The 53,234-nt window shown below is 56.8% G+C and carries 59 protein-coding genes, 1 tRNA gene and 1 pseudogene (1 of these 61 running past the window's edge); 35 read left to right on the top strand and 26 right to left on the bottom strand.

Annotated features, from left to right (window positions below; genetic code table 11):
- From ACEN2J_RS00305 to epmA, 4 genes are all read right to left on the bottom strand, one after another.
- A protein-coding gene (locus ACEN2J_RS00305) for a molybdenum cofactor biosynthesis protein MoaE (RefSeq protein ID WP_442102323.1) crosses the window boundary here: on the bottom strand, positions 1–289 show its 5' portion. The gene continues 155 nt to the left of window position 1, outside the view; 289 of the gene's 444 nt are visible here — the first part of the coding sequence; it begins with the start codon at positions 287–289; its stop codon lies off the left edge, out of view.
- A gap of 4 nt (positions 290–293) precedes the next feature.
- The gene (moaD, locus tag ACEN2J_RS00300) at positions 294–542 is read right to left on the bottom strand and encodes a molybdopterin converting factor subunit 1 (protein WP_442102322.1); all 249 of its coding nucleotides are present in this window, start codon (positions 540–542) and stop codon (positions 294–296) included.
- Positions 539–1,162 (bottom strand): CDP-diacylglycerol--glycerol-3-phosphate 3-phosphatidyltransferase, encoded by a 624-nt coding sequence (gene pgsA / locus ACEN2J_RS00295; RefSeq protein WP_442102321.1) that lies wholly within the window; start codon positions 1,160–1,162, stop codon positions 539–541. The genes moaD and pgsA overlap by 4 nt, the downstream gene beginning before the upstream one ends.
- A gap of 165 nt (positions 1,163–1,327) precedes the next feature.
- Complete coding sequence (gene epmA / locus ACEN2J_RS00290) at positions 1,328–2,368, bottom strand: EF-P lysine aminoacylase EpmA (RefSeq protein WP_442102320.1); 1,041 nt, start codon at positions 2,366–2,368, stop codon at positions 1,328–1,330.
- A 103-nt stretch (positions 2,369–2,471) separates the two neighbouring features.
- Here epmA and efp point away from each other — a divergent pair, with 103 nt between their 5' ends.
- Both efp and ACEN2J_RS00280 read left to right on the top strand, forming a co-directional pair.
- Entirely contained in the window at positions 2,472–3,038 is a 567-nt protein-coding gene (gene efp, locus ACEN2J_RS00285; protein WP_442102319.1) for an elongation factor P, read from the top strand.
- A gap of 73 nt (positions 3,039–3,111) precedes the next feature.
- The gene (locus ACEN2J_RS00280; protein ID WP_442102318.1) at positions 3,112–3,522 is read left to right on the top strand and encodes an SRPBCC family protein; all 411 of its coding nucleotides are present in this window, start codon (positions 3,112–3,114) and stop codon (positions 3,520–3,522) included.
- Here the strand turns inward: ACEN2J_RS00280 and pcaD are convergent.
- The 9 genes from pcaD to mutM all read right to left on the bottom strand — a co-directional run bounded on the left by pcaD (position 3,519) and on the right by mutM (position 13,890).
- Complete coding sequence (gene pcaD, locus ACEN2J_RS00275) at positions 3,519–4,304, bottom strand: 3-oxoadipate enol-lactonase (protein WP_442102317.1); 786 nt, start codon at positions 4,302–4,304, stop codon at positions 3,519–3,521. The two genes, ACEN2J_RS00280 and pcaD, sit on opposite strands and share 4 nt — an antisense overlap.
- A gap of 58 nt (positions 4,305–4,362) precedes the next feature.
- Entirely contained in the window at positions 4,363–6,816 is a 2,454-nt protein-coding gene (gene gyrB / locus ACEN2J_RS00270; protein WP_442102315.1) for a DNA topoisomerase (ATP-hydrolyzing) subunit B, read from the bottom strand.
- An 80-nt stretch (positions 6,817–6,896) separates the two neighbouring features.
- Complete coding sequence (locus ACEN2J_RS00265; protein ID WP_442102314.1) at positions 6,897–7,322, bottom strand: VOC family protein; 426 nt, start codon at positions 7,320–7,322, stop codon at positions 6,897–6,899.
- Positions 7,319–8,413: a DNA replication/repair protein RecF gene (gene recF / locus ACEN2J_RS00260; RefSeq protein WP_442102312.1), complete on the bottom strand. Its 1,095-nt coding sequence runs from the start codon at positions 8,411–8,413 to the stop codon at positions 7,319–7,321. The genes ACEN2J_RS00265 and recF overlap by 4 nt, the downstream gene beginning before the upstream one ends.
- Before the next feature lie 116 nt (positions 8,414–8,529).
- Positions 8,530–9,648: a DNA polymerase III subunit beta gene (dnaN, locus tag ACEN2J_RS00255; RefSeq protein ID WP_442102310.1), complete on the bottom strand. Its 1,119-nt coding sequence runs from the start codon at positions 9,646–9,648 to the stop codon at positions 8,530–8,532.
- Between the two features lie 176 nt (positions 9,649–9,824).
- Positions 9,825–11,171, bottom strand: coding sequence for a chromosomal replication initiator protein DnaA (gene dnaA, locus ACEN2J_RS00250; protein WP_442102308.1), 1,347 nt, complete (start codon positions 11,169–11,171; stop codon positions 9,825–9,827).
- Between the two features lie 512 nt (positions 11,172–11,683).
- Positions 11,684–11,959 carry a 30S ribosomal protein S20 gene (rpsT, locus tag ACEN2J_RS00245; RefSeq protein ID WP_442102306.1) on the bottom strand — a complete coding sequence of 92 codons (276 nt, stop codon included), beginning with the start codon at positions 11,957–11,959 and terminating at the stop codon, positions 11,684–11,686.
- A 238-nt stretch (positions 11,960–12,197) separates the two neighbouring features.
- Positions 12,198–12,974 carry an enoyl-CoA hydratase gene (locus ACEN2J_RS00240; protein WP_442102304.1) on the bottom strand — a complete coding sequence of 259 codons (777 nt, stop codon included), beginning with the start codon at positions 12,972–12,974 and terminating at the stop codon, positions 12,198–12,200.
- A 64-nt stretch (positions 12,975–13,038) separates the two neighbouring features.
- Positions 13,039–13,890: a bifunctional DNA-formamidopyrimidine glycosylase/DNA-(apurinic or apyrimidinic site) lyase gene (gene mutM, locus ACEN2J_RS00235; protein ID WP_442102302.1), complete on the bottom strand. Its 852-nt coding sequence runs from the start codon at positions 13,888–13,890 to the stop codon at positions 13,039–13,041.
- Between the two features lie 98 nt (positions 13,891–13,988).
- Here mutM and ubiE point away from each other — a divergent pair, with 98 nt between their 5' ends.
- Together ubiE and ubiB are read left to right on the top strand one after the other, a co-directional pair.
- Positions 13,989–14,741 (top strand): bifunctional demethylmenaquinone methyltransferase/2-methoxy-6-polyprenyl-1,4-benzoquinol methylase UbiE, encoded by a 753-nt coding sequence (gene ubiE, locus ACEN2J_RS00230; protein ID WP_442102300.1) that lies wholly within the window; start codon positions 13,989–13,991, stop codon positions 14,739–14,741.
- On the top strand, positions 14,742–16,271 hold the full coding sequence (gene ubiB / locus ACEN2J_RS00225; protein ID WP_442102299.1) for a 2-polyprenylphenol 6-hydroxylase: 1,530 nt from the start codon (positions 14,742–14,744) through the stop codon (positions 16,269–16,271). It abuts the gene before it with no gap.
- On the opposite strand, the gene ACEN2J_RS00220 is transcribed toward ubiB, so the two are convergent.
- The 3 genes from ACEN2J_RS00220 to ACEN2J_RS00210 are packed head-to-tail and all read right to left on the bottom strand — an operon-like array spanning position 16,251 to position 19,695.
- Positions 16,251–17,078: a phosphotransferase family protein gene (locus ACEN2J_RS00220; RefSeq protein ID WP_442102297.1), complete on the bottom strand. Its 828-nt coding sequence runs from the start codon at positions 17,076–17,078 to the stop codon at positions 16,251–16,253. The genes ubiB and ACEN2J_RS00220 overlap by 21 nt on opposite strands.
- Before the next feature lie 47 nt (positions 17,079–17,125).
- Positions 17,126–17,779 (bottom strand): flagellar hook capping FlgD N-terminal domain-containing protein, encoded by a 654-nt coding sequence (locus ACEN2J_RS00215; protein ID WP_442102296.1) that lies wholly within the window; start codon positions 17,777–17,779, stop codon positions 17,126–17,128.
- A gap of 29 nt (positions 17,780–17,808) precedes the next feature.
- A complete protein-coding gene (locus tag ACEN2J_RS00210) occupies positions 17,809–19,695 on the bottom strand; it encodes a flagellar hook-length control protein FliK (RefSeq protein WP_442102294.1) in 1,887 nt (628 codons plus the stop codon).
- A gap of 120 nt (positions 19,696–19,815) precedes the next feature.
- Between ACEN2J_RS00210 and ACEN2J_RS00205 the strand changes: the two genes are divergently transcribed.
- The 6 genes from ACEN2J_RS00205 to ACEN2J_RS00180 all read left to right on the top strand — a co-directional run bounded on the left by ACEN2J_RS00205 (position 19,816) and on the right by ACEN2J_RS00180 (position 23,859).
- On the top strand, positions 19,816–20,112 hold the full coding sequence (locus ACEN2J_RS00205) for a rod-binding protein (RefSeq protein WP_442102293.1): 297 nt from the start codon (positions 19,816–19,818) through the stop codon (positions 20,110–20,112).
- Positions 20,105–20,443, top strand: coding sequence for a hypothetical protein (locus tag ACEN2J_RS00200; protein ID WP_442102291.1), 339 nt, complete (start codon positions 20,105–20,107; stop codon positions 20,441–20,443). Before ACEN2J_RS00205 ends, ACEN2J_RS00200 begins: the two co-directional genes overlap by 8 nt.
- Positions 20,444–20,665: 222 nt before the next feature.
- Positions 20,666–22,201: a flagellin N-terminal helical domain-containing protein gene (locus tag ACEN2J_RS00195; protein ID WP_442102290.1), complete on the top strand. Its 1,536-nt coding sequence runs from the start codon at positions 20,666–20,668 to the stop codon at positions 22,199–22,201.
- 82 nt (positions 22,202–22,283) lie between these two features.
- Complete coding sequence (gene flaF / locus ACEN2J_RS00190; protein WP_442102289.1) at positions 22,284–22,664, top strand: flagellar biosynthesis regulator FlaF; 381 nt, start codon at positions 22,284–22,286, stop codon at positions 22,662–22,664.
- Complete coding sequence (gene flbT, locus ACEN2J_RS00185) at positions 22,661–23,065, top strand: flagellar biosynthesis repressor FlbT (RefSeq protein ID WP_442102287.1); 405 nt, start codon at positions 22,661–22,663, stop codon at positions 23,063–23,065. Before flaF ends, flbT begins: the two co-directional genes overlap by 4 nt.
- A gap of 206 nt (positions 23,066–23,271) precedes the next feature.
- Positions 23,272–23,859, top strand: a complete 588-nt coding sequence (locus ACEN2J_RS00180; RefSeq protein WP_442102286.1) for a DUF1217 domain-containing protein — start codon at positions 23,272–23,274, stop codon at positions 23,857–23,859.
- A gap of 17 nt (positions 23,860–23,876) precedes the next feature.
- Here the strand turns inward: ACEN2J_RS00180 and ACEN2J_RS00175 are convergent, their stop codons facing one another.
- The gene (locus tag ACEN2J_RS00175) at positions 23,877–25,193 is read right to left on the bottom strand and encodes a FliI/YscN family ATPase (RefSeq protein WP_442102285.1); all 1,317 of its coding nucleotides are present in this window, start codon (positions 25,191–25,193) and stop codon (positions 23,877–23,879) included.
- A gap of 85 nt (positions 25,194–25,278) precedes the next feature.
- Here ACEN2J_RS00175 and ACEN2J_RS00170 point away from each other — a divergent pair, with 85 nt between their 5' ends.
- The 9 genes from ACEN2J_RS00170 to ACEN2J_RS00130 are packed head-to-tail and all read left to right on the top strand — an operon-like array spanning position 25,279 to position 29,736.
- A complete protein-coding gene (locus tag ACEN2J_RS00170; RefSeq protein ID WP_442102283.1) occupies positions 25,279–25,662 on the top strand; it encodes a FlgB family protein in 384 nt (127 codons plus the stop codon).
- A 3-nt stretch (positions 25,663–25,665) separates the two neighbouring features.
- Positions 25,666–26,046, top strand: a complete 381-nt coding sequence (gene flgC / locus ACEN2J_RS00165) for a flagellar basal body rod protein FlgC (protein WP_442102281.1) — start codon at positions 25,666–25,668, stop codon at positions 26,044–26,046.
- 12 nt (positions 26,047–26,058) lie between these two features.
- Positions 26,059–26,349, top strand: a complete 291-nt coding sequence (gene fliE, locus ACEN2J_RS00160; protein WP_442102280.1) for a flagellar hook-basal body complex protein FliE — start codon at positions 26,059–26,061, stop codon at positions 26,347–26,349.
- Positions 26,346–26,615, top strand: coding sequence for a flagellar biosynthetic protein FliQ (locus tag ACEN2J_RS00155; RefSeq protein WP_442102278.1), 270 nt, complete (start codon positions 26,346–26,348; stop codon positions 26,613–26,615). Before fliE ends, ACEN2J_RS00155 begins: the two co-directional genes overlap by 4 nt.
- Positions 26,615–27,325, top strand: coding sequence for a flagellar hook-basal body complex protein (locus ACEN2J_RS00150; RefSeq protein ID WP_442102276.1), 711 nt, complete (start codon positions 26,615–26,617; stop codon positions 27,323–27,325). Before ACEN2J_RS00155 ends, ACEN2J_RS00150 begins: the two co-directional genes overlap by 1 nt.
- Positions 27,326–27,334: 9 nt before the next feature.
- Positions 27,335–28,120 carry a flagellar basal-body rod protein FlgG gene (gene flgG / locus ACEN2J_RS00145; protein WP_442102274.1) on the top strand — a complete coding sequence of 262 codons (786 nt, stop codon included), beginning with the start codon at positions 27,335–27,337 and terminating at the stop codon, positions 28,118–28,120.
- 41 nt (positions 28,121–28,161) lie between these two features.
- The gene (flgA, locus tag ACEN2J_RS00140; protein WP_442102273.1) at positions 28,162–28,542 is read left to right on the top strand and encodes a flagellar basal body P-ring formation chaperone FlgA; all 381 of its coding nucleotides are present in this window, start codon (positions 28,162–28,164) and stop codon (positions 28,540–28,542) included.
- A 13-nt stretch (positions 28,543–28,555) separates the two neighbouring features.
- Positions 28,556–29,275 (top strand): flagellar basal body L-ring protein FlgH, encoded by a 720-nt coding sequence (gene flgH, locus ACEN2J_RS00135; protein ID WP_442102272.1) that lies wholly within the window; start codon positions 28,556–28,558, stop codon positions 29,273–29,275.
- Positions 29,276–29,280: 5 nt separating this feature from the next.
- Positions 29,281–29,736, top strand: a complete 456-nt coding sequence (locus ACEN2J_RS00130) for a flagellar basal body-associated protein FliL (protein WP_442102270.1) — start codon at positions 29,281–29,283, stop codon at positions 29,734–29,736.
- A 281-nt stretch (positions 29,737–30,017) separates the two neighbouring features.
- Here the strand turns inward: ACEN2J_RS00130 and dapD are convergent, their stop codons facing one another.
- The gene (gene dapD, locus ACEN2J_RS00125) at positions 30,018–30,842 is read right to left on the bottom strand and encodes a 2,3,4,5-tetrahydropyridine-2,6-dicarboxylate N-succinyltransferase (protein ID WP_442102269.1); all 825 of its coding nucleotides are present in this window, start codon (positions 30,840–30,842) and stop codon (positions 30,018–30,020) included.
- A 96-nt stretch (positions 30,843–30,938) separates the two neighbouring features.
- Here dapD and ACEN2J_RS00120 point away from each other — a divergent pair, with 96 nt between their 5' ends.
- Together ACEN2J_RS00120 and ACEN2J_RS00115 are read left to right on the top strand one after the other, a co-directional pair.
- Positions 30,939–31,754: a TIGR00730 family Rossman fold protein gene (locus ACEN2J_RS00120; protein ID WP_442102267.1), complete on the top strand. Its 816-nt coding sequence runs from the start codon at positions 30,939–30,941 to the stop codon at positions 31,752–31,754.
- A 79-nt stretch (positions 31,755–31,833) separates the two neighbouring features.
- The gene (locus ACEN2J_RS00115; RefSeq protein WP_442102265.1) at positions 31,834–32,865 is read left to right on the top strand and encodes a LacI family DNA-binding transcriptional regulator; all 1,032 of its coding nucleotides are present in this window, start codon (positions 31,834–31,836) and stop codon (positions 32,863–32,865) included.
- 137 nt (positions 32,866–33,002) lie between these two features.
- Here ACEN2J_RS00115 and mtaB read toward each other — a convergent pair whose 3' ends face one another.
- Together mtaB and dapF are read right to left on the bottom strand one after the other, a co-directional pair.
- Entirely contained in the window at positions 33,003–34,256 is a 1,254-nt protein-coding gene (mtaB, locus tag ACEN2J_RS00110; RefSeq protein ID WP_442102264.1) for a tRNA (N(6)-L-threonylcarbamoyladenosine(37)-C(2))-methylthiotransferase MtaB, read from the bottom strand.
- A complete protein-coding gene (gene dapF / locus ACEN2J_RS00105) occupies positions 34,253–35,110 on the bottom strand; it encodes a diaminopimelate epimerase (RefSeq protein ID WP_442102262.1) in 858 nt (285 codons plus the stop codon). Before dapF ends, mtaB begins: the two co-directional genes overlap by 4 nt.
- Before the next feature lie 94 nt (positions 35,111–35,204).
- On the opposite strand from dapF, the gene ACEN2J_RS00100 reads away from it, so the two are divergent.
- From ACEN2J_RS00100 to ACEN2J_RS00055, 10 genes are all read left to right on the top strand, one after another.
- Positions 35,205–35,280 (top strand) — tRNA-Lys (locus tag ACEN2J_RS00100).
- 372 nt (positions 35,281–35,652) lie between these two features.
- Positions 35,653–37,047, top strand: coding sequence for a F0F1 ATP synthase subunit beta (atpD, locus tag ACEN2J_RS00095; protein ID WP_442102260.1), 1,395 nt, complete (start codon positions 35,653–35,655; stop codon positions 37,045–37,047).
- Positions 37,044–37,454 (top strand): ATPase, encoded by a 411-nt coding sequence (locus ACEN2J_RS00090; protein WP_442102258.1) that lies wholly within the window; start codon positions 37,044–37,046, stop codon positions 37,452–37,454. Before atpD ends, ACEN2J_RS00090 begins: the two co-directional genes overlap by 4 nt.
- On the top strand, positions 37,451–37,738 hold the full coding sequence (locus tag ACEN2J_RS00085) for an AtpZ/AtpI family protein (RefSeq protein WP_442102256.1): 288 nt from the start codon (positions 37,451–37,453) through the stop codon (positions 37,736–37,738). Before ACEN2J_RS00090 ends, ACEN2J_RS00085 begins: the two co-directional genes overlap by 4 nt.
- The gene (locus ACEN2J_RS00080) at positions 37,735–38,034 is read left to right on the top strand and encodes an ATP synthase subunit I (protein WP_442102255.1); all 300 of its coding nucleotides are present in this window, start codon (positions 37,735–37,737) and stop codon (positions 38,032–38,034) included. Before ACEN2J_RS00085 ends, ACEN2J_RS00080 begins: the two co-directional genes overlap by 4 nt.
- Entirely contained in the window at positions 38,031–38,714 is a 684-nt protein-coding gene (locus ACEN2J_RS00075) for a F0F1 ATP synthase subunit A (RefSeq protein ID WP_442102254.1), read from the top strand. The genes ACEN2J_RS00080 and ACEN2J_RS00075 overlap by 4 nt, the downstream gene beginning before the upstream one ends.
- The gene (locus tag ACEN2J_RS00070; RefSeq protein ID WP_442102252.1) at positions 38,711–39,010 is read left to right on the top strand and encodes a F0F1 ATP synthase subunit C; all 300 of its coding nucleotides are present in this window, start codon (positions 38,711–38,713) and stop codon (positions 39,008–39,010) included. The genes ACEN2J_RS00075 and ACEN2J_RS00070 overlap by 4 nt, the downstream gene beginning before the upstream one ends.
- A 3-nt stretch (positions 39,011–39,013) precedes the next feature.
- On the top strand, positions 39,014–39,793 hold the full coding sequence (locus tag ACEN2J_RS00065; protein WP_442102250.1) for a F0F1 ATP synthase subunit B family protein: 780 nt from the start codon (positions 39,014–39,016) through the stop codon (positions 39,791–39,793).
- Complete coding sequence (locus ACEN2J_RS00060; protein ID WP_442102249.1) at positions 39,790–41,316, top strand: F0F1 ATP synthase subunit alpha; 1,527 nt, start codon at positions 39,790–39,792, stop codon at positions 41,314–41,316. The genes ACEN2J_RS00065 and ACEN2J_RS00060 overlap by 4 nt, the downstream gene beginning before the upstream one ends.
- Positions 41,300–42,211 (top strand): F0F1 ATP synthase subunit gamma, encoded by a 912-nt coding sequence (locus ACEN2J_RS00055; RefSeq protein WP_442102247.1) that lies wholly within the window; start codon positions 41,300–41,302, stop codon positions 42,209–42,211. Before ACEN2J_RS00060 ends, ACEN2J_RS00055 begins: the two co-directional genes overlap by 17 nt.
- Positions 42,212–42,215: 4 nt before the next feature.
- On the opposite strand, the gene ACEN2J_RS00050 is transcribed toward ACEN2J_RS00055, so the two are convergent.
- Complete coding sequence (locus ACEN2J_RS00050; protein WP_442102245.1) at positions 42,216–43,211, bottom strand: aldose epimerase family protein; 996 nt, start codon at positions 43,209–43,211, stop codon at positions 42,216–42,218.
- Positions 43,212–43,352: 141 nt separating this feature from the next.
- Here ACEN2J_RS00050 and ACEN2J_RS00045 point away from each other — a divergent pair, with 141 nt between their 5' ends.
- Positions 43,353–44,075 (top strand): heparan-alpha-glucosaminide N-acetyltransferase, encoded by a 723-nt coding sequence (locus ACEN2J_RS00045; RefSeq protein ID WP_442102243.1) that lies wholly within the window; start codon positions 43,353–43,355, stop codon positions 44,073–44,075.
- On the opposite strand, the gene ACEN2J_RS00040 is transcribed toward ACEN2J_RS00045, so the two are convergent.
- A complete protein-coding gene (locus ACEN2J_RS00040) occupies positions 44,072–44,536 on the bottom strand; it encodes an Lrp/AsnC family transcriptional regulator (RefSeq protein ID WP_442102242.1) in 465 nt (154 codons plus the stop codon). The genes ACEN2J_RS00045 and ACEN2J_RS00040 overlap by 4 nt on opposite strands.
- A 105-nt stretch (positions 44,537–44,641) precedes the next feature.
- Here ACEN2J_RS00040 and ACEN2J_RS00035 point away from each other — a divergent pair, with 105 nt between their 5' ends.
- Positions 44,642–46,081: an aminotransferase class V-fold PLP-dependent enzyme gene (locus ACEN2J_RS00035; RefSeq protein ID WP_442102240.1), complete on the top strand. Its 1,440-nt coding sequence runs from the start codon at positions 44,642–44,644 to the stop codon at positions 46,079–46,081.
- 10 nt (positions 46,082–46,091) lie between these two features.
- Here the strand turns inward: ACEN2J_RS00035 and ACEN2J_RS00030 are convergent, their stop codons facing one another.
- The 3 genes from ACEN2J_RS00030 to ACEN2J_RS00020 all read right to left on the bottom strand — a co-directional run bounded on the left by ACEN2J_RS00030 (position 46,092) and on the right by ACEN2J_RS00020 (position 51,455).
- Complete coding sequence (locus ACEN2J_RS00030) at positions 46,092–46,796, bottom strand: Crp/Fnr family transcriptional regulator (RefSeq protein WP_442102238.1); 705 nt, start codon at positions 46,794–46,796, stop codon at positions 46,092–46,094.
- Between the two features lie 217 nt (positions 46,797–47,013).
- Entirely contained in the window at positions 47,014–49,770 is a 2,757-nt protein-coding gene (fdhF, locus tag ACEN2J_RS00025; RefSeq protein WP_442102236.1) for a formate dehydrogenase subunit alpha, read from the bottom strand.
- Positions 49,770–51,455: an NAD(P)H-dependent oxidoreductase subunit E gene (locus tag ACEN2J_RS00020; RefSeq protein ID WP_442102234.1), complete on the bottom strand. Its 1,686-nt coding sequence runs from the start codon at positions 51,453–51,455 to the stop codon at positions 49,770–49,772. The genes fdhF and ACEN2J_RS00020 overlap by 1 nt, the downstream gene beginning before the upstream one ends.
- Positions 51,456–51,637: 182 nt before the next feature.
- Between ACEN2J_RS00020 and ACEN2J_RS00015 the strand changes: the two genes are divergently transcribed.
- Complete coding sequence (locus ACEN2J_RS00015) at positions 51,638–51,865, top strand: sulfurtransferase TusA family protein (protein WP_442102232.1); 228 nt, start codon at positions 51,638–51,640, stop codon at positions 51,863–51,865.
- 707 nt (positions 51,866–52,572) lie between these two features.
- Here the strand turns inward: ACEN2J_RS00015 and ACEN2J_RS00010 are convergent.
- Complete coding sequence (locus tag ACEN2J_RS00010) at positions 52,573–52,974, bottom strand: carboxymuconolactone decarboxylase family protein (protein ID WP_442102230.1); 402 nt, start codon at positions 52,972–52,974, stop codon at positions 52,573–52,575.
- Between ACEN2J_RS00010 and ACEN2J_RS00005 the strand changes: the two are divergent.
- Positions 52,973–53,234, top strand: a pseudogene (locus ACEN2J_RS00005) (hypothetical protein); the annotation flags it as partial. The gene ACEN2J_RS00010 and the pseudogene ACEN2J_RS00005 sit on opposite strands and share 2 nt — an antisense overlap.

Below are 53,234 nucleotides of genomic sequence, written 5' to 3'. Positions count from 1 at the left end.
CTGTGGCCACCATCATGATCGGATCATTGGGGGCAAGCCTGCCGTAACGGTGGATGATCAGACAATCGGCCAACTGCCAGCGTTGCATGGCTTGCTCGGCAATGGTGGTTAGGGCGCGTTCGGTCATGCCGGGGTAATGCTCGATCTCCATCACGTCCAGATCGGCGTTTGCGCTGTCGCGTGTGATGCCGGTAAAAGTGACGATAGCGCCAGCCCCTTGCGCGGTTTTGGCGAAGGCGTTGGATTCGGCGCCCATATCGAACGGATCGGATTGAACGGTGATGCGCATGGGCTTAGCCCCCTGTCATCGGTGGGAAAATGGCGATTTCGCGCACGCCTGCAAGCGGGCTGTCAAAATCTGCGAGCTCCTGATCCAGCGCCACGCGCAGCGACGACAGGTCGGCAAAGGCAAGGGCGTAGCGATCTTCGCGCGCCGACAGTTCGGCAATTAGGTCGGCGACGGTGGCGGCATGCGTTTCAACTTTTTCGCGCGGCAGGCCGATACGTTCACGGACCCATGCGAAATAGAGCACGTCGATCATGTATCGTCTTTCAAATAGGGAAGTGCCTTGCGGAAATAATCCAAGCCGGTAACGGCGGTCAGAATTGCTGCGATCCAGATCAGGACCATGCCGGTATGGGTGGCCATAGTGGCAGGAGAGAGGATGGCCCTCAGCTCGCCTTCACCGGCGCGGGGTGGGCGCCCATCCTCCATAAAGGCAAGGCCGGTGCCGAGGAACAAGACCGCGATGGCGACCATTTGAGCCGTGGTTTTCCACTTGGCGAGTTTGGTGACCTTGAGCAGGCCTGCCTTGTCACCCAGAAATTCGCGCAGCCCCGAGACGAACACTTCGCGAAACAGGATCACGGCGGCAGGCAGGATAAGCCAAGGGTTCATGCCAGAATAACCGGTGATGACCATAATCGCGATCACTACCATTGCCTTGTCGGCAATCGGGTCGAGCATGGCCCCGAATTTGCTTTCTTGTTTCCAGAGCCTTGCGAGGTATCCGTCAAAAAAATCGGTGATTGCGGCTGTAATGAACAGCCCGAGCGCAAACCAATCGGCCCATGGGCGGTGGAAATACAGAAACATGACCGCAACACCGGGGGCGGCGAGCAGGCGCAGGACGGTAAGGGTGTTTGGCAACGTCCACTTCATGTGTTGATTGGTAGCCTAGGCGGCGCGCGGGGGGAAGGGGAAATTCAGATTTGTTGGGCGGATTGGATGCGTCAAAATAGGGAGGGGGCCTTCTGCCCCCAATCCGGCTATGCCGTTCCGGCACAGCCTTCCCCCCCGAGGATATTTGAGCCGAACAGAAAGTGGCTAAGGCACAGGGGCCCAGATGACATGGTCGATGCTGGGGGCGGCGGTGGCGAGCATGACGAGGCGGTCAAACCCCATCGCGATACCTGATGCATCAGGCATGTGGGCGAGGGCGTTCAGGAAATCTTCGTCCAGCGGGTAGCGGTGGCCGTAGACGCGCTGTTTTTCATCCATTTCAGCGGCAAAGCGTTTGCGTTGCTCGGTGGCGTTGGTCAGTTCGCCAAAGCCGTTGGCAAGCTCGACCCCGCAGGCGTAGACCTCAAACCGCTCGGCGCAGCGCGGGTCATCGGGGCAAGGGCGGGCGAGGGCGGCCTCGGGCACAGGATAGCGGTCGAGCATGGTGATGCGGGTATGGCCGAGGTGGGGCTCGACCCGTTCCGACAGGATGCGCGAGAGCATGTCGGACCATGTATCATCGGGGGCATGGCGCAGGTTTTGCGCGGTCATTTGCGCAGCAAGGGCGGGGGCATCGGTGGCGCCATCGGGGTGGATGGTGGATAGCAGGTCGATGCCCGCATGTTGGGTAAAGGCATCAGCGACCGAGAGGCGGTGGTAGGGCAGGTTTGGGTCGCATTCATGCGATTTGTAGCGCAGTTTGGTGCTGCCTGCGGCCTGTGTGGCCAGTTGCAGGAACGTCGCGCAATCATCCATCAATACGCTGTAATCTTGGCCGACGCGGTACCATTCGAGCATCGTAAATTCGGGCGAGTGCAAGGCCCCGCGTTCGCGGTTGCGCCAGACATGGGCAAAGGCATGGATGCGTTTCTCGCCCGCTGCCAGCAGCTTTTTCATCGCGAACTCGGGCGAGGTGTGAAGGTACATTTGCTGCGGCGTGCCGTCATTGCCGATCGCCGTTGTTTGGAACGCATGCAGATGCGCCTCATTTCCCGGGCTGACGGCGAGAGCGGCGGGGTCTACCTCAATGAAATCTTGGGTAGCAAGCCAGCCACGCAGCGCAGCTTGGATGCGGTTGCGGGCCAGAAGGGCGGGGCGGCGGCCTTCGTGTTGGGCTGGGTGCCACCAGTTTGCAGGATTTGCCATGTTTTGCGCCTTTCATCTGGAGATTTCGGCCAAGATAGGCTAATGCCTAGCGCCAACGGCCCGCGCATTAGGTGACGGGCGACTTAAGTACAAGGAAATTCGCGTGAAAGTCATCGCCTCCTCGCTGCGCAAGGGTAATGTCGTTGAGATGAACGACAAGCTCTATGTTGTTCTGACTGCTGAAAACTTCCACCCCGGCAAGGGCACGCCGACGACATCGGTGAACATGCGCGGGATCTTGGACGGCGTGAAGGTATCCGAGCGCTGGCGCACGACCGAGCAGGTAGAGCGCGCGCATGTGGACGAGCGCAAATACAACTTTTTGTACGCTGATACCGAAGGTTACCATTTTATGGAGCCTGTCAGCTTTGACCAGCTTTCGGTGCAAGACGATGTAATCGGCGACACAGCGGTGTTTTTGAAAGACGGGCTGGAAGTGTCTTTGAAGACGTTTAACGGCGTGTGCATCGCGATTGAATTGCCGCAGCGGTTGACCGTTGAAGTGACCGAGACCGAGCCTGTCGTGAAGGGGCAAACCGCGTCGTCTTCGTACAAGCCGGCGCTGTGTGACGAAAAAGTGCGCGTGATGGTGCCGCCGCATATCGGGGTTGGCACGCGGATCGTGATCAACACCGAAGACAACTCTTATGTTGAACGCGCCAAGGATTGATTTTTGTGCTAGCGTAATGGAAAGCCCCGCCCGTTGTGGTGGGGTTTTTTATGTTTGGAAATTGGGGGGTGGCATGAAGATTCTGGTAGAAACGACTGTGAACGCGCCAATCGAACGGGTTTGGGCCTGCTGGACCACACCTGCGGATATCGTGAAATGGAATACTGCATCTGACGATTGGCACACCACGGCGGCGACAGTGGACCTGATTGTTGGTGGGCAGTTTACCTCGCGGATGGAAGCCAAGGACGGCAGTATGGGCTTTGATTTTGCAGGAGAATATACACAGATCGAAGCGCCGCGCCTGATTGAGGCGGTTTTTGGCGGCCGCGCCCTGCGTGTGGAATTTGCACAGGTCGCGGGCGGTGTGTTGGTGCGCGAAGCGTTCGACGCCGAAGATACACATCCGGTTGAGATGCAAAAAGCCGGTTGGCAGGCGATTTTGGATCGCTTTAAGCGGTATGTTGAAAGTGCTGTGGGCTAAAGGTTTAGGCAGCGCTGGATGAAGGGCGCAAGAATCGCCGCAAAATCGGCTGGGCGTTCGGCGCAGGGCAAGTGGCCGGCACCCGCGATTTCAACATATTGCACGTTGGGAATCAGGACTGCCGTAGCCTTCACCAAGGCGGGTGGCGTTGCACCGTCATGCTCACCTGCGATCATCAGGGTTGGTACGGTGATCTGGGGCGCGTTGGCCGTGTAATCGGCGCGGGAAATGGCCTTGCTGGTGGCTATGTAGCCACTCGCTGGGGTACGTTCCAGCATATTGCGCCATTGCGCAAGCTGTGAATTTTGTTGGAAACTTGGTGCGAACCAGCGTTGCATCGTGCTGTCAGTGATCGCCTTCATGCCATGTTTTGCAACGGTATCGATGCGGGTTTGCCACATCTCATCCGTGCCGATTTTGGCTGCGGTATTTGACAGCACAAGGCCGTTAATCAGGCTGGGATGGCGGGCGGCAACGGCTTGTGCGATCAGGCCACCGACCGAAAGGCCGATGAACAGAACCGGTGTATTGCTATGGGCTTGTATCAAGGCTGCGGCATCATCGGCGAGGTCGTCGATGCTGTAATCGCCGGCCATATCCGACAATCCGTGGCCGGGTTTATCATAGCGCAGGGTGCGGATGCCCGCAGGCAGCAGCGGCAAAACATCATCCCACAGCCGGTAATCGGTGCCGAGCGAGTTGGAAAACACCACGGTCGGGGCATCTTTTGGCCCGTCAATGCGCGTGTGCATTTGGCCCCAAGGACGGGTGAGTACCTGCATAATCGCCTCCTATGGTTAGGACCGCAAAGTGCTGCGGCCCCCTAGTTCAGACATCAGTTTAGAAGTCCAGATGTTCGACGCTGAGTGCGTTTTGCTGGATGAACTCGCGGCGGGGTTCCACGACGTCACCCATCAGTTTGGTAAAGATATCGTCAGCCTCGGCCAAATCTTCGACTTTTACTTGCAACAACGTGCGTGCCTCGGGGTCCAAAGTGGTTTCCCACAGCTGTTCGGGGTTCATTTCGCCCAAGCCTTTATAGCGTTGCAGCGACAGGCCTTTTTCACCCTCGGCCAGAATCGCCTTTAGCAGGTCAATGGGGCCGTTGATGGTGGTGTTGCGGTCTTTGCGGACCAAGTTGCCATCGTTGCCTGCGTAAACATCGCGGTGCGGGGCGGACACTTGGGACAGGCGGCGCGCCTCACCCGAGCGCAAAACAGCACCATCCAGCGTGCGGATTTCCTCAACCCCGCGCAGCACGCGGGCAAGGCGGATACCGTGATCTTGGGTGATGCGGCCAGTCCAGCCGCGCTCATATTCGGTGGCAACGGCGTCGAGACGTTGGGCGACTTTGTCAGCCACGGCTTGAAGGTCGGAATCGGCCTTGCCCGCATCAAACGCGCCGGCAAGGGCGGCTTGTTCCAAAATGTTACGCGGGTAATGCGTTGGAAAGGCATCCAAAATCCGGCGGAACTGACGTGCGCCTTCAATCACGCGAACAAGGTCGCTGCCTGCGATTTCTTCACCCGAGGACATGCGGAGGATCGCACCGTCGATGCCCTGCTCGATCAGATAATCTTCAAGCCCGGCTTGGTCTTTCAGATAGACCTCGGATTTTCCACGCGCCACTTTGTACAGCGGCGGTTGCGCGATATACAGGTGCCCTGCCTCAATCAACTGCGGCATTTGCCGGAAGAAGAAGGTCAGCAGAAGGGTACGGATGTGTGCGCCGTCGACGTCAGCGTCTGTCATGATGATGATTTTATGGTAGCGCAGTTTTTTCAGATTGAATTCGTCGCGGCCAATGCCGGTGCCCATCGCGGTGATCAGCGTGCCGATTTCCTGAGACCCCAGCATCCGGTCAAAGCGCGCACGCTCAACGTTCAGGATTTTACCTTTCAGCGGCAAAACGGCTTGGTTCTGGCGGCTACGGCCTTGTTTAGCAGAGCCACCAGCCGAATCCCCCTCGACGAGGAACAGTTCGGCCTTGGAGGCGTCTTTTTCCTGACAATCGGCGAGTTTTCCGGGCAGGTTAGAAATATCCAACGGTGATTTGCGGCGGGTCAGATCGCGGGCTTTACGGGCGGCTTCACGGGCCAAAGCGGCCTCAACAATCTTGCCGACGATGATTTTTGCGTTGCTTGGGTTTTCCTCAAACCATTCGGCCAGCTTTTCGTTCACCATGCCTTCTACGGCGGCGCGGACCTCACTGGAAACCAGCTTATCTTTGGTTTGGCTGGAAAATTTCGGATCGGGCACTTTGACCGACAACACGCAGGTCAGACCTTCGCGGGCGTCATCGCCGGTGAAATCAATCTTTTCCCGTTTAGCAATGCCGCTGGATTGCGCGTAGTTGTTGATGGTGCGGGTCAGCGCGCCGCGCAGGCCAGCAAGGTGGGTGCCGCCATCGCGCTGAGGGATGTTGTTGGTAAAGGGCAGCACGTTTTCAAAGTAGCTGTCGTTCCACCACATCGCAATTTCCACCACGATACCGCCCTTTTCACCAATGATATAAATCGGCTCAGGCATGATCGAGGTTTTAGAGCGGTCGAGGTATTTGACATATTCGCGCACGCCGCCTTCATAAAACAGCTCGGTTTTCAACGTCTCTGCAGGGCGTTCATCAATCACGATGATACGCGCGCCAGAGTTGAGGAAGGCCAGTTCGCGCAGACGGTTTTCCAGCGTTTTAAAGCTGTAGTCGAGGTTGGAAAATGTACCATCTGGGCGATTGGTTTTGGCCGAGGCCATAAAGCGCACCTCGGTGCCCTTTTCGCCGGGGGCGGGGCCAACCTCACGCACATGCTCAACACAATCGCCGTTTTCAAAGCGGGCAAAGTATTCTTTGTCATTGCGCCAAACGCGCAGTTCCAGCCAATCGGACAGCGCGTTCACAACCGAAACACCCACGCCGTGCAGACCGCCGGAAACCTTGTAGGCGTTGCCATCCTCATCCGTGTTGTTGAATTTGCCGCCAGCGTGCAGCTGGGTCATAATAACCTCGGCCGCGGACACGCCTTCTTCCTTGTGGATATCAACCGGAATGCCGCGCCCGTTATCGCGCACCGAAACCGAGCTATCGGCGTGGATTTTGACCGTGACGGCGGTAGCGTGGCCGGCCAGTGCCTCATCAATACCGTTGTCGACCACCTCATACACCATGTGGTGCAGACCCGAGCCATCATCGGTATCGCCGATATACATGCCTGGGCGTTTGCGAACAGCCTCTAAGCCTTTGAGAACTTTGATAGAATCTGCGCCATACTCGGCCGGCTTTTTAGCTTCTTCGGTCATGCGGACTTTCCTTGAACTCTGGCCCAATTTATAGGCCTTTCGGACCGGATTGTCACGCCCAAGACACAAGATTTAGCGGTTTATGGCAGGGTTAGGCTGCCATCATCGTGCAGGGGCCAAAACGGGTTCATCGCCACCTCCCAGGCATGGCCATCCGGGTCGGACCAATAGCCGGAATAGCCGCCCCAAAACACCTTTTCAGGCGCTTTTACTTTGGCCCCACCTGCGGCAAGAGCTGCGGCAAAGGCTGTATCAACCTCGGCCTCGGTTGCAAAGTTCTGGGCCAGCGTTATGGCACCTGTGCCGAGCTTGGCATCAGGGCGGCCTTGGTCTTTGGCCAGTTCATCCAGTGGAAACAGACCCAAAACTGCACCATGCATTTGAAAGAAAGCAACGCCCTCTTGGCTTTGGCAATGTTCCTGCCAACCCAGGCGCGCATAAAACGCACGGGATGCTGCCAGATCGGCCACGCCGAGGGTAATCAGGGTCACGCGTTGTGGGGTCATAGCTGAATCTCCTCGGTCTGGGATTGGTTGGCGGATTCGGTTACTTGGAAACATTGAGCGCGGGGGCCTAGGCTGTCAAACAACGCGGCCTCAGTACCGGTCATTATGGCCTGCGCGCCCAAAGCGCAGATTTCATCGTATAATGCAGCGCGGCGCTGGGTATCTAGATGGGCGGCCACCTCATCCAGCAGTATAATCGGCGCAGCGCCGATATCTGCGGCCAATGCGCGGGCGTTGGCAAGGATAAGGCTGATCAGCAGGGCCTTTTGTTCGCCGGTTGAGCATTGATCAGCGGCAACACCTTTGTCGGCATAAACCCCCTGCAAATCGGCGCGATGCGGGCCGGTCAGTGTGCGGCCGGCTGCCATATCGCGGCGGCGGTTCTCGGCCAAGGCTTGGGCCAAATCTGCAATCGGCTCGGGGTTGGTGATGGTCAGCTCCGCGGTGGGAAAGCTGGTGTCGCAATCGTGCTGTGCGGTCCTAAGGCGCGCCAATGTATCGTTGCGGTTGCTGTCGATCTGGGTGGCTGTCTCGACCATCCGCACCTCAAGCGCACGGTACCAATGCGCATCATGAACCTGATCTTTCAGCAAACGGTTGCGGTCACGCATCGCCTTTTCATAGCCCAGCACGGCCTCGGCATGATCTGGAGCAAAGCTAAGCGTCATGCGATCCAAAAACCGACGACGGCCTTCCGCGGCCTCAATCCAAAGGCGGTCCATCGCGGGCACAAGCCAAAGAACGCGGGTGATGCGGGCAAGGCTGACTTGGGTTGCCAACTTACCATCGATACGCACATGGCGGGTCTGGCCAGCGTCGGCGCCGGTTTCCACCTCATGCGCTGCGTTTTTGCTGTTCAAATTGGCGGTAATCTTCCAACCAAGGCTTTCCGGCTTGCGCGACAGATCGTCAGCCCCCGCACGCCGCAAACCCCGGCCGGGCGACAGCAAAGACACGGCTTCAAGGATATTGGTCTTACCCGCGCCATTCGGACCGATCAGCGCAACAGGCCGCCCGTCAAACGACAGTCGCGCCAAGCGGTGGCTGCGAAAATGCGACAAGCCCAGATCGGTGATCGCAAAACCCGCCATTCCGGTCTTTCTTTTCGGTAAAAATATCCCACGGGGGGCCGGGGGTGTGAAACCCCCGGCGTTTGGTTCGGGTCCGGGAGTGTGACCCCCAGCGGTCGGGTTGTTCCTTACGCGCGTTAAACGCGCATCGGCATCACAACATAAATGGCGCTGGTATCATTGCCTTCGCGCATCAAGGTAGGATCGCCCGAGGAGTTGAACAAGAACACCGCGTTTTCACGATCAACCTGACTGGCAATTTCCAGCAGGTACTTTGCGTTAAAGCCGATTTCCAGACGTTCATCGCCGTAAGCCACAGCAAGCTCTTCCTCGGCGGCACCAGAATCGGGGGCGCTGACCGACAGCACCAAGCGGTCCTCATCGAGTGACAGCTTCACAGCGCGCGAGCGTTCTGACGACACAGTGGCCACACGGTCCACGGCCTTGGCAAACTCCGACGCGTCGACCTCTAGCCGCTTTGTGTTGCCCACAGGGATAACGCGGGTGTAATCGGGAAAGGTGCCGTCGATGACTTTGGAGGTCATCGAAATGGCGGGAGTCGCGAACCGGACTTTGGTTTCCGACACCGAGACTGAAATCATCGCCTCGTCATCATCCAACAGTTTGCGCAGCTCATTCACAGTTTTACGCGGCACGATCACGCCGGGCATACCGTTCGCGCCTTCGGGCAAGGGCGAGTCGATGCGGGCAAGGCGGTGGCCATCTGTGGCGACGCAGCGCAAAACGGGGCCGTTTTCGCCGGTTGCGACATGCATGTAAACGCCGTTCAGGTAGTAACGGGTTTCCTCGGTCGAGATGGCGAATTTCGCCTTATCGAACAGGCGGCGCAACTGCGGAGCAGGGGCCGAGAAAGTGCACGAGTATTCCGAGCTGGCCATAACCGGAAAATCTTCTTTCGGCAGGGTCGCAAGGTTAAAGTTAGACCGGCCAGCAGTCACTGTCAGACGGCCAGAGGCGGCATCTTCGGACAGGTTTACCAAGGCGCCATCGGGCAGTTTGCGCACGATTTCATGCAGCATAACGGCGGAAACGGTGGTGGCACCGGCGCGTTCAACCACGGCGGGGGCACTATCGACCACCTCAATGTCAAGGTCAGTGGCGCGGAAGGACACCTTGTCACCCTCGGCCTCGATCAACACGTTGGCGAGGATTGGAATCGTATTGCGCCGCTCTACCACGGATTGGGCTTGGCTAACGGCTTTCAAAAGCGTGCCGCGTTCAATGCTGATCTTCATGTTTCGTCCCTTTGCCCGTCTGGCCTTTGCCCGCCTTTTGCACTGGCGCGTCACTCTGCGTTTTCTACCGCAGGGAGGCCGAAGTTAGCGGGTTTTCGCCGTTCCACAAGGGATAAGCTGCCGTTAACCTCGGTTCAAGCTGCAAAACGATGCGATATTGTGACTCTGCTGCCCATTTAGCCTTGCAGCAGACGCTTTAGCATTTGCAAATCGTCTGAAAGCTGGCTGTCACCGGTCATCAGTTCTTCGATCTTGCGTACGCCATGCATGATGGTCGTGTGGTCGCGCCCACCGAAACGGCGGCCGATATCGGGCAGGCTGCGGCTGGTCAGTTGCTTGGACAGATACATCGCGATTTGTCGCGGACGTGCGATGGTACGCACGCGCTTGGGCCCGATCATATCCGACAGGCGAATGTTGTAATGCTCGGACACTTTGCGCTGAATTTCTTCAATCGTGACCTTGCGATCCGAGGCGCGCAGGATGTCGGCAAGGCAATCTTGGGTCAGGTCCAGCGTAATTTCGCGGCCAACAAGGCTGGCAAAGGCGAAAAGACGGGTCAACGCGCCTTCGAGAACACGGACGTTGGTGGAAATGCGATGGGCCAGAAATTCCAGCACGCCGGGCGCGATTTTCAGGTCGCGGTATTGAGTGTGATAAAACTCGACCTTTTGCTGAAGGATGCCAAGGCGAAGCTCGTAATCGGTTGGGTGCAGATCGACCACAAGGCCGCATTGCAGACGCGATTTAATACGCTCTTCAAGACCTTTGATTTCGCCGGGGGCGCAATCTGCCGATATAACGATTTGTTTGTTTTGATCGACCAGCGCGTTGAAGGTGTGGAAAAACTCTTCTTGGGTGCTGTCTTTGCCGGCGATGAATTGCACGTCATCGACCATAAGCACGTCAACGGAACGGAAGAGTTCCTTGAAATCCATGATCTGACGTTCACGCAGGGCCTGAACGAATCGATACATGAATTGTTCGGCTGACAGGTACAGCACGCGCAGTTCGGGCTGGCGGGTTTGCAATTCATGCGCAATCGCATGCATCAAGTGGGTTTTACCAAGACCAACGCCGCCATACAGGAAAAGCGGGTTAAAGGTGACAGGCCCACCTTCTGCCATGCGGCGTGCTGCGGCATGGGCCAGTTCGTTCGGTTTGCCCACGACAAAGCTGTCAAAGGTAAAGCGGCTGTCGAGCGGCGCACCGGGGACGTCTTTGTCCTCGATAGGTTTTTTGCGGGGTGCAGCAGTTGTTGCTGCGGGTTGGGGCGCCGCATTGCGTTCTGTCGCAAATTCAACGCGCTCTACCTCTTTGCCTGCGCGGTTCATATGGTTCAGAATATGCTCAGCGAAATTGCGCTTTACCCAATCACCAAAGAAACTTGTCGGAACCGCAAAGCTGGCAACGCCATTCGTCAGGCCCGAAAGCTTCAGGGGTTCGATCCATGTAACATAGTTGTCTTTGCCTACCCGCTTGCGCAGGTCTTCGCGAATTTCTACCCAGCCTTCGTTCGTCATACCACTACCTAGCTCATCGTCCCCACCCCACTCCTGCAACAGGATTAAGGCCTTTATGCGATGCACTGTGTCATGGAGCGAGGGTGCCAAAGGCACCGCAAGCGGTAGGACAAAAAACACGCAACCGGTACAGCGAGCCTGTATCGGTTGTTGCCAAATGATGAGAGCTGCAGGTGTGCAACTGCCAGTATCAGGCGAACCCGTTCAATAGAAATAGGCACCGCAAGCGCGGGGCAAAGTTACCTAACCCATGTAGAACGCGGTCACGTTTTGTCCCCCAGGACGAAGTGAATCGCTTGGGTAAGTTAGCAACCCGTCTGTGGGCAGAGCAACCGATCTTCGCTGTTGACAGAGTTTTGGTTGAATCGAATCTGAGGGGCTGTGTAATTTGGCCACGACTCGCGGTTTTTGCGAGGTGGTGAATGCAAAAAAGGCGCATGTAACATGCGCCTTTTTGTCAATTTTTATTGGGTTTTTAACAAGATATTTCGAAAAATACCTGCCCTTTGGCATTATGCCGCAGGGGTTGCCAAACCTTTTACGCGCGACGACAAGCGCGAGATTTTGCGCGAAACGGTGTTCTTGTGCAGAACGCCTTTGGTGACGCCACGTGCCAGTTCTGGCTGTGCTGCGCGCAGTGCTTCAATGGCGACAGCTTGGTCACCCGAAGCAATGGCTTCTTCAACTTTGCGCAAGAATGTGCGGATGCGCGAACGACGTGCTTTGTTTACATCGTGACGGGCATCTGCCTGACGAGCGCGTTTTTTGGATTGGGACGTATTAGCCATGGGACAGAATTCCTATTCGTCTGGATCGTTTATATTTCGCTATACGCAATAGACCCAAGACTTCCGCCCATATCAGCGAAAATGATTCTTGCCTTAAGCGGGCCCACGCGCATTTCAACGCGCCGTATATGCCAAAATGCCGCGTATGGAAAGGGTAAAACGGCTCAGGCGATTTGCAATCAATCTGAATTGGAGTGATTGCAAATCAATTTATGCGCAGGCGTGGCTGTGTTATGCCTTAGCGGTCGCGGAACTGCGGTGTGCGCTTTTCAAGAAAGGCGGCCATGCCTTCTTTTTGGTCCTCGGTCGCGAACAGCGAGTGGAATAGGCGGCGTTCAAACAGCAGGCCTTCGCGCAGCGTGGTTTCATAGCTGCGGTTCACGGCCTCTTTTGCGGCCATCGCGGTAATCTGCGATTTTTCAGCGATTTTGGTCGCGGCTTTTTTCGCCTCTTCCATTAATGATTTAACGGGCACAACGCGCGATACAAGGCCGCAGCGCTCGGCCTCGGCTGCGTCCATGTTGCGGCCGGTCAGGTGCATATCCATCGATTTAGACTTGCCAACGAAACGTGTCAGGCGCTGGCTGCCACCAAAACCGGCGATGACGCCGAGGTTAATTTCGGGCTGGCCGAATTTGGCAGTGTCCGAGGCGATGATGAAATCACACGCCATCGCCAGTTCACACCCGCCGCCCAATGCATAGCCGGATACCGCAGCTATGATGGGTTTGCGAATCTCTTGCATGGTGTCGCTGATGCCGCCGAACAGGTTGGCGCTATAGGCATCGACAAAGCTGAGCCCTGCCATTTCCTTAATATCGGCACCGGCGGCAAAGGCCTTTTCCGAACCGGTGATTATGATGCAGCGCACCTTATCATTGGCATCGGCCGCTTGCAGCACTGTTGCCAGCTCGGTCAGCATTTTCGCGTTCAACGCGTTCAACGCGTCGGGCCGGTTAAGGCGGATTTGGGCGATATAATCCTCGATCTCGACGATCAGTGTTTCATAGGCCATCTAGCACGTCCTTTTGGCTTTATCCTTGAGGCTGATCTCTAACAGGGCTGGGGGCAGGTTCAAGTCATCTCTGGCATTTGGGGCAGAAGAAGGTGGAACGGCCGGATTGTACGATGCGTTCGATTGTGGATGTGCAGCCTTTGGTTGTGCATTGCTCATTTTCACGTCCGTATGTGCGGAACTTGTGCTGGAAATAACCCAGCTCGCCATCGGCTTGGCGGTAGTCGCGCAAGGAAGAGCCGCCAGCCTCTATCGCCTCTGTCAGCACATCGCGGATAATGGGGACGAGGCCAGCGATGGATTTGGCGGGCAGTTCGTTTGCGGGGCGGGCAGGGTGCAAGCCTGCGCGGTAAAGTACCTCACACACGTAGATATTTCCCAAACCGGCGATGACATGCTGATCCAAAAGCGCGGTTTTGATCGGGGTTTTGCGGCTGCTTAGCGCCTTGGCCAAATAGGTTTCGTTGAACGCATTGCCAAAGGGTTCCGGCCCGATTTTTGCCAGCAAGGGGTGGGCATCGCCAAGCGCGGTTTCCAACAGATCCATCGCACCAAAGCGGCGGGCATCGTTAAAGGTGATCCGCGCGCCGTTACCCATGTTCAGGACAACATGGTCATGCTTGGCGGGCGCGGGGTGATCGTAGTGAAAATCACCCTGCATCGCACCCGAAATCAGAATACGACCCGACATCCCAAGATGAATCAGCAGTGATTCCCCAGTCGAAAGATCGGCAAGGATGTATTTACTGCGCCGCCGCAGGCCTGTGACCTGCACCCCCGTTAGGCGTTCGGCCATGCGCGGCGGAAAGGGCCAGCGCAGATCGGGGCGGTTTACCGCTGCATGCGTGATGGTCTGGCCTGTCATTACAGGCTCTAACCCACGGCGGACGGTTTCAACTTCGGGCAGTTCGGGCATGATACGCGGCCTTTCGGACAGATGGGCGCATTGCAGCGCCGTGCCATCACCCTATAAAGAGGGCAGAGAGACCAATCGCAAGGGTGCAAGGGCTGGCCATGACCGATAGCAACGATAAAACCACGCATTTCGGCTTTCAAACCGTTGACGAAGGCGCCAAGGCCGGAATGGTGCATGGCGTGTTCACAAAAGTGGCCAGCAAATACGATGTGATGAATGACGCGATGTCATTCGGTATCCACCGGATTTGGAAAGACGCCATGATGGATTGGCTGGCGCCGCGCCCAGGGCAAAAGCTGTTGGATGTGGCGGGCGGCACGGGCGATGTGTCATTCCGGTTTCTAAAACGCGCGCCGGGGGCGAGTGCGGTTGTGTGTGACATGACCGAAAGCATGTTGGTTGCAGGCCGTCAGCGGGCCGAGGCCGAGAGCATGGCCGAGGATTTGAACTGGGTGGTTGGCGATGCGATGGCGCTGCCGTTCGCCAGCAACAGCTTTGACGTTTACACGATTTCTTTTGGTATTCGGAACGTGACGCGCATTGCTGATGCTCTGCGTGAGGCGTACCGTGTGCTGCGCCCCGGCGGGCGGCTGATGGTACTGGAATTCAGCCAATTGCCGAATGAGGCGATGCAAAAGGCTTATGATCTGTATTCGTTCAATGTGATCCCTGTGATGGGGCAGGTGATTGCGAATGACCGTGATAGCTATCAATATCTTGTTGAAAGTATTCGTAAGTTTCCAGATCAGGAAACCTTTGCGGGTATGATCCGCGAGGCCGGTTTTGACCAAGTAAAATACCGCAACCTGACGATGGGTGTGGCCGCACTCCATTCGGGGTGGAAGCTGTAGATGCGCGGCCCGCATAACATTATCCGCTTGGTGCGCACGCTGGCCACCTTTGAACGGACGGGCGCGATTGGCGTGGTGCTCGAGGCGTTTGAAGCCCCGCCACGGCTGCGGTTTGTGGCGCGGATTTTGGGCTGGCCGTTTAAATGGCTGGGCCTGAAGGGCGACCCGACTTTGCCGCCTGCGACACGGGCGCTTACCGCGCTGGGGCCGGCCTATATTAAGTTTGGCCAAATCCTGAGCACCCGTCCCGATGTGGTGGGGGATGAGCTGGCGTTGCAGCTGAAATACCTGCAAGACAAGCTGCCGCCCTTTCCGGTATCAGTCGCAAAAGCGATGATTGAGGCGGAACTGGCAGAGCCGGTGGATCAAATTTTCTCGACGTTTTCCGACCCGGTTGCTGCGGCATCCATCGCGCAGGTGCATCGCGCAACGCTGGCCGAAACAGGCCAAGAGGTGGCGGTAAAGGTGCTGCGGCCAGGCATTGAACGGGCGTTTCGCAAAGATATCGACGCGTTTTACTTTGCCGCAGGTGTGATTGAGTTTTTGTCGCCCGCATCACGGCGTCTGCGGCCGCTTGATGTGGTGACGCATTTTGACGGCGTTGTTCAGGGCGAGCTGGATTTGCGGCTTGAATCGGCGGCGGCGGGCGAGTTTGTGGTGAATACCGCTAAGGACGAAGGCTTTCAGGTGCCCAAGCCGATTTGGAACCTGTCAGGGCGCACAGTTCTGACGATGGATTGGGCCGAGGGCATCAACATGGCCGACAATGCCGCGATTGATGCGGCAGGGATTGACCGCAAGGTTTTGGCGTCACGCGTGTTGCAGTTATTTTTGCAACATGCTCTGCGCGACGGATATTTTCATGCCGATATGCACCAAGGCAACCTAAAGGTGGCGGCGAATGGCGATATTATCGCCTATGATTTCGGAATTATGGGGCGGTTGGATGAATACACCCGCCGCGTTTATGCCGAGATTCTTTTTGGGTTTATCCGTCGTGATTATCGCCGCGTTGCCGAGGTGCATTTTGAGGCTGGCTATGTGCCTGCTGATCGCGACATTGATGAGTTCGCACGCGCGTTGCGGGTTGTGGGTGAGCCAATTTTCGGGATGGATGCAACGCGGATTTCGATGGCGCGGCTGTTGGCCTATCTGTTTGAGGTGACCGAACGCTTTGGCATGGAAACTCGTACCGAGTTGATTTTGCTGCAACGTACGATGGTTGTGGTCGAAGGCGTTGCACGCAGTTTGAATCCGCAGACCAATATTTGGAACGATGCGCAGCCGATCGTCGAAGGGTATATCAAAGACAATGTGGGGCCAAAGGCTTTGCTGCGGGATTTGCAAAAAACGGCAATGGTGCTGGCGCGATTCGGACCAAAGCTGCCGCGTTTGGTCGAGGCGCAGTTGGTGCGCCAATCACGACCAGAAATGCCTGCTCCGGAAAGCCGTGGACTGCATCCGGCAGCGTGGATGGTGCTTGGGGCCGCGCTTGCGTTAGCCGGTGTTTTACTCGGCCAAGCTTTGTAGCGCCGCCAGTTCCAGTTGTAGCGCTTGTGCATAGTCCGGCGCATCGTGCTCTGCCTTCCAAAGGCAGTGCGCGGCCATACGCCAATGGTATATCATCGCAAGTCGGTCATAACGTGCAAGGTTTTTTGCGGGCGTGGCATCCCGAAACGACTTTGTTTCTTGGGCCGTTAAGGGGGCACCACGATAAAGCCATTGCATCGCGGGTGACAAGAAAGTTGCAATATCTTCGGCAGGATCCCCGATTGCCGGGCACTGCCAGTCAATTAGGGTTGTGCGCCCTTGATCTAGGATAAAGTTGCCCGGAACGGCGTCGCCATGGATGAGGCAAACTGGGCCAGGTGCAAGGTCAGGATCAAGTGGCGCAGGCGGCAAGCGTGCGGCACAGAGGGCGGCAATGGCCTTGGCCTGCGCTAACAGTTGGGCGCTTCCGCTTGGCGCGGCCCGAAATATGCCTTGCGGAACAGGAATTTGATGCAGCCGTGCCAAGGTGTGGGCGGGGTATTCTGGGCCAAACTGCCATGCCGCACCATGGCAATAATGATAAACCAACCATCCCGACCCAAGCGCTACCAGTTTTGGGGCCGCATCAAACGGGGCTAAATAGGTTAAAGCATTGGCCTCGGCTTGCGGGTCATTGGGGAAAAGCGGGCTTGCGCCACCGTGCTGGTACTGCTTGATCACCATATCATTTGCGCGCCACAAAAGGTTAACGCGTCCGCCCTCAAGCTTATGCCAAGGTCCATCCAGCGATGGGACTGCCTGAATGACGGCATCGCGCAAATTGGGGGTGGGGCTGTGCAAGTTCATACATCAGCAGGTTACCCCGCCTGTATGGGCCTGAGCAAGTGGCCACGTTAATTGGCATTGCGCAAGGCCGTGATTTGATCGGCTGCCAGTGAAACTCCGCCGGTCAGAATCAGGCGCGGCCCGCTTGTACTGGATTGCACCTCTTGAATTTTTGCATAACTTTCAACGGTTTCATTGGCGATTTGCACGCCGTCGCTATAGCTTTCCAAGTTTAGGCTATAGATGCCCGTGGGCAGGTTTGCGCCAGTAATGCTTTGGCCTGTCCACGTGAACTCTGCGGATTGTAGGGGAACGGCCTCGCGGGCAACGGTTGTGCCGCTTTGATCCTTGACCACCAAAACCGCGCTATCCGCGCCGGTTTCGGGGCTGAGAGGCAAAGACACGGGCGTGCCATCCATGTAAACGGGCGCTGTGCTGCGCGCCTCTTGGCCAACCCATGGGGCCAGTTGTGTCATGCCTTGAACCCCCATAAGCCCCACCAATGTATCCAGCTTTTGGTTGGTTAGGGTCTGCTGCTCAACGCTAGAGAAAGTGGCGAGCTGAACTGCATAATCGGAAGAATCAATTGGGTTTAGCGGGTCTTGGTTCTGCAATTGCGTGGTCAACATTTTTAAAAATGTATTAAAATCGGAAGAAATTGTAGCGCTTGGACTGGATTGCGTGACCGAAGTGCTCTGCGTTGTGGCGGATGTGATTTCCATTCTATCTCTTTCTAAGTTGCGCGCGCCGTCTAAACCCGAAGGTTAAGGCCGCCAAGTTTGGGCTGACTTGCCTGAGGTTTTGGGGTGGCAGGGGAAGGCTGTGCATCATCAGCAGGCAAGTCGTAATTTGGGTTTGAACTGTGTTGGTTTTGGTGGTCCGTCTGGCGGCCGTTCCAGCCACTAAAGCTGAAAGATGCGTTGCTATAGCCTGCTTGGCGCAGGTCCGCCGAAAACGCATCGGTGTTCCGGCGAATCAAGTCCAGCGTTTCGGGGCGGTCCGTGTGGACGACGATCCGAATTTTATCACCTTCCGGAACCATCACGAGCCGGATTTTCCCTAGGTCTTCGGGGGTCAGAGTTAACTCGATTGTGGAGGGTTTTCCCGCGGTTGAATGTGCTTTTATTTGCTCTGCAATGGCGGAAACAGGTACGGCATTCGGCTGCACATTAAATGCTTGCGTAGTTGAGCTTGTGGTTGTTGTAGAGAATCCGGTTGAAGCAAAAACGCTTCCATACAGAGATTTTTTCTCGGAATATTGAGCCGGATCAGAGGGGTCACCAATCGGCGCAATTGCCATATCTGGGCTTTTAGTGCGGGCGATGCTTGTGCTGTTCACGGCAGTTTCAGGGCCGCGTTTATCTGGTCCATCTTGAACGACAGGCGGCGCGGTTTGAATAGCGCCAGTCTGTTGGGGGGGGGGCTGCAAGAGTGTGCGCACCTGTACGCCAAGGCCTTGCGCGAGCGGGACCGCAGAGTCTTGCGGCTCGGCCCGTGACGGTGTGAGGCTCACGTCAGTACCGTATCTGGCGAGCTGTGGCTTGAGAATCTCCGACTCTCTTGTCGGTGCAGATTGGGCAATCTGGGGCGCAATTTGGTTTATGTTTTGTTGGGCCTTCTCGAGGGATGATGGCAAGCTTGTTATCCGAGAAACGGTACCTTGCGTAAGCAGAGCTTGGTCTATGGCTGTAGCCTTTGTGTTTGTTACCGCATCAAATTCAGCGGGAACGTTTACGGGGGGCAGTTCACCACCAAGGCCAGTTTTCGGGCTGGCCAATGCCGCAGCAGGCCCAGCGTTTATTGGGCTATTGTCGCCTAGTCTTTGTAGTTTGGTCGTTTGTTGTGCCTTTGACTCGCCATTGTCACTTTGCGCCAGTTCCGAGGTTTGGAAGGCGTGTCGTTTGGCGAATGTTGATGACAAAGTGCTTGCTGGGGCCGATGTCGAATTGTCTGTGGACGAGGCATGAGGTTGGCTGGTTGTCGGTGACATTTGTTCCGAAGTTTTCGCGGCTGATCGTGATCCAGCTTCACTGTAAGACTGGCCTAGCATTACGTTTTCTAAGGTTTGTTCATCAAGAGTATCGGTCTGCTGAACACCGTTTCTGAAGGCTTTGGAAGGCTCTGCCATCGCCAACCCAGGGCCATGTGGCGGTGCCGTCGGTGGCTGGGCCGTGGCGATTCCGTCTTTAGGGGAATGGATTAAAGACTGCGCAGGCGTTTCGGCGCCAAGGCGAGCGGATATAGCGTTCAGCATCGCGTCGTCAATCTGAACGGCTGATTCGTCTGCGAGGTTGGTAAGGTCTGGGTCCGCGATCTGCGGATTTGCAGGACTTAAACCGTTAGCTGGCAGGTCAAAATTTAGCCTCCCCTCTGCCATAGGTAGCGGCTCAGCCCCCGATTGCTCGGTCTGCTTATTTGCCGTGCGAATCATGCCGTCCGCTGGGGCAAACGAAGGCTCTACCGATTGTGGATAGGTCGCATGCAGGGTGGAAAGCGGATCACGGGACTGCTTTTTTACGGTTTCCTGCCCCAAATAGGCCAAAAAAGCGCCGTCGCCATCCATGAGGCCACCAGTTCTGGCAGGGCCGCTCGTTTGCGATTTCGGCGCTGCAAGGACGGAAAAATCTGTCTTGGTCATAGGGTCATCGGCTTCTGCCGCCTCCACTTTGGTATTCCCTCACTATCCACGCAACTGGTTACTGGTTGTTTACCGAGATCCCCCACAATGCAGAAAATGCGTTTTATTCAGGAGAAGGTAATGACACCATCGATTCAAATGTCCGTAATAAGGGCTGCGCAATCCCCGCAACCAAACCCGTTACATGAAAAAGCGGCCGAGCTGGAGACAGCTTTTTTAGCCGAAATGCTGGGCTATGCCGGGCTGGGCGCGCCAATAGAAAGCTTTGGCGGTGGGATTGGCGAAGAGCAGTTTTCATCGTTTCTGCGCCAAGAGCAGGCGAAAGCGATGGTAGAGGCGGGTGGCATTGGCCTAACCGAAGTGTTGTTTCGGGCAATGTCTAATGGCGTGGTTAAGGGGGGTTATATCAATGAGTAATGGTGCTTTGGAACGGTTGGAAAAACTGGTCGGTGATACAGCGAAAGCCCTGAGACGTGGCGAACTGGCCGCTATTGGCGCGCTTGCCATGCAAACAAATGCCGCTTTGGAGGATCTGGACGGGGAAACGGAAGGCGCAAGGATAGAGGCTTTGCGGGATATGGCGAAGAAAAATGCACTCGCCTTAGAGGCGGCTGGGCGTGGCGTCCGGGCTGCACGCCGCCGGCTGGCAGAAATTGTGGCGGCACGTTCGGGCGTTCAAACCTATGACAATGCGGGCAAAACGCATAGAATTGGTGGACCTGTTGGTGGGATGAAAACCCGTTTGTAAGGAATTTTCGAAAGCTTTGGATAAAATTCAACCTATTGCTTTCGAACAATAATTGCGAGTTTAGGACTCCGTTAGCAGTTTCAAGCGATGAATGGTCTTGCATCCCAAATGGGGTGGCGCCTTGGGGATAAGACCCCTGGGTAATGGCAAAATGCCCCTCTCGCCATCTGTGGATGGCTTATCTGCCGTGCGCAAAGCGCCGGCCCTTTGAAGGGACCAAACATGTCTTCGATTCTTACTAACAACAGCGCAATGGTGGCCTTGCAGACGCTGAAAGGCATCAACAAGAATATGAACCAGATCCAAAATGAGATCTCGACCGGACAATCTGTTTCAAACGCCAAAGATAACGCTGCCGTTTGGGCGATTTCGAAAGTGATGGAAAGCGATGTAAAAGGGTTTTCGGGTATTTCCGATAGCTTGTCGCTTGGCTCGTCTACTATTTCGGTTGCACGCCAAGCGGCTGAAACAACGACCGACCTTTTGACCGAGATCAAGGGTAAGATTGTAGCCGCTCAAGAGGGCAACGTTGATCGTGAAAAGATTCAGGCCGATATTACCGCGTTGACCGAGCAGATCAAATCGGTGACCGGCGCTGCCCAGTTCAACGGTTTGAATATGGTCAGCGGCACCGATGATGTCAGTATTCTGTCTTCGTTGGACCGTTCCAGTGATGGTAGCGTCTCTGCCTCGCAGATCAGCGTTAGCCGGATGGACCTGACGACGAGTGCAGGTAAAACTGGTACTGTGGGGGCATCCACGATCAACTATGGTTCGATTGCTCCCCCGTCAGCGACGCCGACACCGGCGATCACAGGTACGACGACGGCAGCTGCTGGTAAATCTGCCGTCATTACTGTTGCGGCTGCAACGGCAACCGGTAACAACTACTCGTTGAATATTAACGGTACATCGATCAACTACACGACTGATGGTATCGTTACCAACACAGCGATGGCCGACAACTTTGCTGGCCAGATCAACGCCTTAGGGCTTGCAGGTATTACCGCATCTGCGACAACTGGCACGCTTACCATTTCCAATTCCAATGCTTTTGAAGGCATGGACGTGACGACTGGTGGCACGCAGCTGACCAACACCAACCGAAACGGCTTTGCCTATAACGCGACGACCAACAGCAAAGTAGAGCAGCGCGCCGAAACCATTGACTTTTCTGCGACGGCGGTACCGGTTAATGGAACTAGCTTTAAAGTTGCGATTGCGGGCAAAGACTACGCCTATACCGCCGGCAAGGGCGAAACCATGGAGGATGTGGCGCGTGGCCTAAAGACGGCCATTGATTCTGAGGCAAGTGCGGGCATTTCCACAAAAGTGCAGCAAAACTCGACTACGGGTGCTTGGTCGTTGGCAGTTGATGATACTACTGGCGGTCGCGCCATGAGCCTAACTGTGACAACGGGTGGTGAAGCCTCGGGCGGTTTGTATGGCCTTGATGCTATTGATGTTACGACCACTGATGGTGCAAAAGCAGCGCTTTCAAACATCGAAACCATGATCAGCACCTCGATTGATGCAGCGGCCTCGTTTGGTTCGGCGCAAAACCGGATTGATATCCAATCTGACTTTGTCAGCAGCCTGTCGGATTCTTTGAAGTCTGGTATTGGTTCGATGGTAGACGCCGATATGGAAGAAACCTCGGCGCGGTTGCAGGCTTTGCAGGTGCAACAACAGTTGGGTGTTCAGGCTTTGTCGATTGCGAACCAGTCGCCACAGTCGATCTTGTCACTGTTCCGGTAATAACAGTTCCGATCGGGGCGCGTATGCGTTCGCGCCCCAATCGTTTCACTGATTTCCCACATTCCCGGAAGGACCCACCGCCATGAATATGATGAATACCCTTGCACGCGATGCCTATGCGCGTCCTGATGCCCCAGCCCGAAATGCGCGCGCGGTTGAATATGAATTGTTTGTGCGTATGACCCGCGGCTTGTCGACTGCTTGGGCGCAACGCAAACAAAACCATTCGGCGCTCGTCTCTGCTTTGTATGAAAACGGAAAAATGTGGCGAACGCTGGCCGTTGATGTTGCTGATATTGGGAATGAGCTTCCCTCGCCTTTGCGGGCCCAGCTTTTCTATCTTTATGAGTTTACGACGGAACACAGCCGCAAGGTTTTAGATGGAACGGCAAACGCGGAAGTTTTGGTCGAAATCAACACGGCTGTTATGCGCGGCCTGCGTGGCGGCGGGGCAAGCGTATGACAGGGCTTGTCCTTAAGCTTGGGCCGCATGAGCGTGTGCTTATTAACGGTGCTGTCATTGAAAATGGCGATCGTCGGTCAAAATTGGCGATTATGACGCCAAACGCGAATATTCTGCGGCTGCGCGATGCGATCCACCCCGAGGAAGTGACGACGCCTGTGCGCAGGGTGTGCTATATCGCACAACTGGTGCTGTCTGGCGATGCCGAGCCAGAGCAGGCAAGGTTGCAGTTGTTACGGGGTATAGAGCAGTTAAGCCAGATTTTGACCGACCATGACAGTCGTCTACAGCTTAACCAAGCAACGGCGAGTGTTTTGGAAAACAACCATTATCAGGTCCTAAAGGCGTTGCGCAGCTTATTGCCCCGAGAGGAGCGGTTGTTCGCCGCCTGCCCATCATGAGCTTTACGCCCATTGTGCCGTTCAGTGGCTATTCTGGGTGGGCATTCCTGAAAAGGACTATGCCTGCCCAGGAAGAAACCTTTCAAAAATCAGCGGAATTGGTGCGGGATGAGGATTATTTCCGCGCCAATATTGGGACAATCAATACTGCGGAAGAGTTGGTTTCGGACCGGCGGCTTTTGACGGTGGCCCTTGGTGCCTATGGTTTGGACGACGATATCGACAATCGGTTCTTTATCAAGAAGGTTCTGGAAGAGGGCGCGTTAGACAGTACGTCGCTGGCGAACAAGCTGTCGGACAAACAATACCTCGCGTTTTCAAAGGCTTTTGGGTTTGGGGATTACACAGTTCCGCGAAACAAGCTTTCTGATTTTGCAGATAAAACATTAGAGGCCTATCGCACGCGGCAATTTGAAACGGCTGTTGGTGTTCAAGACGAAAATCTGCGCCTTGGCTTGAACGCAGAACGTGAGCTGACATCCTTATCAGCGCGAAGCATTAGCAATGATGCAAAATGGTATACGGTTATGGGAAGTGAGCCGCTGCGCACTGTTTTTGAGGGCGCCTTGGGGCTGCCGAGTAGTTTTTCCTCGCTCGATATTGATGTGCAACTGTCAACCTTCAAGGAAAAGGCCAGCAAAGTCTTTGGCAGCGATGAGGTCTCGCAGTTCAGCGACCCTGATAAGATAGAATCTCTTGTCCGCAAATTTTTATTGCGGACAGAGGCATTGGCAAGCTTTTCGGCGACGTCTTCAGCCTCCATCGCACTTACACTGCTGCAAAACGCTGGCTGAAATCCGTTTGGGGAACTTTATTTCCCCAACGCTAGGCAGGCCTCCAAGCGCTTAAAGCTATTTGCAATACCGGCTGCGCCATCCTCGGCGAGAAAACCGTCGAGGGCGGGCCAAACCTTGATGGCTGCATCAACAAGTGGGTCGGATCCGCTTGCATAGAGACCAGCTTGGATCATCATTTCAGCACGCTCATAGGCCCCTAGCAATCGGCGCGCCTCAGAAATCAGTGCATTTTCGGCCTCGGTCGCTGCGTCGGGTAGGCTGCGAGACACCGAACGCAGAAGATTGATCGCTGGAAACCTGCCGCGTTCGGCGATGGCGCGATCCATCACAACATGGCCGTCAAGCACACCACGCAGAATGTCAGCGACAGGTTCGTCCATGTCAGACCCCGCGACAAGCACGGTGAAAACCGCTGTAATATCGCCGTTACCCTCAGCGCCCGGCCCCGCACGCTCGGCCAATGACATGATGGTGTGCGAGGTGGAGGGAGGAAAGCCACGCAAATTGCCCTGCTCACCCGCAGCAAGCGCAACCTCGCGGTGTGCCTCGGCAAAGCGCGTGATGCTGTCGGCCAAAAGAAGAACGTGCAGGCCTTGATCTCGAAAGTGTTCGGCCACGGCCATGGCCGTCCACATGCAGCGACGGCGCACGAGTGGCGATTGGTCAGAGGTTGCCGTAACCACGACTGCCCGCGCCATGCCCTGCGGGCCCAGAACGCGCTCGGTAAATTCGCGCAGTTCCCGGCCACGTTCGCCAACAAGGGCGATAACGACAACATCAGCGTTGACGCCCCGTGCGAACTTTCCCAGTAAAGACGACTTGCCTACGCCAGAGCCGGCAAAGAGGCCGATTCTTTGGCCGCGGACCAACGGCAGAAGCGTGTTGAATGCGGCTGTCCCTGTTTCTAGCCGTTCACCAAGGGCGCGCCGTTCGGCGGGTGGGGGCGGCGCCGCGCGGAGCGTCCTTGCGTGCGGCCCCGGCAACAGAGGTCGCCCATCAATTGCCCTGCCCAGGGGATCAATGATTCGTCCAATCCAGCTATTGTCAGGCGAAATTTCAGCGCGACCGGCTATTTCAACGATGTCATTGATAGCCAAACCTTCGCTGGAGCCATCCGGTAAAACTGTAATCCCTTCTTTTGAGAGCCTTAGTACTTCGCCCCCGATTGTCGCCGTCTCGCCATGGATCGTGACACGATCTCCAAGGCTAATGCATTGAGAAAGGCCCGAAACACGGAGGGTTCCGTCTGTCAGTGCGGCGATGCGGCCAATATGTTTTGTCATTGGGATCTGTGAAATCCGGGCACGAAGGCTATCAAAAATTTCGGACATTTGGGTTCCTCTTCTGTTCACGCTTACCCTTTCTAAAGGAATCACCCTTAAGCCTTAGTGAACTGTCCTCGAGGGAGAAGCCCCGATGTTCGAAAAGCTAGAGATAATCAGAATGGCGCAAGCTTTAGCGACCCATGCCGGAACCCGTATGGGAACCATTGCCCAAAATGTGGCGCATGCAGACAACCCCGATTATAAAACGCGGGATCTGCCGGACTTTGCAAAAACATATGCAGATCAATATAGTGAAGGACTGCGGGCTACGCGGCCCCGCCATTTTGGCGCAGGTAGCGCTGCGCCTCTAGAGGCCGTGATCCAGCGTGGCGGCGATTCGCCGAATGGCAACTCGGTCTCGCTCGAGGCGGAAATGGTTAAGGCCGCCGAAGTGCGCCAACAGCATGATATGGCACTCGCAATTTATACCAGCTCATCTGACATGGTAAAATTGGCGCTTGGTCGGGGGCGGTAAATCATGGCTGACCTTATCAAAAGCCTTGCAGTAGCGGCCTCTGGAATGGAGGCGCAAGCACAGCGCTTGCAACATGTATCCGAGAATATCGCGAACGCTGATACTCCTGGGTATCACCGTAAAACCATCAGCTTTCGTGATGCGGTTGATGGTGACGGTGTGACGCCCGGTCCGGTGCGGCTTGACCGCAGCGAATTGACACAAATCTATGATCCCGGCCACCCGCTGGCAGATGAATCCGGTCACTATGACGGCTCGAATGTCGATTTGGTGATCGAAATTGCTGACGCGCGCGAAGCGCAGCGCAGCTACGAGGCGAACCTCAGACTATTTGATCAGGCACGTCAAATGACGCAGAGCCTGTTTGAAATTTTGCGCAGATAAAGGAGATCCAGAATGGATATTAGAACGTCTATTGCCGCCCAAACCTATGCGCAGGCCCGTCAGGCTGCGGCTCCAGAGCCACAGTCTGACGATGCTGCGGCGGGGTTTTCAAAACTCGCTGAAAGTTTTGCCAATACTTTGATGACGGGCGAAGCTACGGCCAAAGCGGCGATGGTGGGCGATGCCGACCCGCACGCATTGGTTCAGGCACTTTCCGCCACAGAAACCGCGATTGAGACGGTGGTCACCGTACGCGACAAGGTTGTCGAAGCCTATCAAGAAATACTGAGGATGCCAGTATGAGCGAGAGCCTCATCTTTGACACTCTGCGGCAGGCACTTTGGATTGCAGTGATGATTTCTGCACCATTGCTTGCAGTGGCCTTGATCGCAGGGGTGACTGTGGGCCTCTTTCAGGCCCTCACCTCGGTACAGGAAATGACTTTGACATTCGTTCCCAAGGTTGGGGCGATGCTGATCGTTTTCTGGGTCTCGATGAGCTATATGACATCAACACTCCTTAGCTTTTTTACGGATCGTATCATTCCGTTGATCGCAGGGGGGCAGTGATGGACGGTGGCATTTATACAGCCCTGACACGTCAATCCGGCCTTATGCGCGAAATGCAAGTTGTCGCACATAATATTGCAAATATATCGACCACAGGGTTTCGGCGCGAGGGCGTTATATTCTCGGAATATGTTCAGCGTGTTGAGGATGGGCCATCGCTTTCTATGGCAACAGGGAACACGCGGCACATGGATTTGCGCCAAGCGGGTTTGTCTGAAACAGGTGGTACGTTTGATTTCGCGATTCAGGGCGAGGGGTTTTTCCTCGTGGAAACGCCGCAAGGCCAATCGCTGACCCGTGCTGGAAGCTTTACGCCAAACGCAGAAGGCGAGCTTGTTAACTTGGATGGCAACCGTTTGCTAGATGCGGGGGGCGCCCCGATTTTCATTCCGCCAGACGTTAGTGGAATCGCGCTTTCAACTGACGGAACGCTGTCGGGGAATGGGCAGCCAATCGCTCAATTGGGCCTTTGGCAACCGGAGGATCCCCTTAAAATGACTCACGCTGGCGGGACTGTTTTCAACAGTGACGCAGTGGTGCCGACAGAGGGTGCGACAATACTCCAAGGGTATCTCGAGGAAAGCAACGTTAACCCAATTTCAGAAATCGCGCGGATGATTGAAGTGCAGCGCGCCTATGAGATGGGGCAGGGCTTTCTTGAAAAAGAGGATGAGCGCATGCGTGGCCTTATCCAAACGCTTGGCCGATAGGAGAATAAGATGAAAGCATTGCAAATCGCAGCGAGTGGTATGGCAGCCCAGCAAATGCGGGTAGACGTTGTGTCTAACAACCTCGCGAACATGTCGACGACTGGCTACAATACGCGCCGCGCCGAGTTCGCCGACCTTCATTATCAACAGCTTGCGCGACCGGGTACAATATCTGCCCAAAATGGGGCCATGCTGCCAACAGGGGTGCAGTTAGGTCTTGGTGTTCGGGCGTCTTCGGTTTCGATTGTTCTTGCCCAAGGATCACTGTCGGCAACCGGGGGGGATCTTGATGTCGCAATTGAAGGGAAGGGGTATCTTGAGGTGACGCTACCTTCGGGTGCAACAGCCTATACGCGGGATGGCGGGTTGAAACGTACAGGTGATGGGCTGATCGTTAACGCCGAAGGGTACCAAGTAAATCCAGGCATCACAATTCCCTCTGACGCGACCAGCGTATCGATCAATGCTGACGGCGAAGTTTACGCCTATTTCAATAATCAGGTGCAACCGCAATTGTTGGGGCAGTTTTCGCTGACGGGTTTCACAAATGACAAGGGTTTGGAGGCGATGGGCTCAAACCTTTTCTTAGAGTCTCCGGCTTCGGGGCCCCCTTTGCAGGGAACGGCAAGTCAAGATGGTTTAGGCACTCTACGCCAAGGGTATCTCGAGGAAAGCTCGGTTGATGCGGTAAGAGAAGTTACCGAGCTGATCAAGGCGCAGAGAGGTTATGAGTTGAACGCCAAGGTCATCACCGCGGCTGATCAAATGTTGTCAGCAACGACGCAGTTGCGCTGATGCTTAGGGTTATTGCAGCGTTAATGATTTGGGCAACTCCAATGGCGGCTGACAGTCTGACCGCGACGCGCGTCATTCGTGCAAAGACGCTGCTTTCGGTGGCTGATGTTACGGTGATTGCAGCCACTATTCCCGGCGCCTTGGTTGCCCCAGCCGATGCAATTGGATTGGAGGCGAGGGTGACGCTGTACCCAGGGCGCCCAATTCGGAGCGCGGATGTTGGCCCACCTGCAGTGGTGGAGAGAAACCAGATTGTAACTTTGATTTATAGCCTCGGCGGTTTGGGAATAACCACCGAAGGGCGGGCTCTTGGTCGCGGCAGCATGGGCGATGTGATCGGTGTTATGAATTTGTCATCTCGTAAAACAGTTGTGGGGCAGTTGGCTAAAGACGGCTCGGTATATGTAGGGCCCACCCCTTAGAGGATAGGAATTAATGCGAATTTTGATGTTAGCTTTGCTATGTGTACCGGGCTGTTCAAAGCTGAGCGAGGTAGGAAAAGAACCCTCTTTTTCGCCGGTCGAGGGCAGCTACCAACACCATGCGATGTATACGACAGCAATGCCTGAATTCGCGGAACCGTCAGGCCCTACAGAAGCGTCCTCGCTTTGGACTGCGAAAAGCGGCTCTTTGTTTGGCGACCGGCGCGCCGGACAAAGTGGGGATATATTAACTGTTGTAATTGAGATTGATGACAAGGCAGAAATTTCCAATTCATCCGGCAGAAGCCGGAGTGGATCACAGTCGATGGCAGTCCCGTCTTTGTTTGGTATTCCTCAACGGCTGAACGAAAAATTGCCTGACGGGGCTAGCATGGATGATGCTGTGTCTACGTCGTCTGATTCAGCGTTTGCAGGCCAAGGTTCTGTGAAACGAAACGAGAAGTTAACGCTGCGGGTTGCTGCAACCGTTGTCGAAGAGTTGCCGAATGGCGTTTTGCGTATTGAAGGACAACAGGAGGTTCGAGTGAATTTTGAGCTTAGAGAATTGATCGTAACGGGCTACGTTCGGCCGGCGGATATTTCGCGGCAGAATGAAATCACATATGATCGGATTGCGGGCGCGCGCATATCATACGGTGGCCGTGGTCAGATATCTGATGTGCAGCAGCCGCGATACGGCCAACAAATCGCCGAAACCATATTGCCGTTCTGATAGCCATGAAAGCAATATTTCTCCCGATTATACTTGTGGTTTTGGGCCTCGCAGTGGGCGTTGGCGGCGGCATATCCTTAAGGCCGACAGCTGAGCGCTCTGATGCGGAAGTTGCCGAAGCTGTTGAGGCGCCAATTCTCACGGAGTTTTTGAAGTTAAACAACCAGTTTGTCGTACCCGTTGTCGAACATGGGCGCGTGACATCTATGGTCATAATGTCCCTTAGCCTTGAGGTGACTATCGGCACCACCGAAAGCATTTATGCACGAGAACCGAAATTGCGCGACGCCATGCTGCAAGTGATGTTTGATCACGCGAATGCTGGTGGATTCAATGGTGTGTTTACAGAGGGTGCAAACTTGGTATTTTTGAGGAAAGCTCTTTTAGAAGTATCCCAAAAAATTATAGGGAACGACGTTAGGGATGTGCTAATCTCTGACATATCACGGCAAGATAGCTAAATGCATTGGGGTCGCATTCTTTGCCCGTTCCGTCATTCGCGGCAATTCTGATCTGCCTCCCAGACTAGGAGCAGTAACTTGCGGAGCATTGGGTTTGTCTGTCTTTCCTGCCCTATCATGCTGCTCATGATATCAGAAACAATCTATCCCGATGGGGGGCCACTTTAGTGGGGGCATTCAAAGCCGCGCCTTTGGGGCTTGGCCAGCACAGTTTTATCCCCAAAGAGTGAGGGCTGGATCGTGCTGGCCGACTGTATCAAGCATATTAGCGGGCCTGGCGTCTAGTCGCGCAGCAACTCGTTGATCGAGGTTTTGGAGAGTGTCTTGGCATCCACCTTTTTCACAATCACGGCGCAGTACAGGTTTATACCTTTTTTGGACGGCATCGACCCTGCGACGACAACCGACCCGGCGGGCACTTCGCCATACATCACTGCACCGGTTTCGCGGTCAACGATCTTGGTGGATTGGCCGATAAATACGCCCATCCCCAAAACCGAGCCTTCACGGACAATACAGCCTTCAACAACCTCGGACCGTGCGCCGATAAAGCAGTTATCTTCGATAATTGTCGGGCCGGCTTGCATCGGTTCCAAAACACCGCCAATGCCGACGCCGCCCGAAAGATGCACGTTTTTGCCGATTTGGGCGCAGGAGCCAACTGTGGCCCAGCCGTCAACCATCGAGCCTTCATCCACATACGCGCCGATATTCACGAAAGACGGCATCAAAACCACGCCCTTGCCGATAAACGCCGACCGCCGCACGATTGACCCCGGTACGGCACGAAAGCCAGCGATGCGCCAATCAGCCTCGGTCCAGCCTTGGAATTTCGATGGCACTTTGTCCCACCAATTCGTGCCACCGTTGGAGCCCGAAATCTCATACATATCGGTCAAACGGAATGACAGCAGCACGGCCTTTTTGGCCCATTGGTTCACATGCCAATCCGCCCCGCGTTTTTCGGCAACCCGCAACGTACCGCTATCCAGCGCGGTCAAAGTTGCTTCAATCGCATCACGGGCCTCGCCTTTGGTGGCGGGGGTGATGGTGTCGCGCGCTTCCCATGCGGCTTCGATCGCGGTCTCAAGGGCGGCATTGCTCATGTCATATTCCTTTGCGGTGGTCAGGCTTGCCCCAAGCCTATAGACGTTGGGAACACGTCACGCAATTGCAGACCACGGCCAGACCAAGGAAACACTATGAAAGACGACAGCCGCAAACACCCGTTTCGTGACAGCCAACAAGATGTGCAGGCTGCGCGTCACATTCCGGATACGCCGCAAACACGGGCACCCGCGTATCGGCTTGCGTTCAACGACAATGATTTCATGTGTCGTGAAGAGTTGCGGCCGGTTCGCTTGCAGCTTGAATTGCTAAAGCCGCAGCTGGTGATGGACGAACGTGGGATCGAAAGCACGATCGTGCTGTTTGGCGGTGCGCGCATCCCTGACCCGGCGCATAAAGACAAGGCGGGCACGAAAACGCTGGCCGATCTGTCAAAATATTACACCGAAGCGCAGAAATTTGCCTACATTATGACCGAACGGTCGATGGCCGCCTATGGCCGTGAGAATGTGATCGTGACGGGGGGCGGGCCTGGTGTGATGGAGGCGGGCAACCGTGGCGCGGATGAGGCAGGGGGCCAAAGCATCGGTCTGAACATCGTGCTGCCGCATGAACAGGCGCCGAATGAATATGTCACGCCGGATCTGAGCTTTAATTTCCACTATTTCGCGATCCGCAAAATGCATTTCCTGATGCGTGCGGCGGCGATCTGTGTGTTTCCGGGTGGTTTTGGTACGCTGGATGAGATGTTTGAGACCCTGACCTTAATTCAGACGGGGCGGATGAAAGCCGTGCCATTCCTGTTGTTTGGCAAGGAATTTTGGGAAAAGATCATCAATTGGGAGGCTCTGGCCGATGCTGGTACGATCTCGGCGAATGATTTAAAGCTGTTTCGGTTTGTTGAAACCGCCGAGGAGGCGGTTGCGGTTATTGACGGGTGGCCGACGTAATGGGGGCACTCAGGCTTGGACAATGCTGCGCTATGGCGGTAACACAGTTCCTATTATCAACTGAAAAGGCCATTCGCCGGTGACACATCCAACCCGTCCTGACATTCGCCGCCCGCTAACCCTTCGCGATGTTTCCGAAGCCTCTGGCGTATCGGAAATGACCGTCAGCCGTGTGCTGCGCAGCCGGGGTGATGTGTCGGCTGCCACGCGCGAACGGGTTTTGGCAGCGGCGCGGCAGTTGGGCTACGTACCCAATAAAATTGCGGGCGCATTGGCGAGCCAGCGCGTAAACCTTGTCGCGGTGATTATCCCATCTTTGTCGAACATGGTTTATCCCGAAGTGATGACTGGAATTAGTGCCGTTCTGGAAGATACTGGCCTGCAACCGGTTGTTGGCGTTACACATTATTTGCCCGAGCGCGAAGAATCGGTGTTGTATGAGATGCTGTCATGGCGGCCCTCTGGGGTTATTCTGGCGGGGCTAGAACATTCTGATGCGGCGCGTGCCATGTTGGGTAACGCGGGCATTCCGATTGTCGAAATTATGGATGTAGATGGCGAGCCTGTGGATTCGGTCGTCGGCATTTCGCACCGCCGCGCTGGGCGGAAGATGGCCGAGGCGATTTTGGCTGCGGGTTATAAAAAAATCGGGTTTTTGGGAACGATGATGCCTTATGATCACCGCGCGAAAAAGCGGTTGGAGGGGCTAGAGGAAGGCCTTGCGGATGCCGGTATCAGCCTTGTCGACCGCGAGTTTTATTCTGGTGGCTCGGCTTTGTTAAAAGGCCGCGAGATGACAGAAGCTATTTTGGCGCGCAGCCCTGATTTGGATTTCCTTTATTATTCCAATGACATGATTGGCGCGGGTGGGTTGCTCTATTGCCTTGAGAAAGGCATCGACGTGCCAAATGCGCTGGGCCTTGCAGGGTTTAACGGGGTAGAGCTGCTGGACGGTTTGCCGCGGCGTTTGGCCACGATGGATGCCTGCCGTTTGGAAATTGGCCGGACAGCAGCCGAGATTATTGCAGGGCTGCATCCCGGTGGTTTGGTGGGTGGTGAGAGGGTAGAGCTGTCACCGACCATAGATTTGGGTGATACAATTCGACGTTAAGATTTGGCCGACGTTAAGATTTGGCCGACGTTAAGGCCTGCCGCCGGCGCAAGCGGGGGGCTGTTTGCCCCCCGACACAGTTTTGGCAGGGCCAAAACCGTTCCCCCCCGAGGATATTTTGAAACAGATGGTGGGGCTCAAGCCAGAAGGGTTGTGGCTGAGGCGCCTGTGATCTGGGCCGTGATGATTTGGCCTTCGGGATAATCGGTGGCGAATTGAACCTCGGTGAACTGTTCGGTGCGGCCCATGCGGGGGCTTTCCATTAGAATGTGGTGCGTTTTGCCGATTTGGGCGGCAAGGTGGTGTTGTAGCGCCGCATCGCCCATAGCGCGCAGACGTGCAGCACGGGATTTAACCTCGGGGCCCTTTACGGCGGGCATGCGGGCAGCGGGCGTACCCTTACGGGCGCTGTAAGGGAAGACGTGCAGGAAAGTCAGATCGCAATCTGTGACCAATTTTAGCGAATTTGCGAACATTTCTTCGGTCTCGGTCGGGAAACCTGCGATGATATCAGCGCCAAAGATCATGTCAGGGCGAAGTTTGCGGGCTTCTTCGCAAAATGCAATCGCGTCGTCGCGCAGGTGGCGGCGTTTCATGCGTTTCAGAATCATGTCATCACCGGCCTGAAGGCTCAGGTGCAGATGCGGCATAAGGCGGGGTTCTGTGGCGATGGCCTGCATCAGGTTTTCATCGGCCTCGATCGAGTCGATCGAGCTGATGCGCAGCCGAGCGAGGTCGGGAATCAGACGCAAGATGCGCATAACCAGATCGCCAAGACGCGGGGTTGCGGGCAGGTCTGCGCCCCAAGAGGTAAGATCGACGCCGGTTAGGACGATCTCGGAAAAACCCTTATCTACCAGACGCTTGATCTGTTCAATCACGACGCCAGCGGGGACCGAGCGGGAATTTCCGCGCCCGTAGGGGATGATGCAAAACGTGCATCGGTGGTCGCAGCCGTTTTGTACCTGCACATAGGCGCGGTGGCGGCCAAAGCCGTCGATCAGGTGGCCCGCCGTTTCGCGTACTGACATGATGTCATCGACCATGACCTTTTCGGTATCTCCGATAAGGTCGGGCGCGCGCAGGGTGGCCCAGGTCTCGGGCTGCATCTTTTCGGTGTTGCCGATAACGCGCGTCACTTCGGGCATGGCGGCAAAGGTTTCGGGTTCGGTTTGAGCCGCGCATCCTGTGACGATGACTGCTGCGCCGGGGTTTTCGCGGGCAAGTTTGCGAATCTCTTGCTTGGCCTTGCGCACCGCCTCGGCCGTGACGGCACAGGTGTTGACCACAACTGCGCCAGACAGGCCCGCCGACGCGGCCAATTCTTTCATGGCTTCGGTTTCATAGGCGTTCAACCGGCAGCCGAGGGTAGAGAAAATGGGGGCTGTCATTTATTTGCCGCCAGAAATTCGGGTGACAGGACGCCGTCGAACACATAGGCCACCGGCCCCGTCATCCAGACGCCATCATCGCGCCAGTCGATTTCCAAGGTGCCGCCATCAACATCAAGCCGCACTTTGCGCCCCGTCAGGCCACGCAGATGCGCCGCCACGGCCACAGCACAGGCACCCGAGCCGCAGGCCAGTGTAACGCCTGCACCACGTTCCCACACGCGCATGCGCAGGTGGTCGGGGGCAACAATAGATGCAAATTCAACATTGGTTTTTTGCGGAAACAAGGTGTCGGTTTCAAACTGTGGGCCAAGCGTGGTGAGCGCCACCGCCTCTGCATCAGGCACAAAGAAGATGCAATGGGGATTGCCCATGCCAATTGCCGCCGGATCGCCGTCCAGTGGCAGGTGCAGCGGGTCAACCGCGTGTGACAGCGGAATATCGGCCCAGTCGCGTTGCGGATGCCCCATATTGACCGAGACCATGCCGTTCTGCCGCCGCGCCGACAGGCTGCCGCGCGTGGTGAACAGGCTAACGCCATCTTGTCCGGTTTGGCGCATCACCAAATCTGAAACGCAGCGTGTTGCATTGCCGCAAGCGCCCGCGCGGCTGCCATCGGAGTTCCAGAAATCCAAGGTAAAGTCAGCCCCGTCGGCATCGCGGATCTCGGCGAGCTGGTCAAAGCCCACGCCGCGATTGCGATCGCCAAGTGCGCGGGCAAGCGCAGGCGTGACGACCCCGCCGAGGCCAATGGGGCGCCCGCGCGAGTCGATTACGACGAAATCATTGCCCAGCCCGTGCATTTTTAGAAAGGCGAGGCCGCGAGAGGATGTGTTCTGTTTCATCCTGCGCATATACGCCCCCGCAAAAGTTTTTGCTAGAGAGTCGCAAATAATGCTTTTTAGCGCTTGACCCTCCGCGCTAGAGTTTCTAGTTAGCACCCAACGTGGGCCGGTAGCTCAGCTGGTAGAGCAACTGACTTTTAATCAGTAGGTCTCGGGTTCGGATCCCGACCGGCTCACCATTTTATCTTTGTGCTTCAATGGCGTAGCCAAGAAGGCAGAATAAAATGGTGCCCACCGTTACTTCTCTTTGCATCCTTGGTCATCTGTGCTTTTTGATGCAACTGTCGACTATGATAGAATCATTTTGTTCACGTCCAGAACAATGAAACTGATATCAGAGTTTCGACTTTGGCGGCGTTGTTGACGATACATCGCGCAAGGTGACTGTTGAACGCGTTGGGTGATTGCGACCGTCTTTGTGACACGCCCACCAACCTTATAGAGTGTTGAAAGAATTGGGGCGGTTGATCTCTATCAACTAAAAGATGACAGTATCGGTATACTGCTGGGCTAGGCAGGGTTTCATAATCCTGAAATGTTTAGAGGTGGAAATGACCGCGCAATCCCAGCCTGAGCAAGACATAGACACGGATGGCCGCATCGCTGCTATTCGTGGTGGTGTGGTTGACGTGGCGTTCGACGGCGTGGTGCCGCGCATTCATGATCTGCTGTATGTGGGAAAGGTCGCGCTTGAGGTGTCGGGCCTGATCGGGCATGGCATGGTGCGTGCGATGGCCTTGGCGCCGGTGCGCGGGCTGGGGCTGGGCATGGTCGTTACGGCTACGGGTGGGCCTATTAAGGTGCCCGTGGGTGACAGCGTTCTGGGCCGGATGCTGGATGTGTTCGGCGCGCCGATTGATGGCCGCCCTGCGCCGGTGGCAGTTGAACGGCGGTCCATTCACCGCGCACCGCCCAAGCTAAGCGACCGTGTGCTGCATTCGCAAATCCTTGAAACGGGGATCAAGGCCATTGACCTGCTGTCGCCCATTGAGCGCGGCGGCAAAACGGGCCTGTTTGGCGGCGCGGGTGTCGGTAAAACCGTGCTGATTACCGAGCTGATCAACAACACCGTGCAGCACCATAAAGGCGTCAGCCTGTTTTGCGGCATTGGCGAACGTTCGCGCGAGGCTGAGGAGCTGTACCGCGAGATGGGCGAGGCCGGTGTACGCGATAAAACCGTGATGCTGTTCGGCCAGATGAATGAGGCGCCCGGCGTGCGGTTTTTGGTGGGCAATACGGCGCTGACAATGGCCGAGTATTTTCGCGATGACAAAGGGCAGGATGTGTTGTTGCTGATCGACAATATTTTCCGCTTTGTGCAGGCGGGGTCTGAGGTGTCTGGCCTGATGGGGCGGATGCCCAGCCGCGTGGGGTATCAACCGACCTTGGCCACCGAACTGGCGGGGTTAGAAGAACGGATTACGTCAACCAAGCGTGGGGCGATTACGTCTATCCAAGCGGTCTATGTGCCAGCTGATGATTTCACCGACCCTGCGGCGGCGCATATCTTCTCGCATTTGTCGGCCTCGGTTGTGCTGTCGCGCAAACGCGCAAGCGAGGGGCTTTATCCGGCGGTGGACCCGCTTGCCTCGGCCTCGGTGATGTTGACGCCTTCAGTTGTCGGCCAGCGGCATTACGACATTGCCCGCGCCGTGCGCCGTACCTTGGCTGAATATGAAGAGCTGCGCGACATCATCGCCATGCTGGGGCTGGATGAGTTGTCATCCGCAGACCGTGCAACAGTGGCACGGGCGCGGCGGCTAGAGCGGTTTTTGACGCAACCCTTTGTGACCACAGGCTCTTTTAGCGGGGTAAAGGGTAAGATGGTGCCAATTGCCGACACATTGGACGGCTGCGAAACCATCCTTGCGCAGACGCAATTCGATTTGCCGGAAAGCGCCTATTATATGATCGGCGGGCTGTCTGACCTAAAGGCCGCGTCATGAGCATGGCATCGGAGATGACGGTCACCTTACGCCTGCCAACCAGCACTTTGTTTGACGGCAAGGCCACGCGGCTAACGGCCGTTGCGCCAAACGGGGCGTTCGGGATTTTGCCGAATCATGTGGATTTTGTCACCGCCCTTGTGCCGTCTGTGATGACCTTGCAGTTGGTCGACGGGGGCGAGGCATTTTTTGGCATCGATGAAGGGACGCTGGTTAAAAAGGGCCATTCGGTCAGCATTGCCGCGCTGCGCGGGGTGCGTGGCGATGACCTTGGCAGCCTAACGACCATGGTCGCGGCGCGGTTTATCCAGATGGATGAAGAGGAACGTCAGGCGCGGTCGGCCCTATCGCGGCTAGAGGCGGATATGGTCCGCCGCTTTGCCGAATTGAAAAGGCCGCAGTCGTGACGCCCAAACCTGATAAGCCAAGCGAAGACATTGGCCGCCACGCTGAGCGGATGCAGGCAAAGCGTGATAACCCCGGCCCAAGCCCGTTGCGCGGGATAGGGATGTTTGGCGCGGTTGGCTGGTCGATTGTCGTGCCAACTGTGGGCGGCGCGTTCTTGGGCCACTGGCTGGATCGCGTAGCCCCGCAAGGCTTTTCTTGGACCATAGCTTTGATCCTGGGCGGCGTAGTGGTGGGGGCAGTTTTAGCGGCGCAGTGGATAAATAAGGAAGGCGGCGGCAAATGATTGCGATAGATTGGACAGCCGTGATGATCGGCGCAGGAATTGGCGGCGTTGTCAGCGGGGCATTCTTTGCGGGCTTGGCGCTAGGTATGCGGTTGGCCTTGCGCAGCGCCGCAACGGTTAAGGTTCTGGCCATCAGTGCGGCATTACGGATTGCTGTGCTGCTGGCGGTTGGCTGGGCGGTGGTTGCGCTGGGCGGGCCGTGGGCGGGTCTGGGCTATGGCGTGGTCTTTGTGGCGGCACGGTTTGTCGCAACCACCTATATGCGCATTGGCCCAGCCGCAGGGGGTGCGCAATGACGCTCTCACCCGACACGATCATCATGTTCACCGTTTGGGGCATTCCCATCAACGCGACGATCTTTTTCACATGGGTTGTTATGGCGTTGCTGACCGTTTTGTCGATGCTGATCACCCGCAACCTGCGCCCCGATGTGCCGCCGAACCGCTGGCGCACGATGCTTGAGGTGATTGTCCAAGGTATTCAGGGCCAGATTGCGGAAATCACCGAAGGTCCGTCGCGCCACTTGCTCTATTACGCGGGCACGCTGTTTTTGTTCGTGGCCATTTCGAACCTGCTGCTGGTTATACCGGGGTTCGAGCCGCCAACCTCGTCGCTATCTACCACCACGGCGCTGGCGATTTCGGTGCTGATCGCGGTGCCCATGTTTGGCGTGGCCAGTCGCGGGGTGGGTGGCTATCTGAAAACCTATCTAGAGCCGTCGTTTATCATGCTGCCCTTCAACATCATTTCCGAATTTTCGCGCGGTATTTCGCTGGCGATCCGCCTTTATGGTAACATCATGAGCGGGGCCGTTATTGCCGCCATTTTGCTGGGGGTTGCGCCGTTTTTCTTTCCTGTGGTGATGGATGTACTGGGGCTGCTGACCGGCCTGATCCAAGCCTATATTTTCGCGATTTTGGCGACGGTTTACATTTCCAGCGCCATCGCCCCCAAACCTGAAAAGGACACGCTATGACCGACCTTGGCCTTATCGCCGCTATTTCCATTTTCACAGCCGGGCTAACGGTTGCCTTTGGTGCCATCGGGCCTGCCTTGGGCGAAGGGCGCGCGGCCTCGACCGCACTTACCGCGATCGCGCAGCAGCCGGATGCGGCATCAACCATTTCGCGCACCCTGTTCGTTAGCCTTGCGATGATCGAGTCTACGGCGATTTATTGCTTTGTGGTCGCGATGATCCTGATCTTTGCCAACCCGTTTTGGACTGCGGCACTTGAGGCGGCCACAACGACGGTTACGGCAACGGGCAACTAGGCCATGTCAATCGACTGGATCACCGTTGCGGCCCAAATCGCCAACTTTTTGGTGCTCGTCTGGCTGTTAAAGCGGTTTTTATACCGGCCTATTCTGGACGGCATCGATGCGCGTGAGGCCGAGATCGCCACCCGCATGGACAGCGCCGTGGCGGCCAAAGCCAAGGCCGAAGCCGTTGAGGCCGCGTTTGAGGAAAAGATGCGGGCGCTGAACGCGGCTCAATCCGAGATGGAAGAAACCGTGCGCAAGGCTGCCGAGGCGCAGCGCGATGCCTTGCTGGCCGATGCGCAGTTGCGGATGGAGCAAGAGCATACGAATTGGCAAGCCCATCAGGCCGATGAGGCGCGTAAATTTGCCGCCAGCCTGCATAGTGCAGGAGCCTCGGCCGTGTTGCAGGTGACGCGCAAGGCGCTGACCGACCTTGCAGATCAGACGCTAGAGGCGCGTATGGCGCAGCATTTGATGCAGCAGATACAGCCGATGATTGCCGATTTGGGGCGGGCTGTCGGGCAGGCGAAAACTGCAGTTTTGACCAGCCATGACCCGATGCTACCCGCCGCACAATCTGCTGTGATGACGGCTTTGCAGGCGCAATTTCCTGATGTCCAGTTGCGGTTTGAAACCGATGCGGCACAGGCCCCCGGTTTGATGTTGCGCATGGGCGGCGCGCAGGTCGCGTGGACTGTTGACAGCTATATCGACGGGCTTGACGCCTTGGTTGCCGATCAACTTGCCACCACTCAATCTGTCAGTGGCATGGACCAGAAAGCGCAACCCAAATGAGCGGTGAAACAGATCAAAGGGTTGACGGAATGCTAAGGGTGCTGATGGACAGCCCCGCCCCTGCACCAAGCCTGAGCGAGATCGGGCAAGTGGCCGAGATCGCCGATGGGATCGCCATTATAACCGGCCTTGAGCGCGCGCTATCGGATGAGCTGCTGAGCTTTGAAAGCGGCGTGCAGGGCATTGTGTTGGACCTAGAGCCGGGGCGGTTGGGGGTTGTGCTGCTGGGCGCGTCCGACCGTGTGGCCGTGGGCGAGTCCGTGATGCGGACGCAAAAGGTGGTCAGTACCAAGGTGGGTGCGGCGCTGCTTGGGCGGGTTGTTGACGCGCTGGGCGACCCGCTGGATGGCCTGGGCGTGATCAATCCCGAAGCGATGCGACCGGTTGAGGCCGAAGCGCCGAAAATCCTTGACCGCAAAGCGATTACGCGGCCCTTGGCCACAGGGATCAAGACGGTTGACGCAGCTGTGCCAGTGGGTTTGGGCCAGCGGCAACTGGTGATTGGCGACAGGCAAACGGGTAAAACCTCACTCGTCGTGGATGCGATTTTGAACCAGAAATCTACCGATGTCATTTGTATCTATTGCGCCATCGGCCAGCGCGGCGATGCGGTCGCCAAGGTGATTGGTGCGGTGCACGATGGCGGCATGACAGCCCGCACGATCATCATGTCGGCGGGGGATGAGGGGGCGGCTGGGCTGGCCTATGTGGCACCCTATGCCGCGCTGACGATGGCCGAGCATTTTGCGGCACAAGGGCGCGATGTGTTGGTGGTGCTGGATGACCTGACCCACCACGCGCGGTCCTACCGAGAGCTGTCGCTGCTGCTGCGCCGCCCACCGGGGCGCGAGGCGTTTCCCGGCGATATTTTCTATATCCACGCGCGTCTGCTGGAACGTGCGGGCCAGTTTGCCGATACGGTGGGGGGCGGCTCTATTACCGTTTTGCCGATAGTAGAGACGCAGGCCGAAAACCTGTCGGCCTATATTCCGACCAACCTGATTTCTATTACAGATGGGCAGATTTACCTGTCACCGCGACTTGTGCGCAAGAACCAGTTTCCGGCGGTTGATTTGGGGGTCTCGGTGTCGCGGGTGGGCGGCAAGGCGCAGCACCGCGCGTTCCGGTCGGTGGCGGGTAACCTGCGGGTAACCCTGTCACAGTTCGAAGAACTAGAGGATTTTGCCCGTTTCGGCACAAGGCTGGATGATGCTACACGTGCGCGGCTAACACGGGGGGCAGCGGTGCGCGCATCCCTGCGCCAAGCCGAGCGCGACCCGATTTCAGCGATTGAACAGCTGACCGTTTTGATCGCCGCGATGGAGGGCCAGTTTGACGGGCTAAGCGAGGCTGATACCTTTGCCGTGATGGCTGGCATTAGGGCCGCCGCCCGCGATCTGGCCGATATCGCCAAACAGATTGCGCAAAATGAACCGCTTGCCGATGCCGCCCGCGCGCAGATGGCTGCGATCGGGGAAAAGGCCCGCAAAGCGCTGGAGGCAGGCAATGGCGCAAACGCTTGAAACGCTGGCGCGGCGCAGCACTAGCATGAAGGGCATCCGCAGCGTTGTTCACACGATGAAAACGCTGTCGGTCATTAATGCCGCACCTTACGATCATGCTGCCCGCGCGATAGAGGCCTATCACGCCACAGTGCTGGACGGGCTGCACGCGTTTTTATCGCAGTCGGGGCCAATCCCGGTGCGTGCCAAAGACGCGCAGCGGGTGATGGTTGTGTTTGGTTCAGACCATGGTCTGTGCGGCAATTATAATGAGGCGTTGGCCGCGCATGTGGCCCAAGACATCAAGGCGGCGCATGCTGTCACCGTTCTATGTGTTGGTGCGCAGATGGAAGATGCGCTGTCCGATCAAAGGCTTGACGTCAGTAAGGCGTTCTTTCCGCCCGCGTCCGTTGATGGGATTGGTCGGCTTGCCAACCTGTTAACGCGCAAGTTGGACGTGATGCGGCGCGACAGTCAGCCGCAAGATCTGTCTGTGTCGCTTGCTTATTTCGCGCGGGATGAGGGCGGGATGCAGGCGCCGAAAACCGTGGCGCTGTTACCGCTTGATCCAGCCCTCATTGCCGATCTTCAGGCCAAACCTTGGGCCTCGCGCAGTTTGCCGCAGGTTTTTATGCCGCCGGATGATCTGTTTATGGCGCTGATCCGTGGTCATTTGTTTGCAAGCCTGTTTCGCGCCGCAGCCGAGGCTTTGGTGACGGAAAACGCGGCGCGCCTTGCGCTGATGCAGCAGGCCGAGCAATCGGTAGATGACAGGCTGGACACGCTGCAATCCGATACCCGCGCCTTACGGCAAGCCGAGATCACGACCGAGTTATTGGACGTGATTATCGGGTTTGAGGCGCTGAAAAAGGATAAGCGGCGGCAGAAAGCTGATGTGCCTGCCGCCCAAGATTGACGCCTTAGGTTTTGGAAAAAACGTATTGCGTGTGCTGGCGATAGGTCTCATTGGGGTTCAGCACCGGTTGCGCCCAATCGGGGTTATTGATGGCGTTGGGCCAAAGCTGCGGCTCTAGCGCAAAGCCGCAATAGGGGCCGTAGGTTCTGCCGCCAAGCCCCGCAACAGGCACATCAACCCGTGCAGTATCATAGATTTGTAGGCCCGGTTGATCCGTGTTGACCTGAAGCGCAAGCGCATCTGTTGCCAAAACAGCAACTTTGCGCAGCGGCTGCGGCGCGTGTGACAAGCAGACGTTTGTATCAATCGCCACCACGCTGCAAACCTCGGCCAAAGGTTTGGCACTGTGCAGATCGAACGGGGTGCCAGCGGTCTTGGCGACCTCGCCGGTCGAGGTAAGGTCAGCATCGGTCGGCAGGTAGTGGTCGGCGTCAATTTGCAAGGAATGTGTGCGAATATCGCCGCCGTTAAGGTTAAAGTAACTGTGATGCGCAAGACTGCAGAGCGTAGGCGCGTCGGTGGTGGCCTGCATTTCGAAATCCATCACGCCACCGTCTAGGAGGGACAGTGTAAGGCTAATCGTCAGTGTGCCGGGGTAGCCGGTGTCTTTGGCATGGGAGGCAAGGGTAAACGTGGCGCTGCTATCCGTATGTTCGGCTATCGTCCAGATTTGGCGCGAAATGCCGTTGCTGCCACCGTGCAGGTGGTTCGGGGCATTGTTGACTTCCAACTGATAGGTTTGACCATTCAGCATAAAGCGACCTTGGCCGATGCGATTGGCGCAGGGCCCAACGGTGGCGCCGAAATAGCCAGGATGGTCAATATATGGCGCAAATGTTTCAAACCCGAGGACCAGCGGTGTGGTGTGCCCCTCAAGCCGTAAATCACGCACCACCGTGCCATAGGTCAGCACTTGGGCGGTCAAGCCACCGCCCTGCAACGTGATTTGATGAACCGTGCGGCCATCGGCAAGCTGACCGAAGGGAATAATTTGCGCCATGTGACTGCCTTTGTGACCTAAGTGAACTTGGCCGCGATGGTGACGCTGTGGCGGCGAATTGGCAAGATGGATTGCATTTTTCGGGTCGGCTTTCGCTAACGGTTGGGGTATGGCTGCCGCATCAGGTAGGGGCGCGGGATCGTGGAACAGCAAACACCAAAAGCGCGGATTTTATGGCTGGATGTGGCGCGGGCAATCGCTGTGATCGGGATGGTGATTTACCATTTTACCTTTGATTTAGGCATGTTCGGGTTTGTCGACGCAAACACACCTGTCACCGGATTTTGGGCCATTTTTGCCCGCAGCATTGCGGGCAGCTTTCTGGCGCTGGCAGGGTTTAGCCTGTATTTATCGCATCATCGCGGCGTGAATTGGCGCGCTTTCGGCCGGCGTTTTGGCGTTTTGGTCGGTTGCGCGGCGCTGATCACTGTGGCCACCTATTATGCGATGCCCCAGCAGTTTATTTTCTTTGGCATTCTGCATTCGATCGCGCTGGCCTCATTGCTAGGGCTGGCGTTTTTGCGCCTGCCTTGGGCCGTTACGCTGCTGGTGGCGGTGGTGATTTTGGCGGTTCCGCAGCTGTACCGCGACATGGCCTTTCAGGCGCCGTGGTTGCTGTGGGTTGGTCTGGCGCCCGGCTTTCCGCAAACCATGGATTATGAACCGATGTTCCCATGGTTTGGCGCGTTTTTGCTTGGTATGGCAGCGGCGCAGTTTATGCTGCTGCGCGGCCCGTTGGCGCGCGGGCAGGCCTCACCGCTGATGGCGCGAGTTACTTGGCCGGGGCGGCATTCATTGGTAATTTACCTTGCGCATCAACCGGTTATTATCGGGCTGTTCAACGTCTATTTTTGGCTGCGTTAAACCGGCAGGTCGCGCGCATCGGCGATGGCTTCCATCGTGATGTAGGAGGTAACGGTTTCCAACTCGACCTTGGCAGTCAGGCGCTGATAGATTTGGTCAAAAGCGTTCATATCCTCGGCCACGATTTTCAGCATATAATCGTAGTCGCCTGCGATGCGGTAAAAATCAATGACATGCGGGATGTTCATCACCTCGCGGCGAAACACGGCCAGCCAGTCGCGGCTGTGATGGCGGGTGCGCACCATGACAAACACGGTCAGCCCCAGCCCGATTTGCGGCGCGTTCAGCCGCAAGGTTTGGCCCGCAATCAGCCCGCTATCTTGCAGAATTTTCAGCCGCCGCCAGCAGGCATTTTGCGACAAGCCCACCGTTTCGGCCAATTCGCGTTGCGATTGCGCGGCATCACGCTGAAGCGCGCGGAGGATGGTGCGGTCAATTTGATCTAAGGAATTAGGTTTCATGCGATCATTTGACCCAGTATTATACCTAAATTCAATATAAAAAGGTGAAGTTTACCCCGTTTGATTGACGGTATGATCGGGGATGCCTGATTTAGGAGACAGCCGATGCCCTCTGCGCTAGAAGATTTTGCCGCCAGCCTTGCCACCCCCGATGTGATTGCCCAATTGCGCGGCGGTGTTATTGGCGAAGGTGCCGAGTTTGACAGCCCGTTCGGGGTGCAAACGCTGCTCTATGCCGATTATGTTGCCTCGGGGCGCGCGCTGCGGCAGGTTGAGACTTTTGTGATGGAAAAGGTGCTGCCGTTCTATGCCAATAGCCACACCGAGGCCTCCTATTGCGGGGGGATGATGACGCGGATGCGGCGCGAGGCGCGGGCGATCATCGCGGCAGAATGCGGCGCGGATGATGGGTTTGCCATGGTCTTTGCAGGGGCAGGCGCGACTGCGGGGTTGAACCGTTTGGTGCATCTGCTGGGCGTGTCTGAGGCCGTGACGCTTGGTGAAAGCCCGCTGGTTTTACTGGGCCCGTATGAGCATCATTCCAACATCCTGCCATGGCGCGAAAGCGGTGCCGAGGTGATCGAGATTGCCGAGGCGGCAACCGGTGGCCCCGATATGGACGCGCTGGAGGCGGCACTGGTTGCCGCGCGCGGTCGGCGCATTGTGGGGGCTTTTTCGGCGGCGTCGAACGTGACGGGCATCGTGACCGACGCTGATGCCGTGACGCAGATGCTGAAAAGCCACGGCGCGTTGGCGGTATGGGACTATGCCGGTGCAGGACCCTATTTGCCGATTGATATGCGGGCCGGGACCGATGCCGAAAAGGATGCGGTCGTGGTCTCGGCGCATAAGTTTGTCGGTGGGCCGGGGACTTCGGGTGTGATGATCGTGCGCAAAGCGGCGGTGTGTTCGCGCCGGATGTTTCAGCCGGGCGGCGGGACGGTCAAGTTTGTCTCGCCTACCGCGCATGATTATAGCAGCGATATTACAACGCGCGAAGAGGCGGGTACGCCGAATGTGATAGGTGATATTCGGGCCGCATTGGTGTTTATGGTCAAGGCCGCGATTGGGCAGGCGCGAATGGATGCGCGGCACGGCGCCTTGCGCGCGCGGGCCTTGCGGGTTTGGCGCGACAACCCGAATATTGTGCTGATGGGCAATACAGATGCGCAGGCCTTGCCGATCTTTTCCTTTCGTGTGCGCGATGCGGCAAAAGGTGGCTATTTGCATCATCAACTTTTTACCCGTTTGCTGTCAGATGTTTACGGTATTCAGGCGCGGGGTGGCTGTGCCTGCGCGGGGCCTTATGCACATCGCTTGCTGGGAATAAGTGCCGCCGAATCCGACGCTATCCGTGCAGCGATTTTGCGCGGTGAAGAGATGGAAAAACCGGGATGGACGCGGTTGAACCTGTCCGTGCTGATGGATGATGCCAAGGCGGATCGGGTGATCGCGGCGGTCGATGCCTTGGCCCGCAATCCCTATCCGATGGCCGACGCCTATTGTTGCGAAGCGGCGACAGCACGGTTTCGGCCAGCGGCCTAAGGACGTATGATTAGCCGAGCCTTGGGTCTGCGATGCTGTGCAGCAGGGCGACATTGCATTCCATGGCATCGCCTGATTTTTGGATAATACCCGCATCGCGCAAGGATTGTAGTGCGCGGTTTACCTTTGGCCGACTGGCTCCCAACACCGCCGCGATGTCGGACTGGTTGATTTCCAGCAGCAAAAGCGGATTTGGTGGCAAGTCATCGCCATGAATTTGGCGCAGGGTAAACAGCAAAAACCGCGCCACCCGCGCCTCAAGTGTATAGAGCGCGAGGCTTTCAAGTTGTCCGGTGGTGTCGCGCAACATCCGGCACAGGTAATGGGTGACAGCACTGCAAAGCGAAGGTTCTTGCAGCGTGATTGCGTCGTAATCACTTTTGGGCAGCACAAATCCGGCACTGTCAATCACAGCAACGGCCTCGGCCGAGCGGGGGGCGCCGTCAAAAAGCGACAGCTCGCCAAAGATATCACCGGCCTCGGCGTGGCGCAGGACAAGTTCTTTGCCTTGCGCCGACCCAACCGCTAAACGAATTCTCCCCGAGGCCAGCGCGACCAGATAATCACCGGTGTCGCCACGTTGAAACAGCGTTGTGCCGCTGGGCCAGTGGCGGCGTTGGGCCGCATTGGCAATCTTTGTCAGAACAGGGTCATCCAGCGCTTCAAACAACCGGAATGAACGCCAAAATGGTTGGTTGGTTGGTTGGTTTGCCATGGCTGCGTTAAGGTTCCCTTACCTTGGGGCAATCTAGCTTGGCCGCCCGGTTGGGGAAAGTGGTTTGTGACGATTTCAACCGATCGAGTGGTTTGTGAAAATCAAAGTGGATAGTTGCCCGCATTTGCCTATGTGTTCCCAGCCCAAGTTGATCGGGCCAAGTTGATTAGGAAAGAACAGCTTTTGTCAGACAGCGCGCCGAAACACCAACTGCGGGTTAGGCCATAACCTCGGTCTTTTCGACCCTAACCGCCGAGAATTTGAACTCGGGGATTTTACCGTAGGGGTCTATGGCTGGGTTGGTCAGAATATTCGCCGCCGCCTCGACATAGGCAAAGGGCAAAAAGACCATATCCTCGGCCACGGCACGGTCGGCGCGGGCCATGATGACAATGCTGCCGCGCCGCGTTGACAGGCGAATATTGCCCCCCGGTTCAACGCCCAACGCACGCAGGGTTTTGGGGTGCAGAGAGCAATTTGCCTCAGGCTCTACCGCGTCCAACACCTTTGACCGGCGCGTCATTGATCCGGTGTGCCAATGTTCCAATTGCCGGCCCGTTGTCAGGATCATCGGGTATTCGGTATCGGGCACCTCGTCCGGTGCGACGACGCTGGCGGGGGTGAATTTGGCGCGGCCATTCGCACGGGGAAAGCCATCGGCAAACACGATCGATTGGCCGGGGTCGGTTTCCGACAGGCTCGGGTAGGTGACGCAGTTCTCGGCCTCTAACCTGTCCCAGCTGATGTTGTTCAGCGACGCCATGTTCAGCTTCATCTCGGCAAAGATTTGGGATGGGTGGGTATAGGTCCAGCACAATCCCAGCCGGTTTGCCAGCTCGGTTGTGATCGCCCAATCTTCACGCGCCTCTCCCGGAGGCTTTACCGCAGGGCGGCCCATTTGCACCTGACGGTTGGTGTTGGTGACGGTGCCGGATTTTTCATAAAAAGCGGCGGCGGGCAGGATGACATCGGCGTAATTGGCTGTTTCGGTTAGGAAAATATCCTGCACCACAAGGTGTTCCAGTTTTGCCAGCGCCTCACGCGCGTGGGTCACATCGGGGTCTGACATCGCCGGGTTTTCGCCGAGGATATACATGCTTTTGACCTGGCCTTCGTGGACCGCATCCAAAATTTCCGTAACCGTCATACCTGCTTCAGCGCTGAAATCATCCGAGCCCCAAACCTCGGTAAAGGCGTTGCGGATATTGTCGCTGGTCACCGTCTGGTAATCGGGCAGGAACATCGGGATCAGCCCCGCATCGGATGCGCCCTGCACGTTGTTTTGGCCGCGCAGCGGGTGAAGGCCGGCACCGGGCCGGCCAATCTGGCCCGTCATCAGCGCAAGCGAGATCAGGCAGCGGGAATTGTCGGTGCCGTGAATGTGTTGCGACACGCCCATGCCCCAGAAAATCATCGCGGCTTTGGCGGTGGCAAAGGTGCGGGCCACCTCACGCAGGGTCTGCGCGGGGATGCCACAGATGCCTTCCATCTTTTCGGGCGAAAAGTCTGCGAGATGGGCTTTTTCCGCCTCCCAGTTTTCAGTGTAGGCCGCGATATACTGTTGGTCGTAAAGTTTTTCTTCAACAATCACATGCATGATTGCATTCAGCATCGACACATCTGTGCCGGGGCGAAATTGCAGCATATGGGCGGCGTGGCGCTTCATCGCTGTACCGCGCGGGTCCATAATAATCAGCTTGCCGCCGCGTTTGGTGAACTGCTTGAAAAAGGTCGCCGCAACGGGGTGGTTCTCGGTCGGGTTGGCCCCGATCACGATCGCCACGTCGGCATTTTCAATCTCGTTAAATGTGGCCGTCACAGCACCCGAGCCAACGTTTTCCATCAGCGCTGCAACCGAGGATGCGTGGCACAAGCGCGTGCAGTGATCGACGTTATTGTGCCGGAAGGCTTGGCGGATCAGCTTTTGAAATAGATAGGCTTCCTCATTGGAACATTTGGCCGAGCCAAAACCCGCTATCGCGCGGCCACCATCGGAATCACGCAAGCGTGCCATGCCGCCTGCCGCGAAATCCAGCGCCTCATCCCATGAGGCCTCACGGAAATGGGTCATCAGATTGCCGGGGTCGACGTTCAGGCCCTTTGCCATGTTCGGCTGGCGGATCAGCGGCTTGGTCAGGCGGTGGGGGTGGTGGATGTAGTCATAGCCAAAGCGGCCCTTTACGCACAAACGCCCCTCATTCGCGGGGCCGTTGATGCCTTCGACAAACTTTACCTTGCCATCTTTGACCTTGAGGGAAACTTGGCAACCAACGCCGCAGAACGGACAGATGGATTTCACTTCCGTGTCAAAATCCTTGCTATCACCGCGTTGCTGATCGTCCAGCACGGTTGCGGGCATCAGCGCACCGGTGGGGCAGGCCTGCACGCATTCACCGCAGGCCACACAGGTACTGTCGCCCATCGGGTCGGCCATATCGAATGTGGGATAGCTGCCTTGGCCGCGCCCCGACATCCCGATCACGTCATTCACCTGCACCTCACGGCAGGCGCGGACGCACAGGCCGCAGGAAATACAAGCATCCAGGTTGACGCGCATCGCGACATGGCTGTCATCGAGCAGCGGGATGCGAGGCTTTTCCAGCTTTGGCAAGCGGCCTGCGGTTGCACCCGTGGCAGCCACCATATCGGCCATGTGGGATGAGGCGTCATGCGTCACCTCGGGCAAATCTGTCGCCAGCATTTCCACAACCATTTTGCGGGCCGCTAATGCGCGCGCAGATTGGGTATGCACAACCATGCCTGCCACAGGTTCACGGATGCAGGACGCGGCAAGCACGCGCTCGCCCTCAACCTCAACCACGCAGGCGCGGCAGTTGCCGTCGGGGCGATAGCCGGGGGCCGGTTTGTGGCACAGATGCGGGATGATCAGGCCGCGCCCGTTGGCGACGTCCCAAATTGTTTGGCCTGCATCGGCGGTGACTTCGCGGCCGTCGAGGGTGAATGTAACCGACATCAGATTTCCTCCGCGAAATGTTTCATCACCAGCTTGATCGGATTGGGCGCAGCTTGCCCGAGGCCGCAGATCGAGGCATCAAGCATTACGGCTGACAGCTCGGTCAGCAGCGCTTGGTCCCAGTGGTCGGCCTGCATCAGCTTCACGGCCTTTTCACAGCCAACACGGCAAGGCGTACATTGGCCGCAGGACTCTGATTCAAAGAATTTTAACATATTCAGCGCAGCATCCCGCGCGCGGTCTTTATGGCCCAGCACCACCACGGCAGCAGAGCCGATAAAGGTGCCATGTGCTTGCAGCGTGTCAAAATCCAGCGGGACATCGTGCATCGAGGCAGGCAAAAGCCCCGAAGACGGCCCGCCCGGCTGGAACGCTTTGAACGTATGACCCGCAGTCATGCCACCCGCGGCCTTGATGACATCGGTGATCGTCGACCCTGCGGGCAGCAAGTAAACACCCGGTTTTGCCACACGCCCAGACACGGAATAAGAGCGCAGGCCGGTGCGGCCATTATGGGTGGTGTCGCTTAAAACCTCGGGGCCTTCGCGCACGATCCGCGCCACCCATTTCAGGGTTTCGACGTTATGCACAAGGGTCGGGCGGCCAAAAATACCGACTTGGGCCACGAAAGGCGGGCGGTGGCGCGGGATGCCGCGCTTGCCCTCAATGCTTTCGATCATCGCGGATTCTTCGCCGCAGATATAAGCACCGGCACCACGCCGCAAATCGATATACCCCGGCTTTACAAGGCCCGCCTGTTCCAAAGCGGCGATTTCATGCGCCAAAATATGCAGCACGGCGGGGTATTCGTCGCGCATGTAGATAAAGCATTTTTCCGCCTCAACCGCCCAAGCGGCGATCAGCATGCCTTCCAAAAACAGATGCGGCGTGCGTTCAAGGTAGTGGCGGTCTTTGAACGTGCCGGGCTCGCCCTCATCCCCGTTCACCGCCAGATAGCGCGGGCCAGCATTGGCGCGCACAAAGCCCCATTTCTTGCCCGAGGGAAAGCCCGCACCTCCGAGGCCCCGCAGCCCCGAGGCCATGACGAGATCTTGGACAGCTTCCCAACTGCCGCCGTCGCGCAGGGCGGCCAGTTTTTTGTAACCGCCTGCGTGTTGATAGGCCGCGAGGGGTTCATAGAGCGGAATTTTGGGGTGAAAATCGCCCGCGCTGATGGCGGCTTCGATTTTTTCCGGTGTGGCGTGGTCAACGTGGTTGTGACCAATTTCCACCGTCGGCGCGGTATCACAGCGGCCCATACAAGGCGCGCGTAACACGCGCACGCGGGCAGGATCGTGGCCTTTGGTCAGCGCCTCAAACAACGCCTCGGACCCTGCCAATTCGCACGACAGGCTGTCACAGACGCGGATGGTCAGGTCGGGCGGCGACGCCTCGCCTTCGCGCACGGGGTCGAAATGGGCGTAGAACGTGGCGACTTCCCACACTTCGGCCATGGAAAGGCGCATTTCTTCGGCCAAGGCGCGTAGGTGAGCGGCAGAAAGCTGGCCATATTCATCTTGGATCAAGTGCAGGAATTCAATCAGCAAATCCCTGCGGCGCGGCCGGTCAGCCAGCAGGGCTTTGACCTGATCCCACGCTGCATCGTCCAGCTGGCGGCCCTTGGTGGCATGGCGGCCTTTGCCTTTACCCGATTTCCAAATGCCGTCTTGCGGGGCCGGTGCCATTGCCATGTCCTTTGTGTCTAGGTCTATACGCGGCGGCTCTTGCCGCGGTGGGATTGGTCGATCAGTTAGGTCAGTCTTGCAGCAGGGTGTCGCGCAGCCTGCGCCGTGCCAAAGGCTATGTTCTGTCACCTTGGCCTGTAATGCAATGGACAGACTGCGGCATTTAACCTAAGGAAAACGGCATGAACTGGGATGATGAACTTGATGCGCAGGGGCTGCTTTGCCCGCTGCCAGTGCTAAAGGCGCGCAAGCGTCTTAAGGCCATGCAGGCCGGAACAATCTTGCGCGTTTTGGCGACAGATCCGGCAGCCGTGATTGATATTCCGCATTTTTGCGCCGAATCGGGCCATGTGTTGGTGGAAGCGGGCGAAATCGGGACGGCGCAATTTTACTTGATCCGCCGCACTTAGGCGTTTGTGTGGGGCACCAAACAGGCGGGGCCTTTGCGGTGCTGTTGTTTTGCATGTGGTAGGACACGCGACGGAATTTGAATGTAGCGGCGTAGTATGTCTCACGAGCATTCTAACATCGGAGATCGAAAATGTTTCGAAAATCATTGACTGCATTGGCCACTATTGCCGCACTTTCGGCGCCATTAGCTGCACAAGCCCAACCAATGCCCGTCCCAAACCAGCCCGTCGCTGTTTCTCCGCAAGGGCCGCAGGCAGGCGCGCCGCGCGGACCGGGAGTTGAAATCTTGGTTGCAGTGGCGGCCGTCGCAGTCCTCGGCGTTGTGTTGTCGCACGGTCACTGACGCCATCACCACTAAGGTGACGTGAAAAAAGGCCACCGCGCGGTTAACGGCGCGCAGTGGCCACATCCGGCGCTACGTGTGTGCCGAACGGTTTGCGGTCATTTTATGCCTGAGCAAGCTTTGTTGCACAATTTGAAGTACATGGATGACTAGGCCCTTCACTGGACGACCTTGCGAACCGCGCCATTTGAGTGATCATCTGCCCGGACAGTCCTTGTCGGCGCTTTACCGCGTGAAATCCGTAGCCTTGATCTTGCACCGCTGATCCAGCATGCGCCCCGAGTTTTCTGGAAGGGTATTTGTTCAAATGTTACGCAGCTTTTTTGCCTGCGTTTAATGTTTCATAGAATGCCTCTCCCTTCTTCAGGCCTCTCGGTTTGCAAACACCTCTTTGGCCGCGAACAGGCCGTTCAGCGCTGCCGGAAAACCCGCATAAACGGCCATCTGCATCAGGATTTCAGTGATTTCCTCTTGTGACAGCCCGACATTCAGGCCCGCCTCTATGTGGACCTTCAGCTGCGGCGCAGCTGTGCCCATGGCAGTCAAGGCCGCAATGGTTGCAATCTCGCGATCCCGAAGCGAAAGCCCCGGTCGCGAATAGATATCCCCGAACGGAAACTCGAACAGGTAGGTTGCGAAATCCGGGGCAATTCCGGCCAAGGCATCGATCACATTTTGACCGGCTTGGCCGTCGATTTCAGCCAGTGCACGTTTTCCGCGTTCCAGCCGTGTCTCGGTGCTGGCTGTCAGGTATTCTGTCGTCATGGTGCGTCCTTTTCTCTGCTTCGACGTAGCTGTCGATTTTGGTGTCAAGGACGAGAAGGCAGGTTTGCAATGCAGCGACTTTGTTGCGGACCGTTTCACGATGCGCCTCAAGCAATGTGCGGCGCTCGGGCCCGGTCTGCGCGCCATTATCGCGCAATCGTGCATAGCGCAGCATTTCCCTGAGAGTTATTGTCAAATCTGGTGTTTGAGGCTTGTCGGTCATGCGGCGATCTGGTCTGGGGTTGTGGCTTCAATTCCGT

The organism is Pseudorhodobacter sp. W20_MBD10_FR17 (assembly GCF_052119765.1).
In the GTDB taxonomy this organism is placed as follows: domain Bacteria; phylum Pseudomonadota; class Alphaproteobacteria; order Rhodobacterales; family Rhodobacteraceae; genus Pseudorhodobacter.
This window is presented reverse-complemented; position numbering and strand designations above follow the sequence as displayed.

What these genes read in the sequence shown, in the direction of transcription:
- flaF (WP_442102289.1), top strand. Translation starts at nt 22,284, where the DNA reads ATGAATATGATGAATACCCTTGCACGCGATGCCTATGCGCGTCCTGAT.
- epmA (WP_442102320.1), bottom strand. Translation starts at nt 2,368, where the DNA reads ATGGCAAATCCTGCAAACTGGTGGCACCCAGCCCAACACGAAGGCCGC.
- pcaD (WP_442102317.1), bottom strand. Translation starts at nt 4,304, where the DNA reads ATGCAGGTACTCACCCGTCCTTGGGGCCAAATGCACACGCGCATTGAC.
- ACEN2J_RS00195 (WP_442102290.1), top strand. Translation starts at nt 20,666, where the DNA reads ATGTCTTCGATTCTTACTAACAACAGCGCAATGGTGGCCTTGCAGACG.
- ACEN2J_RS00055 (WP_442102247.1), top strand. Translation starts at nt 41,300, where the DNA reads ATGGCGCAAACGCTTGAAACGCTGGCGCGGCGCAGCACTAGCATGAAG.
- ACEN2J_RS00280 (WP_442102318.1), top strand. Translation starts at nt 3,112, where the DNA reads ATGAAGATTCTGGTAGAAACGACTGTGAACGCGCCAATCGAACGGGTT.
- fliE (WP_442102280.1), top strand. Translation starts at nt 26,059, where the DNA reads ATGGATATTAGAACGTCTATTGCCGCCCAAACCTATGCGCAGGCCCGT.
- ACEN2J_RS00210 (WP_442102294.1), bottom strand. Translation starts at nt 19,695, where the DNA reads ATGACCAAGACAGATTTTTCCGTCCTTGCAGCGCCGAAATCGCAAACG.
- ACEN2J_RS00150 (WP_442102276.1), top strand. Translation starts at nt 26,615, where the DNA reads ATGGACGGTGGCATTTATACAGCCCTGACACGTCAATCCGGCCTTATG.
- atpD (WP_442102260.1), top strand. Translation starts at nt 35,653, where the DNA reads ATGACCGCGCAATCCCAGCCTGAGCAAGACATAGACACGGATGGCCGC.
- ACEN2J_RS00205 (WP_442102293.1), top strand. Translation starts at nt 19,816, where the DNA reads ATGACACCATCGATTCAAATGTCCGTAATAAGGGCTGCGCAATCCCCG.
- flgH (WP_442102272.1), top strand. Translation starts at nt 28,556, where the DNA reads ATGCGAATTTTGATGTTAGCTTTGCTATGTGTACCGGGCTGTTCAAAG.
- ACEN2J_RS00265 (WP_442102314.1), bottom strand. Translation starts at nt 7,322, where the DNA reads ATGACCCCACAACGCGTGACCCTGATTACCCTCGGCGTGGCCGATCTG.
- ACEN2J_RS00030 (WP_442102238.1), bottom strand. Translation starts at nt 46,796, where the DNA reads ATGGCAAACCAACCAACCAACCAACCATTTTGGCGTTCATTCCGGTTG.
- recF (WP_442102312.1), bottom strand. Translation starts at nt 8,413, where the DNA reads ATGGCGGGTTTTGCGATCACCGATCTGGGCTTGTCGCATTTTCGCAGC.
- dapF (WP_442102262.1), bottom strand. Translation starts at nt 35,110, where the DNA reads ATGCGCAGGATGAAACAGAACACATCCTCTCGCGGCCTCGCCTTTCTA.
- gyrB (WP_442102315.1), bottom strand. Translation starts at nt 6,816, where the DNA reads ATGACCGAAGAAGCTAAAAAGCCGGCCGAGTATGGCGCAGATTCTATC.
- ubiB (WP_442102299.1), top strand. Translation starts at nt 14,742, where the DNA reads ATGCGCGGCCCGCATAACATTATCCGCTTGGTGCGCACGCTGGCCACC.
- flgG (WP_442102274.1), top strand. Translation starts at nt 27,335, where the DNA reads ATGAAAGCATTGCAAATCGCAGCGAGTGGTATGGCAGCCCAGCAAATG.
- ACEN2J_RS00015 (WP_442102232.1), top strand. Translation starts at nt 51,638, where the DNA reads ATGAACTGGGATGATGAACTTGATGCGCAGGGGCTGCTTTGCCCGCTG.
- ACEN2J_RS00240 (WP_442102304.1), bottom strand. Translation starts at nt 12,974, where the DNA reads ATGGCCTATGAAACACTGATCGTCGAGATCGAGGATTATATCGCCCAA.
- mtaB (WP_442102264.1), bottom strand. Translation starts at nt 34,256, where the DNA reads ATGACAGCCCCCATTTTCTCTACCCTCGGCTGCCGGTTGAACGCCTAT.
- ACEN2J_RS00170 (WP_442102283.1), top strand. Translation starts at nt 25,279, where the DNA reads ATGTTCGAAAAGCTAGAGATAATCAGAATGGCGCAAGCTTTAGCGACC.
- mutM (WP_442102302.1), bottom strand. Translation starts at nt 13,890, where the DNA reads ATGCCCGAACTGCCCGAAGTTGAAACCGTCCGCCGTGGGTTAGAGCCT.
- dnaN (WP_442102310.1), bottom strand. Translation starts at nt 9,648, where the DNA reads ATGAAGATCAGCATTGAACGCGGCACGCTTTTGAAAGCCGTTAGCCAA.
- ACEN2J_RS00020 (WP_442102234.1), bottom strand. Translation starts at nt 51,455, where the DNA reads ATGGCACCGGCCCCGCAAGACGGCATTTGGAAATCGGGTAAAGGCAAA.
- ACEN2J_RS00080 (WP_442102255.1), top strand. Translation starts at nt 37,735, where the DNA reads ATGATTGCGATAGATTGGACAGCCGTGATGATCGGCGCAGGAATTGGC.
- ubiE (WP_442102300.1), top strand. Translation starts at nt 13,989, where the DNA reads ATGACCGATAGCAACGATAAAACCACGCATTTCGGCTTTCAAACCGTT.
- ACEN2J_RS00090 (WP_442102258.1), top strand. Translation starts at nt 37,044, where the DNA reads ATGAGCATGGCATCGGAGATGACGGTCACCTTACGCCTGCCAACCAGC.
- ACEN2J_RS00065 (WP_442102250.1), top strand. Translation starts at nt 39,014, where the DNA reads ATGTCAATCGACTGGATCACCGTTGCGGCCCAAATCGCCAACTTTTTG.
- ACEN2J_RS00070 (WP_442102252.1), top strand. Translation starts at nt 38,711, where the DNA reads ATGACCGACCTTGGCCTTATCGCCGCTATTTCCATTTTCACAGCCGGG.
- ACEN2J_RS00200 (WP_442102291.1), top strand. Translation starts at nt 20,105, where the DNA reads ATGAGTAATGGTGCTTTGGAACGGTTGGAAAAACTGGTCGGTGATACA.
- flgA (WP_442102273.1), top strand. Translation starts at nt 28,162, where the DNA reads ATGGCGGCTGACAGTCTGACCGCGACGCGCGTCATTCGTGCAAAGACG.
- flbT (WP_442102287.1), top strand. Translation starts at nt 22,661, where the DNA reads ATGACAGGGCTTGTCCTTAAGCTTGGGCCGCATGAGCGTGTGCTTATT.
- rpsT (WP_442102306.1), bottom strand. Translation starts at nt 11,959, where the DNA reads ATGGCTAATACGTCCCAATCCAAAAAACGCGCTCGTCAGGCAGATGCC.
- fdhF (WP_442102236.1), bottom strand. Translation starts at nt 49,770, where the DNA reads ATGTCGGTTACATTCACCCTCGACGGCCGCGAAGTCACCGCCGATGCA.
- ACEN2J_RS00215 (WP_442102296.1), bottom strand. Translation starts at nt 17,779, where the DNA reads ATGGAAATCACATCCGCCACAACGCAGAGCACTTCGGTCACGCAATCC.
- pgsA (WP_442102321.1), bottom strand. Translation starts at nt 1,162, where the DNA reads ATGAAGTGGACGTTGCCAAACACCCTTACCGTCCTGCGCCTGCTCGCC.
- ACEN2J_RS00040 (WP_442102242.1), bottom strand. Translation starts at nt 44,536, where the DNA reads ATGAAACCTAATTCCTTAGATCAAATTGACCGCACCATCCTCCGCGCG.
- dapD (WP_442102269.1), bottom strand. Translation starts at nt 30,842, where the DNA reads ATGAGCAATGCCGCCCTTGAGACCGCGATCGAAGCCGCATGGGAAGCG.
- ACEN2J_RS00220 (WP_442102297.1), bottom strand. Translation starts at nt 17,078, where the DNA reads ATGAACTTGCACAGCCCCACCCCCAATTTGCGCGATGCCGTCATTCAG.
- ACEN2J_RS00075 (WP_442102254.1), top strand. Translation starts at nt 38,031, where the DNA reads ATGACGCTCTCACCCGACACGATCATCATGTTCACCGTTTGGGGCATT.
- ACEN2J_RS00155 (WP_442102278.1), top strand. Translation starts at nt 26,346, where the DNA reads ATGAGCGAGAGCCTCATCTTTGACACTCTGCGGCAGGCACTTTGGATT.
- dnaA (WP_442102308.1), bottom strand. Translation starts at nt 11,171, where the DNA reads ATGACGAACGAAGGCTGGGTAGAAATTCGCGAAGACCTGCGCAAGCGG.
- flgC (WP_442102281.1), top strand. Translation starts at nt 25,666, where the DNA reads ATGGCTGACCTTATCAAAAGCCTTGCAGTAGCGGCCTCTGGAATGGAG.
- ACEN2J_RS00175 (WP_442102285.1), bottom strand. Translation starts at nt 25,193, where the DNA reads ATGTCCGAAATTTTTGATAGCCTTCGTGCCCGGATTTCACAGATCCCA.
- ACEN2J_RS00060 (WP_442102249.1), top strand. Translation starts at nt 39,790, where the DNA reads ATGAGCGGTGAAACAGATCAAAGGGTTGACGGAATGCTAAGGGTGCTG.
- ACEN2J_RS00010 (WP_442102230.1), bottom strand. Translation starts at nt 52,974, where the DNA reads ATGACGACAGAATACCTGACAGCCAGCACCGAGACACGGCTGGAACGC.
- ACEN2J_RS00035 (WP_442102240.1), top strand. Translation starts at nt 44,642, where the DNA reads ATGCCCTCTGCGCTAGAAGATTTTGCCGCCAGCCTTGCCACCCCCGAT.
- ACEN2J_RS00130 (WP_442102270.1), top strand. Translation starts at nt 29,281, where the DNA reads ATGAAAGCAATATTTCTCCCGATTATACTTGTGGTTTTGGGCCTCGCA.
- ACEN2J_RS00050 (WP_442102245.1), bottom strand. Translation starts at nt 43,211, where the DNA reads ATGGCGCAAATTATTCCCTTCGGTCAGCTTGCCGATGGCCGCACGGTT.
- ACEN2J_RS00120 (WP_442102267.1), top strand. Translation starts at nt 30,939, where the DNA reads ATGAAAGACGACAGCCGCAAACACCCGTTTCGTGACAGCCAACAAGAT.
- moaD (WP_442102322.1), bottom strand. Translation starts at nt 542, where the DNA reads ATGATCGACGTGCTCTATTTCGCATGGGTCCGTGAACGTATCGGCCTG.